Here is a 57,671-nt window from a genome sequence, read left to right as displayed (position 1 = left end):
TGTGCCAGAAAGTTCTTCGATGAGATCAACCTTAAGGTCACTCAGGAGAAGGTGAAATATGACGTGGTGACAGACTACGCCAAACTTATGGATGTGGTTGGACAAAAAGTGCATATCTGAACTGCTGCTCTGTTTATAACTAGATTCCGCTTTGGCTTGTGTCTGGTAAGACTGGCAATATAGTCGCTTTCTTTGATCAGCAAAACGATTCGATCAGCAAACGAAAGGACACGGCATGGCCCACCTGCTACGCATCGTGATGATTCACGGCCACCTGGAAGGGGTGGTGGAACTGAGTGTGGACGGCCACACCAATATTTGTGGCACCAACGCCTCGGGCAAAACCACGCTGCAGCGGCTGGTGCCGGTGTTTTACGGCGAGCTGCCTAATAAGGTCGTGCCGAAAACCCGCATGAAGTTTGATGCGTTTTATTTGCCTCATCGCAATAGCTACCTGGTGTACGAATATCGCCGCGAAGCGGGCAATGTTTGCCAGGCGGTGCTCACGCGTAAAGCCGAAGGCGGGGTCGAGTATCGCTTTGTTGGCGGGCCCTATCAGCCGGAAGATTACTTGGTTGAAAGCGAGGCGGGCGTAGCCGCGCTGGATTACAGCCAGTGGGCCAGCGGCCTGCGCCGTAACGGCACGCCGGTGTCGTCCAAGCTGGGCGCGACCTCTGAATTTCGCTCGGTGATTCAAAACGACTTTACCCAGCTGCATGGCAACAGCCGCGATGGCCTCAAACTGCGCCAAATCGCGGCGCAGTTCAGCCTGGTCAAACCCGAGCGCCGCATTCGCCATATCGAAAAGCTGGTTTCCGCGGTGCATGCCAAAGAGGGCAAGATGGATACCCTCAAAACCATGCTGGCGGCTATTTTTGAAGAAGACGGCGTTGAGCTTCCGGTCACGCGCATTCGCAATACCAAAGCGCGGGAGTGGATTGCCCAGATGCGTCAATCCATGCGCCTGGAACCGCTGCAGGCATCGCTGGCTCGGTTGGCCGGTATCGATCGCGAGCTAGCCCATTTAGACGCCACGCTATGGCAGCTAAAGCCCCAGCTTGAAGATGACCGCCAGCGGGCAGAGCGGCGCATGGCCGACGTGGACGCTGAACTGGCTCGCCATCAGCGCGAGTTTCAGCAGCGTGAAAGCGGCTATGCCCAGGCGCGCGATGAGCTTAATGATCGCCATAGCGAAGTGGTCAGCGATTTACAGCACACCCAGCGCCGCCTCAATGATCTACAAACTCAGTTTGAGCGCTACTCTGATGCGGACATGCCCGCCCTGGAGCGCGATATCAACGCGCTGCCCCAGTGGCGCGAACAGCGCGACCAGCTGCTTGCCCACTTAAATGAAATGCAGGGTGCGGTGAAAGAGAGCCAGGCGCGACTGGATGGCCGGTTGCGCGAACTCTCAGAGTCGTTAGCTCGCCAAACGCGTGAAGCCCAGGAGCTGATCGACGCCTTAGTGGAAGAGAAAGCCCAGCGCCGCGAACAGCAGTGGGAGGCGGAGCAAAAGCTCAATGAACGCTATCAGCAGGAGCGCCAGCGCCTTGAGAGCGAGTATCAGGCCCAGCTAGAGCTAGGCGTTGAGCAGCTAGCTGAGCTTAAAGCACAGCTTTCGCTGACCAGCCAAACCACGGAAGAGGCCAACGATGCGGAGCTTGCCCAGGCGCGCTTGGACCAAGCTCAGCAGGAGCGCAGCGGGGCGGCCGCAACCCTAGACGGGCTGCGCCGTGAGTTTGAAACCCGCAAGCGCGAACGAGACGCCGCTGAGCAGCAACTGGTGCAGCTTCGCCAACAGCTTGAACGCGCCGAGCAGCGCAGCTTTGCGCTGTATCAGCAGCGTGACCCCGAGCAGGGCAGCCTGCGCCACTTTCTGCGCTACCATCGCCCCGGCTGGGAGCAGCAGCTAGGCAAGGTTGTTGCCCCAGAGCTATTAGAGCGGCGCGATTTAGCCCCACGGCTTGCCGAAGGCGCTAGCGACGACCTGTTTGGATTGGCGTTAGATCTTTCTGCCATTGCCCTGCCGAGCTACGCCCAGGATGAAGCCAGCCTGCTGGCCGCGATTGAAGAGGCGGATACCGCCAAGCGGCGCGTGCAGGCAGAGTGTCAAGCAACCGAAAAAGCGCTTAAACAGCACAACGAGCGCGTACAGCAGGCCGATGAAGCCCAGGATCAGGCCCGCATGGCGCATCGGCGCGCCGAGCAGGAAGTCGAGTTCGCGCTAGAGGCGCGCCGCCAGCAGCAGGAGCGTCAAACCAAGCACCAGCAGGAGCGCCGCGCCGCCCATCAGGCCGCGTTAGCCAACCAAGAGCAGGCGCAAGCCGCACTGCGTGAAGAAAAACAGCAGGCGCTCGCGGCGCTTGGCGAAACGCAGCAAGGCCAGCTGCTGGAGCTAAAAGCCGACGGCCAAAGCCAGGTAGACAGCCTGGATGCCCAGCTGCGCCAGTATAAACAGCAGCTTAGCGATGCCAATGCCGAACATCAGCGCCAGCGCGCTGAGCTTGAAGACGCCTTTAGCCAAGAACTTGCCGAGCAGGGCGTCGACCCGGCCCAGCTAAAAGCCACCAAAGAGCGCCTGGCGAGCCAGGACGAGCGCATCCGCACGACCGCCGCGCGTCAGGACGAGCTCACCGAGTACACCCGCTTTATGCGCGTCGAGTGGGGGCAGCACAAGCCGCAGCTTGTCGCCCAAGAAGCCGAACTTGCGCAGGCCGACCAACAATTGGCACGCGATAAAGAGCACCTGAAAACCGATTTTCAGGCCGCGCGTAAAACTCACCAGAGTGCTGTAAGCGGGCTTAAAACCCAGCGTGAAAGTGAACATGCCTGCCTGGAAGCGTTGAAGCCACTGCTCACGCAGCTAGAAAGCCTGGCTATTGAACCTGACGGCCAAGTGCCAAGCTCAGCGCTGGGTGATGTGGATGAGCGCATTGAGCGCGCCCGTCAGGCGCTGGGTAATCGCCACCAGCAGATCGAGCAATTGCGCCGGGGCTGCCTGGAGGTGGAGAGCCAACTGATCAAGGACGCCAGCAGCGGCTTTGCCGAAGCGCTGGAGAGCGAACGCAGCAAGCTGCAAAGCGACAACCCGCGCCTACAGCTACCGCTACTGCGCGACATGCTCAAACTGCTCGAAGATCAACAACAGCAGCTGATTCAGGAAGGCCGTAACCTCAGCGACGACCTGGATAAGTTCTTTACCGTGTTCCGCGATTTGAACCGCCGCATCAGCGCCCAAAGCCGTCGGCTGTCTGAAGAAGTCGCCGATGACCTGCGCCTGGAGGGCATCAGCAAGGCCGAAGTGCGTATCCAGTCCACCATCGATGAACTGGGCTTCTGGGAGCCGCTGAAGCTGTTTGCCCAGCGCTATAAAGAATGGCGCGAATCCGGCCAAACGCTGCCTAGCGACGACTACTTAAACACCCTGGCGGACGTGGTCGATCTGCTGCGTAGCGACCAGCAGTACAGCTTTGAAAGCCTGCTGCGCCTGGAGCTGCATCTCAACGAAGGCGGCACCGATCTGGTAATCAAAAACGACCGCCAGCTGTTGGAGTCCTCCAGCCACGGCATGGCGTATCTTATTCTGTGTAAATTCCTGCTCGCCTTTACTCGCCTGCTGCGCGGCGACGCGGAAATCGCCATCCACTGGCCGATTGATGAAATTGGTACGCTGGCGTATCACAACGTCGAAAAGCTGTTTGATGCCTGCGACAGCAATCGTATTCACATTGTAGGTGCGTTCCCCAACCCTGAATCGGACGTGCTGCTGCTGTTCGCCAACCGCTACTTGATTGACCGCGATGACACCCAGCCCAACAAACGGGTGCTAAAACGTATTGAGCCACGGTTAAGCCGCTTGGCCGAGCGGCTCCAGGAACGTCAGCAGGAGGTGACAGCATGATCGAACATGGCCCACTGCTTGAGCGCTTGCTGGCGGGTGAGTTTATCTGCCCGATCAGCGATGAGAGCGGCTATCGGCATCTCACCAATGAAGAGACCCGTGAGGAGATCGATACCTACCTGCGGCCCCTCAACCGCCGCTTGGCCAGTAATGAAGACGGCAGCGTCTATTTTCTGGCTTGGCGACAGTTGAACGACAGCGCCCGTGACCAGCTTTCGCGCCAGCTGGGCGATACGCTTAATAGCCTGCTGCCGCTGTTGGAATGGCTGCAGCTGGTTCAAGAAGCGCTAGGCCGCGATACGCTGGCCGCCCCCGGCGATGTGCTTAAACCCGCTGAATTCAGCGCCAAGTGTGAAGATAACCAAAGCCTGCGCGAGCGCCTGGAACGCCTAGCCACCGACAGCTTCTTTGGCTCCCAGAGCGACCAGCTTGATGCTCAAGTAAAGCAGGTGTTTAAGCGCTTGAAGGAGCACGGCTACCTGCTTCAGCCGCATTCAGAGCGGCAGGTGTTTGTGGTCACCGGCAAGATCGACTACCTGGTGGACTTGGTGCGCTTTATCCGCGATGAAGAGAACCTGCCGATTGATGCCGAAGGTGAAGAGGGCAAGCAGGAGGCGCTGCTTTGAGTGAGCTAGAGAGCCGCCTGCTAAAAACCGGCAGTGAACGGCTGGCGCTGCTGGGCAAGCATTCTGAAGCGCTGATGCAGGCCTACACCCGCGATGAAGTGCCGCTGGAATCGCTCAGCGACAGCGCGCTGCGTAAGCTGCTGGCGGCGCGCATTCTATGGCGGCCGGATGAGCAGAGCGGCGTGAAGCTAGCGCCCAAGGTGCGCGAACTGATCGCTGAAATGCTAGCCGACGAGACCCGCCGCCACGTCAACGCAGACGTAGCGGAAACCCTGGAGCTGATTCGCTCATTGGTACACAGCTATCGCGAGGCGCGCAGCCGTGGCGAGCACTGGCGGTTGGAGCAGCAATTGATGCGCCTGCGCCAGGAAGTCGATGACCTTAACGGCCGCTTTGCCGATGCCATTGATAGCCTGTGGCAGCGGCTCAATAGCGACTTTGGCTTTGTTAGCCAGCTCAACGACAAAATCCGTGAAAACGACCGCGCCCAAAAGCAGATCGCCCGCCTGTTGGACGGCCTGGCGCTAATCGACTTCGACGAGCTGATTGAGTTAGTGGGTAGCGACGGCAGCCTGCGCAAGCTATTGATCAGTCAGCTTCAACAGCAGTTAAGTAACCATTACACCGGCCTGCGCGAAGTACAGCGACGCTTGATCGAGTTAATGGCGCGCTTTCGCAAGCAGCAGGCGCGCAGCCGCCTGATTAGCGGCATGGCCGCCTTTATGCGCGAACACCCCGGCTTTGTGCCCGGCAACTACGCCCGCCGCAGCGACGTACCCGCCCTGGTCAATCAAGCCGCGCCGCTAAGCGCCGCCGCCGCCCCGGCGCTGGATCGCAACCTGGATAGCCAAGCCCTGGCTGAGCTGCTGCACCAGCTACCCCAGCCGCGCCATACCACCCAGTCAGTAGAAGCCGCGGCCCCTGCTCAAGCCCAGCAAACTAGCATGGCCGCCGCCCGCCAGCAGGCGCTCAAACAGGATGTCGAGCACTTCTATTTAAGCGTGATCGATCAGCCTCAGGCGGAACCGGTTAGCGCCCTGGAGTACCTGCACGAAAGCCCGCTGGAGTGGCCGGATGAGATTTGGCTGTTCCAGGTGATTGCCGAATACCAGGGCCTGCCGCGCAACGACCAGCGCGCATTTCGGCTCAAACAGCAGGAAAGCCAGGCGAGCACCTTCAATCACCTGCGCCTGATTCACGACGTTGAACTGCAGCTGGCTGTGCCGGTATGAACCTGCCCAGCCGTGCGCGCACCGGGCTTAATGAAGTCGCCCGCTTGCTCTGCCAGCAGCCCACGGTAGTGCGGCCGCGCCGCCAGTGGGTAGACGACATGGTGGCCTGGTGCCATCAACATGATATTGATCTAGCCGCGCGGCTAAGCGGTAAAACGCTGCGCTTTGATGCCGCGCTGTTGGCACAGATTAATGACGTACTCGAAAGCGCCAAAATAGCGCCACTGGGCCGCGCGCTCAGCGGCCTGACCAGTGGCGCCCAGGCAAAAGAAGGCGTAGAAGAAGACAAAACCAACCGCGAAAGCCCCCGCGCACGGCGGATATTAATCAGCCTACCGCCGGAAGCCTCGCCGTTGTTCGTACACGGGCTTGCACAACCGCCGCGCACCATTCGCGATGTGGATATTCAGACGCTAAAACTAAGCGCGTTCAGCGCGTTAGTTCAGGTCGAAAACCTCGACAGCTTCTATGCGTTTACAGCCGATAGCCCAGCGCTAAGCGACTACATTAACCCGTTGATAGTTTACCGCGGCGATAGCCACTACGGCGGCGGCTTTGCCCTGCTGGCCGAGGCGTGGCACAAAACCCGCCGAACGCATATCTACGCCGGTGATTTCGACATAAAAGGCGTTACGCTCGCGCTAGACAGCGGCGCTACACATTTGCTGCTGCCCGACATCGAATGGCTCACCCTGAATGTCACGCCGCTGCATGTGCCCGCTGAGCAGTTTCCCTATCAGCGCAGGCTTCGCAAGCACTTTGCCGCGCTTCCATCTGCCCATCCATTGCGTGATTATCTAACGCTGTTGTTGGAGAAGCAGCGGGGGCTTAAGCAGCAGTGGTTTAGTGAGGATGTGATGTGTGTGGGGCTGGTGTAATGGCATATCACTTTGTCGCGAGATCCACGCTATTATGCCCTTCGACCGCATGCGCATTGCCGAGTGATGCGCATGCATAAGTATGATTGAAACCGGCAAAACGCGCAGGCGCGCGACTTTTAGATATGCTGCCAAATTTTGCTTTGCTCTCAGCAGAAGCAATGGGGTAGAGTCGATTCTTGGGGAAACATAACCTCAATCAATGTGCCGCCGCGTTTATTGAGGTTATGTAGCCTTCCGTATAATCACTGTTATGTTTCGTATAGGTAAAATATGAGCCCAATTGCGAGTTTTTTTATAAGTGTTAGCTCGGGAGCAATTGCAGCCTTCTTGGGTTCGCTTTGGGCCGTGAGACGCTTCTACAAGCAAAAAACATGGGAGCGGCGTGAGCGAGCTTACGAAGAGATCGTGAATGCACTTTATGATGTAATCCAGTACTGCGCGGTGCAAAAAGAAGACTATGGCCAAGGCACAGGACTTTCAGAAGATAAGGAGCGAGAGCTGCGTAGTAAGTATTACTCAGCCACCTCATCACTTAGCAAAGCTACAGATATTGGCAGCTTCTATATTTCAGATGATGCCTATAATGTGCTCACAGACTTGAGGGGGCGTGAAACCTTTAACCCCAATGAGGAGCCGTGGTTTGAAATCTTTGAAAGTGAACATCAAGAGCACAAGAAGGCGTTAAATAAACTGATGGATATTGCCAAAAGGGATCTCCACATTGGAAAAACATAACAAGGCGCTGCAGTTGACCGCTGTTCCGCTTCGCTCCACAGCGGCAACTGAGCTTCGGCGTTATGTGCATTAGGCGAAATGGTAGCTAAATGAAGCTTGGTCCAAAATCTCTGGAGAAACTGCGGGAGCTGATAAACGAGGAGAGCGAATACCGTTCCGGCCCAAAGCTTGTGCAATTTTTCAATCGCCTTGGCTTCAATGATTCGTATGGCCAGGGTTTCCCTTCCCGATGGATGTACACGGATCAGCGTCTAGAAGCGATTAACGGCTCGCCCGAGCTAGATAAGTGCATTAGAGCTGTACTCAATCCGGCCAACTTTATAGGGAAGGTGTCCGAACTCGATGCGCATATTAAATGGTTGAATCAGTTTCTCGCCTTTGATAAATGGAAAATCGTTAGGGGCGGCGCTGAACTTTCGTTCCAACGGCTTGAGAAAGTCGAGATCGACGAGCCATCCGCGAACCTAGGTGGGGAAAGTGAAGACGAATTTCTCAGGCGGGAATTTACCAGCGTTTCAGTTGCAAAACTTGGACTAGAGGGCGTCGTCACAGAAGTACTTGAGCAACGAATCAAAGAAATTGAGAAGTGTTTCTTTGGAAAGGCCTACTTAGCCATGATCTTGATGGCTGGAAGCACGTTAGAAGGTACGCTCCTAGGAATTGCGAACCAGCATCCCCGCGTTTTCAATTTGGCAAAATCATCGCCAAAGGACGGCACAGGAAAGGCTAAGCAATTCCAAGATTGGAGCCTCAGTGCGTTCATCGATGTCGCGCATGAACTCCGCCTCGTTCAACATGACACACAAAAGTTTAGCCACACGCTCCGCGAGTTCAGGAATTACATCCATCCGTTCCAGCAAATGAGTTCGGGGTTTAACCCATCGGAGCATACGGCGAAATTATGCCTGCAAGTGTTGAAGGCAGCGGTTCACGAAATAGGCCGAAACGTTGGCAAAATCGACACATAACAGATCGCTGCAGTTGACCGCCCAAAACGCTGCCGCGTTTCGGGTTCCCTCCGCGCTTCGCGCTCCGGCGTCAACTGAGCTTAGGCGTTATAAATCAGGGGGAAAGTTGTAGTGATACCCAAGCATGACCAAATTCGTATTCCGGCTTTGTCGCTTTTAGCGGAGCGCGGTCAGCTAAAGCTGCGTGAGTTCGAAACTCCGCTTGCCAAGCACTTTGGTTTGTCCGATGACGAAGTCCAAGAAGAGTATGAGTCGGGGAACGGTAAAGTTTTCTACGACCGTATCAGTTGGGCTCTAAGCTACATGAACATGGCGGGGTTGTTAAGCAAACCCAAGCGAGGCGTTTACGGAATCAGCGATCTCGGCATGCAAAGGCTCAAGACTCCAGAGTCTCTCAACCAGTTCATTGCTTCAGAATTCGCCAAGAAGCAAGAGAATAAGCCAAACAAGTCAAATAAGGTGGCGCTCGACGAGACAAGCCTTACTCCACAGGAAGAACTCTACGAGTCGGCTAAGAAGATTCGCGAGGCTCGGTATCAAGAGCTCATCGATACCATCCTGTCTAAGAAACCACGCGAGTTCGAGAACCTGGTCGTTTTGCTTCTCCAAAAGATGGGTTACGGCGGCGAAGTCAAGCAATCTGGTGCGGTCACGCCTTACACTAACGACGGAGGTATTGATGGCATTATCAAAGAAGACGTACTCGGTTTTGGCCGCATTCATATTCAGGCAAAACGGTATGCCCAAGCAGCAAGCGTAGGTAGGCCAGAAATTCAGAGCTTCGTTGGAGCGCTAGCTGTCGCACAGTCAAACAAAGGCGTCTTCATTACAACATCGTTCTTCTCAAAAGGTGCTCTTCAATACGCCGAGGGTCTGAACGGTAGCACCACTCTCATACTCATAGATGGAGAAACACTAGCTGAGTATCTTTATGAGTATGGTGTCGGCGTACAGGTCGAGCACACGGTTCAAATTAAAAGGCTCGATAGCGAGTTCTGGGATTCCATAGAGAATGAGGCTGGCGGGCTTGATTTATAAAAAGTCATTCAAGCTCGTTCCTGGCCTGCGGCCGTCCACCGGACGCCCCTGTCGGGCCGCCGCTTAATTTTAGCGTTATGGATAGGTGAGCATGGATTGGAAGACGTTTTTCGCACAGATAATCGATTTCCTAGCTTGGCCAGCAGTGGCAGTCTTCGTCGTCTTTCTGTTGCGAGACAAAATTACGGACCTACTTCCTCGTTTAAAAAAGTTTAGACACAAAGAAACCGAGATTGAATTTACCGAGGGTGTCACTGAGCTGGTGCAAGAAAGGCAGGCTCAAGGAATTCAAAACAATGAAGTCGAGCAGACAGACGAATATCAGGATCAAGTCAGTTTCTTGTCGCGGTTAGCAGAGATATCACCAAGATCCGCTGTTCTTGAGGCTTTTCGTATGGTTGAAGTGGCCGCCGCGAAAAAGGCTGCACGAATATATCCGGATCTTGAGAGCCGGTATGCCAAGAGTCCTCTACATTTGCAGAAGCTCCTAAAAGATGAGGTCTTAACCAAAAACGAATTTCATCAGTTTGATCAGCTTCGAAGGCTCCGGAATGAAGCCGCACACACAGAGGAGTTCGGTGTGAAAGGGATGCCAGTTGAGGCTTATATCGATATCGCTTTATCCATGGCTTCCCGGCTGGAAGCTGAAAATCTATAACCAGTGCAGGCGGAGGCTCCTGACGTCGCGCCCCTGCTGCAAGCGTTAGGCGGAATATGAAGAACACTGTGGAATCGCTATTTGAACACCTTGGTCAGCTTGGCGGACAAATTATGGAATCGCAAAGCTGTCATCGTGAAACCTTCACAAGGACTGAGTCGAAGGAGCTAGTAGACCTTAGATGCTGTTTAGATGGCGCTATTGCATTGATCTATAATGAAGCTAACGAACCTATTGAAGATATTTCGGAAAATATCGAGTATCAGCTGTGTGTTTCAGCATCTTTTATAAAAACACATTTACTATTAAATGATCTCATCCTCGACGGAAATCTAGTTGAGTCGTTTGTACTGCTCCGAAAGCAGCTGGAGAGCTTAGCAAGGCTTGAAGAATTAAATACTCATTGTGTGCGTGACTTGGAAGGGAAAACACCGAATATTCGCTCAGCAATCGAAGGTCAAGCAGGTCATATCTATGGCGCTTTGTCGGAGATAGCTCATTTTTCATGTTTTCAAGTAAATGGATTACTGAGCTTGACTCCCAAATCTGACCATGCCGAAGTGGACGTGTTTTCCCGCTATACAGAAAATTCCATCAACTGCATGAAACTCAGAATGTATTTAGGCTTAGGTTTTGTACGTTGGATGTTACTAAATTTGAAGGCTTGGTACCCAGAAAAAAACTGGGAAATGCTCGAAGAGAGTGTAATGCTAATATTTTCTATGGCATTTGAATCTGGATTAATTGAAGAAAGGGAGAAGGCCTAACGAGGAGCTGCAGTTGACCGCCCAAAGCGCTGCCGCGCTTTGGGTTCCCTCCGCGGTCTTCGGCCGCTCCGGCGTCAACTGAGCTCAGGCGTAAGGTTTATCGAGGAAGAAATGCGAATTCTAATCGGAATTGCTTCCGGCATAGTGTTGGTAATGATTGGCTGCCTGTTTGTTCTAGCTGGTTCATTTGTTTCATCAGCGTATGAAGCAAATGCTATAGGTATGGTATCAGCAATACCGGGGTACATAATTATAGCCCCGGGGCTTCTTGGGGTGGGGCTAATCGACTATTTGCCAATGCATCTTGTTTTCCCTAGCGGTGGTGCTTCAGGCGTTTTTGGTAGCATTTTGTTGCTTGCAATAATTTTCTGGTCGACCGTACTTAGTTTTCTATCATCTAAGCGATATTGGCCGTACAAAACCTTAACAAAAAGCTCAAGCAAGGACGCCACAAGCGGCGCCACTTAGCTTGGCATTAGGTGAAAAAATCGAGTATGGATAAGAAAGCGAAGAAAATATTATTCTCCACCTACTGGAAGAATGGATGGATTGACTCCAAAGATAGAGTCCTATCTGGTGACAACTTTGAGTACGCTAAGTCACAAGGTTTAATGTTTGATCCAATTTCAATTTCTCATGATGCGTGCATAGAAGCTATTGAAAATTTGGTCAGTGAAATATCACGAGAGAAAATTGCTAAAGGTTTTTTAAGTAGCCTGACATCTCGCCGTTTGGACTGGAGGTCTTCTTTATCTTCGTATTCAATTGCCAAAAAAATACCAGTGCATAAATATACATCAGTTATCTCCGGTACTTCATATACTGATGGGAAGCCCACTTCACACTCTTATACCTGCGGGGTGTGCAGGGATTGCCAATACGGGGTAGTGGGCCGTCAGAACTATGATGACACTGATATAAACGTATTGAATTTTGAGCGTATTAAATGGGGTGGTGTCCGCCATGGTGATATCTTGTACACGTACTTTGACTTAAACCAATTTGTAAATACAGATATCCCTGAACCTGATGATGAAGATATTAATTGTTTCAAGGAAATATTGAAAACCATCGAGTTCTCGGAACCATCAGATTATCCTAGTGCCCTGGAAAAAAGGTTGGCTGGTGTCATAAAGTCTAGTAAAGCGGAAAGACAGGTATTAATTGAAATTTTAGCCAGTATTGGTGTGTTAAAGCCTGGCAGCTACGATCGACCCGTTAAAGGTAGGAATGACTGGGTTTTTGTTGAATATTGGCGAGGTGAAGACAAATATTGTCATAAGGCGGTAGGTGAATATTTTGGGAAATATCTTTAGCTACGAGCGTGGCAAATCACCTGACAAGCGCATGTTGTCGGACTGCTTTCCGCTGCGCTCCAAATCAGCCGCAAATTCGGGCGTTAGGTGACAGAAAGGAGCATCAGCAATGGCGGAATGGCCTGAAAAAAATCGCCCCGGGTTTGTGTTGTTTTTTGAAGATATGCGCCCCGAAGGTTTCGGTCTCGGAATGCCGGAAGATCAGTCATATCACGATCTTCCTGAGATAAAGGCGTTAATGAATGGAGTGTTGAACCACCCCGGAAATCATCTCGGGCTAATTGATCAGTTTGATGAAACCTTGCAGTTCTACGTCAATGGGGATGGCTCTGTTCTCATCGACTTTATTGTCAGAGACAAGCGCGGCTCACTTCAAGCAATCTTGTCGCTTAAGGAGTGTATTGCGTTGGTTCAGTCGTCAGTGCCATCCTTGTCCGCATTGCAAATACCTAACGCTGAGTTCAATAAGTGGTAACCCATTCGCCTAATAATTTCGTCGAGAGGGAGCCACAAGCTCCGCTTGTGGTTCCCTTCGCCTGCGGCTCCGGTCGCCCCTTAAGTAAAACGTTATAGCTAATCAAATATGAAACTACTAATACTAGCGATTACTCTACTGCTATCAGGCTGTGTGGTTTACCCAATAAACAAGACTCTTCAGCCGGAGGCTGAAATTCTCGTAACAGATGGGGGAGGAAAGCCCATCCAGGATGCTTGGGTATATTTAATATCGAGCTATTATCCTTATGGTTTTGAACAAAGCAGGATGATGGATAAAACCAGTTATAGAGGTGAGGCAAGCTTTCCAAAAATTAAGGAGTGGCGCGCTGAATCTCTTATGATTCACGGTTCGCAGGTGTTTTTCTGGAATTGGTGCGTCGTAAAAGAAGGTTTTGAAACACACACTACAATGTGGAATAGCGGCAATGACTTTCAGACTCAATACGAAGTCATTCTTAATCCAGGGGAAAGCACGCCATGCCCAGAATAATTAAATTATAATTAGCCTTTGGCTGTGAAAAGCACATGTTGCCGGACTGGTTTTCCGCTGGGTTCCAAACCAGTCGAAAATGCGGCGAAATTCATCTTGATTACCCATGTGCACAGTAACCACTGCTACGGAAACGTGAAAAATTAGCCCAACAAGTTCTTCTCGTAGCGCTATGCTGCGGCAGCTTAGCCAGTACGTTATGTGCTTTCGGGGAAAAAATGAAAAAGTGTTTACTATTAGTTCTTGCTGCCATGTCGTTATCAGCCGTTGCTGACGACGAGGAGCTTGATTGCAATAATATAATGAATACGCTTGAGACCAATCGGTGCGCGGCTATCGAGTTAGAGGTCGCCGAGGATGACCTCACCCACTATCTGGAAACGAGCGTTGAACATAACGCGGTTGACCCTGTGTTAGTCGATGCTATCAAAGTGGCTCAAAAGCAGTGGCAGGCGTATGCCGCTGCCCATTGCGGCTCTGTCTATACGCAATGGCGCGATGGGACCATTCGAGGCGTCATGGGAATTACGTGTCGTACCCGGTTAACGAAACAGCGAACGCATGACATCTGGGAAGACTTCCTAACGTATATGGACAGTACGCCCCCTGTTTTACCGGAACCAGATGTTGAGTAAAGCTTTGATCATGGACATAACAATCTTTTAAGAGGGATTCAAAGCGCATGGCATTTTTACTATGCGCTGGTTTATGTGTTTGAGGTGGCTTGTAGCGGCTGGGAAAGTACAACCAGGGCGGAGCGCCGAAGCACTCCGCCTTTCAGGCCTTACTCGCTCAGGCCAACTTTTTCCATAAACGCTCGCGCATGCACATCCACCGCTTTAATAGCGTGGACGATCTGCCGCGGCGTCAGCTCATACGCCAGATTATGGCTTGATTCGCCTTCCTTCAGTGCCGCCTCGGCTACACGATAAAGATCTTCTTCGCTTGCCTGGTCAAGTTTGAGTGCTTTCAAGGTCACCGGCAGGCCCAGCGCGAGGTAGAGATCCAGATACTCTTCAAGCTCCGCCTGTGGCGTTTGGTCGAGAATCAGCTGCGCAAGCGTGCCGTACGCCACTTTTTCGCCGTGGGTTAGGTTGTGAATCTCGCCGTGCAGGGCGGTAAAGCCGTTATGGATAGCGTGTGCTGCGGCCAAGCCGCCGCTTTCAAAGCCTAAACCGCTGAGCAGGGTATTGGCTTCCACCACCGCCTCGAACGAGGGCGTGACGATTTGTGCTTGGTTGGCCTGATAGGCCAGCATGGCGTGCTCGAATAGAATCTCCTCGCACTTCTGGCCAATGGTCGCGCCCAGCAGGGTGGCTTTGCCGCCCGCCATGTTGTTGGCGTTGGCGCGAATGGCGGCGCGCGCCTCGACCCAGGTGGCCATCGCATCGGCAATGCCAGAGGCGCAAAAAGCGCGGCGGCGCCTTACAGATGATGCCGGTATCTACCAGCACCAGGTCGGGGTTCTTGCTGTAGAAGCGATAGGATTCGAACTCGCCATCGTCGCTGTAGATGACCGATAGGGCGCTGGTGGGCGCATCGGTGGAGGCGGTCGTGGGCAGTATGGCACAGGCCGCGCCTAGCTTTTCGGCCACGCCTTTAGCGGTGTCGATTGTTTTACCGCCACCAAAGCCAATGATGACTTTCGCTTGCTGCTTGCGGCCAAGCTCAACGAGACGGTCAATTTCGCGGTTAGAAGCCTCACCTTCGAACACCGCGCGCTCGAAACTCACGCCTTCGCCTTCCAGGCTAGCGCTGAGCTCCTTGCCTGCAATTTTCCAGACAACGTCGTCGGCAATAAGCAGCGCCGTTTTCCCGAGTGCCGAGATATAGTGACCGGCGCGTGCGGTTACACCTTCACCCTGAACATAGCGGGCAGGGCTGATAAAGACTTTCTCGTTCGTGGCTTCCATGGCAGATATTTCCTATACATAGAATGAGTTGCATGATCAGTGTAGTCACTTATGCCACTGACGCGACTGCGATGATTTGACGCCTGTGCATGTTAACTTAGCTAACTGGCCCAGCGCCTTGGCCCCACGCGTGTGCACAAGCGATTACGAATAACAGAGTATAAACAAGATATGAACATACTGTTTCTGGGAACCTCCGCCGGTGTACCCACTAAAGCCCGAAACGTCTCCGGCGTCGCTTTGCGAGAGAGTAAAGGGAAGGGCTGGTACTTAATTGATTGTGGCGAAGGCACCCAGCATCAAGTGTTGCACACGAAACTATCGTTCCATTCACTGAAAGCCATCTTGATTACTCATGTGCACGGCGACCACTGCTATGGGCTGCCGGGCATACTGGCGAGTGCGGCCATGGGTGGCCGGGAAGAACCGCTTACCATTGTGGCGCCCGCAGGCATCAAAGCCTGGTTGGAGGCTACCTGTGAGGTCACGCAGCTTTGCTTGCCCTTCGCCGTGGATTTTATCGCCTCGGATGAGCTGCCCAGCGTTGAGTTTGAGAACATGGCGGTGGCCACCTTCAGGCTTTCACACCGGGTGGCGTCCTATGCCTATGGGTTTACGGAGCGAAAGATCGACGCTGCCTTGGATATTGAGAAATTAGCGCAAAAGGGGATTCCGAGAGGGCCGTTGTGGGGGCAGTTGAAGCAAGGGTTTGATGTTGAGTTCGCGGGTGAACGGCTTAAAAGCCATGACTACTTAATCTTCAAGAACAAGCCAAGGAAGGTGGTGATCGCTGGGGACAACGACCGGCCTGAACTGCTTGTAGATGCCTGCGAAGATGCCCAGGTGCTGGTACACGAAGCCACCTACACCGAAGAGATGGCCCAGAAGGCCGGTGATGTCGGGCATAGCTACGCCAAGCTTGTCGCCGCGTTTGCTGAAACGGTACAGCTTCCCAACCTAGTGCTGACGCACTTCAGCCCCCGTTATCAGCCCAGCCCCCATGCGTCGCCTTCCATTGAGGACATCAGAGCGGAGGCTCAGAGCGTCTATTCGGGCTCGCTTTATCTAGCGCAGGATTTTGGCGAGTACACGCTCGATAAATCGGGTCACTTTTCTGAAGTGGCGGGCGAATAATCGATTTCATCGCACCGCCCCTTGAAGAATCGCCGACAGATCAGTCGCGGCAATAGCCTTCACCTGTTGCTACTACCAGGCAGTCTTCTTTTTCCGCTAGCCACTTCATGCCGGTGGCTTCGCCATCCCCCGCGCGGAGCAGCTGTTGACCGTCATCGCGGCTAAAGCTAATGCCTTCGTCTGTAGCTTGGCCTTCAAACGTTCCGCTTTGCTCGGCATCCAGGCCGTACTGCATCTCAAGTAGATAATGGCCGGGGCCTGCAGGCTCGTCCTTGCTGATTTCCAGAAATAGCCCTTCGACCCCAGTCCAACGGCCGACCCATTGATCGGTAGTCTCATAATCGGGCTGGCTTTGCTCGGTTGCAGTATCTGAAGTAGAGGCACTTGATGCAGGGGGTTCGCTCTCACTGCTGCACCCGCTGATGAGTATGATTGTGCTTAGGGCTAACGCTGTTTTGATCATGGGTAGTGGTACCTGCTGTGGTTGAATGGCCGTCTTAAATTCAATTTTCTACTCGAAGCCCTGGTACACGAATAAACTCACCAAGGTTATTGGTTACCATAATCATTCTCCGGATATGACATGGTCTGGAATATGAACGATCGCAATTTAACTAGTCGCTGCTGTCGGACCGTCTCTTCACTGCTTCGTGACTCCTACGTTACCGCAAAGCTTAGCGCTTGCCTTGAGTGTTATCCAAAGCTCATCATCATGTTTAGAATAATCAGAGACGCTGAGTCTACAGATCTCGATTCAACTGCGAAAAATACCCATGACGCCCTCACTTCATCGCCTGTACTCTTTTCGTCGCTGTCCCTATGCCATGCGTGCCCGTCTCGGCTTATTGTTTGCTGAGTTGCAGGTCGAGCTGCGGGAAATAATATTGAAAAACAAACCGGCCCAGATGCTAGCGATTAGTCCGAAAGGCACTGTGCCTGTTTTACAGCTTTTTGATGGTACTGTGATCGAGGAAAGCCGAGAAATAATGGTGTGGGCGCTTGAGCAACAAGATCCGCAAGGGCTGTTAGACGCAGAGGTTTTGACTCAGGCCAACGCTTTGATCGAGCAAAACGATAATGAATTTAAACATTGGCTGGATCGTTATAAATATGCCGACCGTCATCTCGAAATGACCCAGACGGAGTACCGGCAACGGGGTGAGGCTTTTTTACAGGTGCTAGAGACGTTGCTGACTCAAAAGCCTTATCTTCTGGGGGATAACGCGACCATTGCCGATATTGGCATCATGCCTTTTGTCCGCCAATTCGCCCATGTGGATCGCGATGTTTTTTACAGCCTACCTTACCCGCACCTACAGCGGTGGTTAGAAAACTGGTTGGAGCACGCATTCTTTCTGCAGGCCATGACCAAGTTTCAGCCATGGCAAGAGGAGGATGACGTGGTGGTTTTCCCTTCTTAAACAAAGTGCCATCTGTTACTTCTTGTCGGCTTTCTCTCTCTTTCTAGCGCGATGCACGGCCGCTTTCATTCTGTTTCCGCAAGACGCCATGCTGCACCAGCGGCGCCGGTGAGATTTTGTTTGATCGTGGAACAGAAGAACGCAGTCCGAGGCTTCGCACTGTTTAACGAGCTGCAAGTCTGCCTCGGTAAGCAGCTGAACCAACGCCCGTGCGACAGGCTGCAACAGGCTCTCGCTTTCCATGTTGCGCTGATAGGTTTTTTTTTGAAATACCGACGCTGTTGACTGCCATTCGATCTTCTCAACGGGGTAGCCCCGCTCAAGTACATGATTTACCACGGCGGGGTCCGCGGCTCGGCCCTGCTGGGCAGAGGTAAGAAGGTCCCGCATGTTGTTGCGTAATTCTCTAGCAAGTTGCGCTATCCCCGATGGTGGGCTTTCACGGTATTCGTCCAACACGCCCGCCTGTTGAAGCCACGCAACGACACTGCTGTCATCGTCCAGGCATTCTTGGCGCTCGTCTGCTACGCCAAATTGGGTGTTCATAAAGTCGAGGGCGAGATTGCTTGCGATAAACGGTGGGGCAATTTCTGACGGCATGTCTAGTAACCTTTAATTTCTATGTTGACAGGTTACTATTGTTTTGAATAACCTGCAAAAATAGTTATTAATGGTTATCTAGGGGTTTGTCCATGACATCTGAAAATATGACTAATACGCAGGAAGCACTCACAGCCAAGGCTGGGCAGGTTCACTATCGTTTCGAGAAAGTGGGTGATGTCGACATCTTCTATCGTGAAGCGGGTGATCGGGCGGCACCGACAGTGTTGTTGCTGCACGGATTCGCTGCGTCCTCGTATATGTGGCGCGATGTGATTGAGGCGCTTGCCCATCGATATCACGTAGTGGCACCGGATTTACCCGCCTTTGGCTTCACTCAATCACCACCAAGGGGGCAGTACGAGTACACCTTTGCCAACCTAACCAAGACGATTGATCAATTTACCGAGCAGTTGAAGATCGATCGCTACGCTATTGCCGTTCACGATTATGGTGCACCTGTGGGCTGGCGTCTGGCGGTGGCTCATCCGTCAAAAATCACTGCCATCATTTCGCAAAACGGCAATGCTTATGAGGAGGGACTTTCAAAAGGGTGGGAGCCTATCCGGGCGTATTGGAACGATCCTTCCAAGGCGAATCGTGAAGCCCTTAGCGACTTTCCGACGCCGGCGTCAATCAAATGGCAGCACGTGGAGGGCGTTAGCGATACAAGTGCTGTAGCACCGGATGCCTATACGCTGGAAGGGGCTCAGATATCCCAGCCGGGGATGGCGGATATTCAGCTCGACTTATTGTTGGACTACGCCACCAATGTTGCCAAGTATCCTGAATTTCAGGCCTACTTCCGCGAGTATCAGCCGCCCTTGCTCGCGGTATGGGGAAAGCATGATCCCTTCTTTCTACCGCCGGGAGCAAAAGCCTGGAAGCGAGATATTCCTCAGGCGGACATTCGCTTTTACGACACGGGGCATTTTGCCTTGGAAACCCATGGCAATGTCATTATCCCGGTGATTTGTGCGTTTTTAGATGATCATCTGCAAATATCATCAGATGACAAGTAATCACTGTTCCCCACTGGGCGGCAATGGCCAAGGCGGCGCCCGCACGAAGCCGCCGGAACGTTATTTTCCTAGAACTAAAACAATGAGATAGAGTCCTATCAGCAGCTCAATTAATGCGCATGCTGATACGCTGATTGAGATTATGTTGCCTTGCGTATAATCATTGTTAGCGTCTTTTATATATAGAGAAAAATATGTTCCCTATCCGAACTGCTGCATTCGCTTTGATCGTTTTACTTGCTGGCTGTAATCAATCGACTCCCAACCAGCAAGTCTCCGCACCGGCTGAAGGTGCTCAAGCTGGGGCTGAATCCTCTTCGCCAGCCAACGTCAACGAACTCTATTCCCCACTTCTTAAACCCAAGGGAAAGGTCACGCTGAGTAGTTGTCGAATGGGCGGCTGCGCTTGGAATAAATGGCTTTCCGTTAAGTCCATTAGCACTTCAGAGACAGAGCAAACACTGGAAGTAACGCTGCTTAACGGTGACTCAAGGCTTAAGGACGGAGAGGATTCCCCCACGTCACCCGATGGCGTCGCGATCAATTGGAACGTAGAGCCCGAGGTTGTCAATGTGACATGCTCACACACGGCACCGTCAGTTTCTGGGGAAGCATTAATTTTAAGCTCCGAGACCGCCGTGCCCGGTGCCATGGAAAGCGCCGCTGAGCTGTATTTTGCGGCATGCCACTCCAACTTCGACGGCTATTCGAGCGGCATAGAGACTTTTTCCTACGATGTGGAATAGGCAGACATTGATGGCTGCGCTTTTAATCTTCCATCATGCGGTTTAGCGCATTTTAAACGGATTCAGCCCGTTGGCTTGCTGCATCATCATGCGCTTGGCCAGCGGGAAACGTTCGGCAATCTGCAGGCTTAAATCACCTAGTTGGCGCAGGGGCTTGGCGCCGGTAAACAGGTGATGAAAGCTGTCAGTAGCAGCGATCATGGCTTGATTGGCCACGCGGCGCTGGCACTCAAAGCGGAGCAGGTTGATCGAGTCGCCAGCGTCGCGGCCTTTGATGATGATCTCGGCCAGCGTGTCGGCGTCGTGCAGGCCGATGTTTAAACCTTGCCCCGCCAGTGGATGCACCACGTGCGCCGCATCGCCAATCAGCGCTAAGCGTGTGCCAATATAGCGCTGCGCGTGTTGGCGCTTAATGGGGAAGCTTGCCCGTGCCACGATGCGAGTAATTCCGCCTAGCCGTTTGGGAAAGGCCGTTTCAATTGCCGTTTTTAGCGCGTCATCGTCTAACTGTTCGCGGGCTTTGGTGGTTTCGTCTCTGTCGTACCACACCAACGAGGCGCGCTGGCCGGGTAAGGGCAGCATCGCGAGCGGGCCGGTGGGGGTGAAAACCTGCCAGCTAACGTCTTGCTGGGGCAGCTCGGTTTCTACGTTAATGATCATCGCGCGCTGATGATAGTCGTAGCTTGTCACGCTAATGCCTGCCAGCGCACGCAGCGTAGAATTCGCACCGTCAGCACCGACAATTAAGCGCGCGCTAAGGATTGTGCCGTTATCTAGCTCCAGCGTGCGGGCATTGCTGGCCGTTCCTGTGCTAATCGGCGCGCAGTGGGTGTAGCAGCTAACGCTAGGCAGCTGTTCCAGCCGCTGCCATAGCGCGTACTGCAGCGTTTGGTTTTCGATAAAGATGCCGAAGTCTTCCATACCGCTCTCTTCAGCGGAAAACAGCGAATGGCCGGTGCCGTCCTGATTGGCGACATCAATATGGCGAAAAGGGCAGCTGCGCTCTTGCGGCAGAGCGGTACCGCTTGCCTTGATAAAGGCCAGCGAGCGCGCATTGAGTGATGAGATGCGCAGGTCATAGTCGCCGCTGGGCGCGGTGGGCGCATCGCCTTGCTCCACTAGCCCAACGCTTAGCCCCGTATGGCCTAAGCGTGCTGCTAATGCCGCGCCCACCATGCCGCCACCGACAATAATAATGTCATGATCATGCTGCATAAGAGTCTCTCCTGGGTGCACAATAACTGTTCAAGGGCGAGTTGCGTGGCCCGCTGTTGCTATACAGTATCGTTGAATTTGAGCAACATTGCCTAGAGGTGAAGGATTGACGCAGGCCGTGGACATTGCAGAAAACGTTGCCCAGTCGGGCAAAGAGCTAGCTGACTTTATACAGCAGCACCCCAAGCTGTGGGTGATTACCGGTGCCGGCGTGAGTACCGACAGCGGCATTCCGGACTATCGCGATGCGCTGGGGCAGTGGAAGCGACCGCCGCCGGTACAGCACGGTGACTTTATGACGTTTCACGGCGTGCGTCAGCGCTATTGGGCGCGTGCGCTGATCGGGTTCAGGGCGCTACGTGAAGCGCAAACCAGCGGTGCACACCGGGCGCTAGCCGCGCTGGAAGCGCAAGGGTACATCCAGCAGCTGGTGACGCAAAACGTTGACCGCTTGCATCAGCGTGCAGGCTCGCGCCGCGTCATCGACCTGCATGGCCGCGCGGATATGGTGAAGTGCATGGCGTGTGATTATCAAATGATGCGTCATGCGATGCATGCTGAAATGGCGTGCATGAATCCAGCGTTTGCCGATTTGCAAGCCGGTCACGCGCCGGATGGCGACGCTGATCTAGAAACGGACTTCAGCGCCTTTCGTGTTTTCGACTGCCCGCGCTGTCGTGGCATCTTAAAGCCTGACGTGGTGTTTTATGGCGATGTGGTGCCCGCGTCGCGGCGGTTAGCGGCACAGGCGGCTATGGCGAAGGCCGATGCCGTGCTGGCGGTGGGCACCTCGTTGATGGTGTTTTCCGGCTATCGTTTCTGCTGCGCTGCCTATGAGCAGGGCATCCCGCTGGCGTCGCTGTCACTGGGGGTCACTCGTGCAGATGCGCTGTTAACGCATCAGTGGCGTGCGCCATTAACGCCGGTACTTGAACAGGCGGTTCGTTGTTTGCAGCCCGCTTTGTCAGTTGGAGAGCACTAGCGCGCTTTCGATACCCACGGATTATCTGCCAGCCAGAGGCGCCAGGGGGCATCGCGGTGCTCTGGCTTGGCGTAATCAATACCCACCCGTGGGCCGGTAGCAACGGGCTCGTGATGCGACGCGGCGCTAATCCAGAGCTGATCGCGCTGGGTCATATCATGGCCATACAGCGCTTTAGTAATGCTGAGCGCGCGAGTGAGCTTGCCAGGGCCATTGCTCAGCTGTTTACCGGTTGCCTGGCGGATAGCGCGCATGGCGTTCTCGTTAGCGGTGGGTTCCACCGCGCGAATCAATACCGCGCAGGGCGAATCTTCCGGCTCCGTCACTACGTTCAGCAGCCAGTGCATGCCATAAACAAGATACACATAGGCGTGGCCGGGTGGCCCGAACATCGCTTCCGTGCGCGGTGAGCGGCGGCGGTGGGCATGGCAGGCGGAGTCTTCAGCCCCACAATAGGCCTCGGTTTCAACAATCCTCGCGGCCATCTGCTCGCCGTTAATCTCACGCACCAGCCAGCAGCCGAGCAGGTCTCTTGCGACCTCTAGCGTGTCGCGGTTATAAAAATCCCGTGTGAGCGGCGTTAGCACGTTCTGTTTAGCATTAGGCATTTTCTAACAACTTCATGTCGGCGTTAACTTGAGTAGAGTGCTAGGGTATTAGCTAACCACAGCCACTAAAAGCGGAGCCTATCGTGCTGTCATTCGAACATCGCTATTCCACGTTACCTGAACCCTTGTGGATTGAAAGCCAGGCAACGCCCGTGGCTCGCCCTGAACTGATTGCTTTTAACGCCCCACTTGCCCAGATGCTGGGCGCTAAAGAAGTGCCTGATCCTGCCACGTTAGCCCAGTGGTTCAGCGGCAATCAGCCCATGCCCGGTGCTAAACCGGGTGCGTTGGGCTATGCGGGCCATCAGTTCGGCAACTTTGTGCCGCAGCTGGGCGATGGCCGTGCGCTGTTGTTGGGGGAAGTGGTTGATAAGAACGGTGTACGCCGCGATGTACAGCTAAAAGGCAGCGGCCGTACGCCGTTTTCCCGCGGTGGCGACGGCCGTTCGCCGCTAGGCCCCGTGCTGCGTGAATATCTGGTCAGCGAGTTTATGGCTGCAATGGGCATACCAACCACACGTGCACTGGCAGCGGTAGCTAGCGGCGAGCGAGTGGCGCGGCAGATGTCTGAACCTGGGGCGGTATTTACTCGCGTGGCGAGCAGCCATATTCGCGTGGGCACGTTTCAGTTTGCCGCCTCTCGTCGAGACGATGCCGTAATAAAAGCGCTGGCGGATCATGTCATTGCCCGCCACTACCCGGATGCCGCCAGTGCGGAAGATCCGTATCTAGCGCTATTAGAGGCGGTGGTCGCCCGCCAAGCGCTGCTGATTGCGCGCTGGATGAGCGTCGGCTTTATCCACGGCGTGATGAATACCGATAACTGCAGCATTGCCGGTGAAACCATCGACTACGGCCCCTGTGCGTTTATGGAGCAGTTTGATCCGCAAAAAGTGTATAGCTCGATCGACCAAGGGCGCCGCTATGCGTTTGCCAATCAGCCCGCGATTGCGCAGTGGAACTTGGCTCGCTTTGCTGAAACGCTGCTGCCGCTCATGAATGCGCAGGGCGATGCGCTGATAGAGCAGGCCACTGCCGCACTTCGCCATTTCGATACGCTATTTCAACAAGAGCAGCGCCGTTTGCACGCTGACAAACTGGGCCTCTCACCAGAAAGCGAGCAGGCAGTGCCGCTGATGGAAGGCCTCGAAAGCCATATGCATCAGGGGCGCATGGATATGACCGCGACTTTTGATGCGCTTACTCGCTACGCTTGCTCTTTGAGTAATGAGAACCGTGAGGCGCTGCTGGCGCTAACGACTCAGCCTAACGAGTTAACCGCTTGGCTAGAGACATGGCAGGCCGAGCAGAGCGCCAGCCAAGATAGCCAGCGCCTTGCCGCGATGCGGCGTGCCAATCCTGTCATTATTCCTCGTAACCACCGAGTTCAGGAAGTGATCAATGCTGCTTACGACGGTGACTTTGCACCGTTCCACACCCTGTTGGCGGTGGTAACGAAGCCGTTTGATGGGTCGGTTGAAGCCCGCCGTTTAGCGGCGCCTGCCACAGAAAACGAGCAGGTTCTCAGGACATTTTGCGGCACCTGAGCTGGTGTTTCTTGTGGTAAACTGTGTTTTTTTACAGTTGGAAGGGTAGCCGGTGCGCAAAATTATTCACTGCGACTGTGACTGCTTTTATGCAGCGGTGGAAATGCGCGATAACCCCGCGCTGCGAGACATTCCGATTGCCATTGGCGGCAGCGTTGAGCAGCGCGGCGTGGTCGCTACCTGTAACTATCCCGCTCGCGTGTTTGGTATCCATTCGGCCATGCCGATGGGGCAGGCGCTCAAGCGCTGCCCGCATCTGACCGTAATTCGCGGCGATATGGCCAAATATAAAGAGGTTGCCCGCCAAGTTTTCGCGATTTATCGCGACGTCACTGAGCTGATTGAGCCGCTGTCTTTGGATGAGGCATTTTTGGATGTTTCAGACATCACTTTGCATCACGGTAGCGCAACGCTCATGGCAGAAGCGATCCGCGAGCGGGTTAGCCGCGAAGTAGGCATTACGGTCTCGGCAGGGGTGGCGCCCAATAAGTTTCTGGCTAAAATCGCCAGCGATTGGAACAAGCCCAACGGGCTATGTGTGATCACGCCGGATGAAGTTGATAGCTTTGTGCAGCAGCTGCCGGTCAAGAAAATTCACGGCGTTGGCCCTCGCACGGCAGAAAAGCTATCCGGGCTTGGTATTCAAACCTGTACCGATTTACGCACGCGCTCACTGACCGAACTTGTCGAACACTTTGGCCGCTTTGGCCGGCGCCTGCATGAGCTAAGCTGGGGGCGAGATGAGCGGCCGGTGAAAACGCACCGTGAGCGTAAATCGGTCAGTACCGAGCAAACCTACGCACAAGACTTGCCTAATCTCGACGCCTGCCGTCGTGAGCTGCCCGCGCTGATCGAGGATTTAGAGCGGCGCTATGCACGTCTTGACCCGCCGTTGGCGGTGCGAGGACTGATCGTTAAAGTAAAATTTAGCGATTTCACTCAAACCACCGTCGAACATGCCGACCCAGCGCCTAATCTTGACCAGTTTGAAACCTTACTGAAGATTGGCTGGGCCCGCGGTGAACGCCCGGTACGCCTGCTGGGCGTGGGGTATCGGCTGGCGGAAAGCAGTCAAGAGCATCAGCTGCCGCTATTTTAATTAGCACGTTAACACTTATGTGGATTGACGCTCTGTGAGGGGCAGGATAAAACAGACATATGATAGATGGCCAAGCCATTGCTGATTTACTCTTATCGACGAGCCATGCCATGCCTGCTGAGACGACTTCACGCCCACGTTTAGTGTTTGCCCACGCCAATGGTTTTCCAGGGCTAAGTTATCGCAGCCTGCTAGACCCGCTGGCAGAAACGTTTGATCTTCATCCCGTAGACCGCCTGGGCCACCATCCGGATTACCCCGTTAATCATAACTGGGGTAATTTGGTGGATGAGCTGCTTAGCTACCTGCCGGAAGGCGATACGCCGCTGCTAGGCGTGGGCCATTCGCTGGGCGGTACCTTGATGGCCATGGCTGCGGATAAGCAGCCTGAGCGCTTTTGCGGTGTGATCATGCTCGACCCGCCGTTGATGCTCGGAACGGATGCGTGGGCCATGAAAGCCGCCAAGCGGTTTGGATTTGTTGATCGAGTCACGCCTGCCGGTAAAACCCTGGGGCGGCGCACGGCATGGCCCAGCCGCGAGATAATGGCCAGTTCACTCGGCCGCCGAGGCTTGTTTCGCCGCTTTACCCCGGAAGCGCTCAACGACTACATTGAAGCAGGGACGCGGTTGTTAGACGACGGCAGCGCGGAGCTGACGTTTAACCCGGAGATTGAGGTGGAGATTTTTCGCCATCTGCCCGATCACCTTTCGCGTCTGCCCAAGCGTTTAGGCGTGCCGGTAGAGCTAGTGGCAGGCAAAGAGTCGCACCTGCTGACGGCGTCGCGCATAAAGCGTTTAAAGCGCAAGGGCCTAACGATCAGCGAGGTCCCGGGGACGCATATGTTCCCGATGGAGCACCCGGATGAAACCCGTGCCGCCATTCTGGCTGCCTGGCAGCGTTTATCTCGCACCGGGAAAAATTCACATACTATGTAACGAGCCAAGTAAGGAGGCGTTATGTATCTTTCTGTACAGCTTAGCTATTACCCGCTGGCCGATGATTTTAAGCCAGTAGTAAAAGAGGTCGTCAAACGCTTGGAAGCGACCGGATTAGAAGTGCACCCGAACCGCATGAGCACCCAGGTATTTGGGGAGTTTGATGCCGTGATGAAGGCGTTGGGTGAGGTGATGAAGTGGTCGTTTGAGACCCACGGTAAAGCGGTATTTACGGCGAATTTTATTGAAGGCGATCGCCGGCCGCGTTAAAAAATAAATGCCGCCCGATTTGGGCGGCATTTGCTTGTACGCTAATAGCGCTTAGGTCAGCGACTCCAAGCAGGACTCAATAATATCCAGCCCTTCGTTGAGTACGTCGTCTTCAATAGTGACCGGCATCAAGAAGCGGATAGTGTTGCCGTACATGCCGCAGGAAAGCAGAATCAAGCCTTCTTCGCGGGCTTTCTTACACAGCGCCGCGGCCAGTTCGGCGTTAGGCGTGTGGTCTGTTTTATTCGATACCAGTTCGAACGCCGCCATTGAACCCATGTTGCGCACGTGGTCGATGCATTCAAACTTGCCTGCCCACTCGGTGAAGCGCTTTGAAAGCTTCTCGCCCAGGGCTTGGCTCTTCTCAAGAATATTCTCTTCTTCAAACACTTCCATCACCGCCAGCGCGGCTGCGCAGGCAGTGGGGCTGCCGGTGTAAGTGCCGCCTAGGGAGTTAGGGCCAGAGGCATCCATCACTTTATCGGTACCCACAATGGCAGAGATCGGCATGCCGTCGGCCATACTCTTGGCCATGGTCATGATGTCTGGCTCAACGCCGCTGTGTTCGATGGCAAACATCTTACCGGTGCGGCCAAAGCCCGACTGCACTTCATCGATGATCATTAGAATGCCGTGCTCATCGCAGATTTCACGGATCTTGGTCAGAAAGCTGGTAGAAGCAGGGTAGAAACCGCCTTCACCGAGTACCGGCTCAAGCACAATCGCCGCGGTGTCTTTGGGGTTAGCGTCCGTTTTTAGCGTCATCTTCAGGCCGCGGATGGCTTCGTCTTCGCTAACGCCGTGGTAAGGCACTGGATAAGGCGCGCGGAAAACGGTGCCCGGCATTGGGCCAAAGTCGCTTTGATAGGGCGCTACCTTGCCGTTCATCGCCATCGTGAAGAAGGTGCGGCCGTGGTAGCCGCCGTCAAAGCAGATCACGTTAGAACGACCGGTAGCGGCGCGAGCGATTTTAACGGCATTTTCCAGTGCTTCGGCACCGGAGTTCGCCAGCATGACTTTGGCGTGGCCACGTACCGGAACAAGGTGGCTAAGCTTTTCGGCGACTTTTACGTAGCCTTCATAAGGCATAACCGTCTGACAGGTGTGCATTAGCTTATCAAGCTGGGCTTTAACCGCGGCGACCACTTTAGGATGGCGATGGCCTACGTTGAGTACGCCAATGCCGCCTGCAAAGTCGATAAAGCGGTTGCCATCAGCGTCCCAGATTTCAGCGTTTTCAGCGCGGTCAGCAAAGGCCGTCGCCGGGCTTGCGGCGCCTGCGGCGACGTATTTATGTTTTAGCTCGTTCAATTCGGCATTGCTGCTCATATAACTTACTTCCTGTTGATGAGGGTTGTTCTTTCAGCATAGTCGTTAATAGAGCACGCATATAGTATGCACAATCGACAGGCTGACTCTGTGCTCGCCGTTGATTACGATTGAGTCGTCGTTCACGCTGTTCGGTGGGAAAAAATTGCCATCAAAAAATCGCCCCGGCCAAAGGGCCGGGGCGATCTCGTGTTACCGCTAGCGACGACGTGGGCGATCAGGAATCGCTTTGCTCCGGTAGGGCGTAGGCGATCACGTAGTCGCCGGTGGGGGTTTCCATGAAGTGATGGCCCGTTGCCACGATCATCAAATACTGGCGGCCGTTGGCTTCATAGACCATCGGGTTGGCCTGGCCACCCGCGGGCAGTGGCGCTTTCCACACGGTTTCACCCGTTTCGATATTGATCGCCCGGATAAGATCGTCAGTTGCCGCAGCGATGAAAATCAGGCCGCCGGCGGTGACGACAGAACCACCGTTATTGGGCGTGCCGATGTCGATCGGTAGGCCGGAACGGATGCCCCAGGGGCCGTTGGCGCGAGCGGTACCCAGCGGACGGTCCCACAGGGTCTCACCGGTCGCCAGTTCGATGGCGCGGATGTGACCGTACGGCGGTTGCTTACACAGCATGCCAGTGTAAGGCACACGCCAGCCAGCGTTGACGTTGATAGCGTAGGGCGTATTGGCCTGCGGATCGCCAGCACCTTCAGCGCCGCCGGTGTCTTCATCCAGCTCTTCACGCGGAACCCAGCCACGCTCGTTGGCAACGTCGCGCGGGACGAGCTCGTTGTAGTTGGGCATGTCGTTGTAGTTGGCAATGATTACGCCACGGCGCGGGTCGATTGCGACACTACCCCAGTCAGAGCCACCGTTGTAGCCGGTGTACTGGATCCACGGCTGCTCGGCTGTGGGTGGCGTGTACATACCTTCCCAGCTTGCCTGGCGATACTGAATGCGGCAGAAAAGCTGATCAAAGGGCGACATGCCCCACATGTCCTTCTCGGTGATATCTGGCTGACGCAACGTAGCGTAGAGCGAGAAGGGCTGCGTTTCGCTGCGCATCTCGGGTTCGGCACCACCTTGCGGTACCGGGCGCTCTTCCGCACCGCCGCCCAGTAGCTCACCCGTCTCGCGGTTGAAGACGTAGATCTCACCTTGCTTGGTCGGCATCACCAGCGCCGGCACATTACCATTGTCGGTGGGGAAGTCGATCATTGTAGGCTGGGAACCAGGGTCATAATCCCAGACATCAACGTGAGACGTTTGGAAATGCCACGCTGGAAGGCCGGTTTCCACGTCAAGAGCGACCATGGACGCTGCCCACTCGTTTTCTTCTTCGGTGCGCGAGCTGCTCCAGTAGTCGCCGGCGGCGTTAGCCATCGGTAGATAGACCAAGCCTAGGTTGCTGTCGCCAGCCGCGGTCGTCCACATATTGGGTGAACCCCGCGTGTAGATTTCATCACCAGTCAGCGGTTCGCTCTGATCGGGGCGCGCGGCATCCCAAGCCCAGCGCTGCTCGCCAGTGACCACGTCATAGCCCAGAATCACGCCCGAGGCGGGATAGCGGCGCTGGCCATCCAGCACCTGGTGGCCGGTCACGAGAACATCGTTGACGACCACGGGCGGGGAGTTGATAGAAACGTAGCCTGGTGGCGTTTCACCCATGTTGTGCTTGATATCGACCTGGCCGTTGTCACCAAAGCCTGTGCAGGGCTCGCCATTGATGGCATCGACCTCAATCAGGCGACCGTCGAGGGTGCCAGAGATAATGCGCGTTCGGCAGGTCTGCTCGTCATTCGCTGCGACCTGCTCACCCTGATCGGCAGCATTGTCGTCAGCTTCAGGAGCCTGATCGTTCTCGGGAACTTCATAGTAGGTCACGCCACGGCAGGCGGCGGTATAAGGGATGGCGTCTTCAGAGACGACCGGATCGTAGCGCCAGTTCTCTTCACCCGTTGCGGCATCCAGAGAGATCAGGATGTTGCGCGAGGTGCATAGGAAGACGTTATCGCCCACTTTCAGCGGCGTTGTTTCGGCACCCCAGCGATGCTCGAGTAGATCACCGGTACGGTATTCCCAGGCCACCTCGAGGTCACCTACATTATCCAAGTTGATCTGTTCGAGCGGAGAGTAGCGCGTCGCGGCGGCATCACGCCCGTAGGCCGCCCAATCTCCGTCGGCCGGTGCATCTGACGGCTGGGCATTGCCCATATCAGTCGCCAGCGAGTCCTCGGCCATCTCGGGTACGTCGGCGATGTGCTGATAGCCACGACCGGGAAGAAACGCTAACGTGCCAGCGATGATCAGACCCAGAACCATGACGCCTGCGATGGAAAAGCTGGCTTTACGTCCTGGGCCGTTTCTCAGGCGCGGAGACGCCAAGGCGACGAGGATGGCCAGAATCAGCACCACGTCCAGTCGGGGGATCCAGCGCCAGTAATTCAGCCCCGATTCCCATGCGGTCCAAAGGAAGGTGCCGATAAAGACGAGGACAAAAATGTAGGCGCCGGACATGCGCCCTCGAACCAGTTGAACCCCGGCAATCAGCATTGCCACGCCTGCGATCAGGTAGTACCAGGAACCGCCCAGCGTCGCTAGATAGAGCCCGCCGCCGCCGAGAGCGAGGCCGACGAGTGCAACGATAATCCCTACGAGTTTGGCGAAAAATCCGCCGGCACCGCGAGAAGTGGTGGAATGAGCCAATGTGTTCTCCCTTGCATGACCTTGTTTGTTGTCTTCCCAAGACAAATACGTCGCGACTGAATCCAAGCGTGGTCGCCGTCACACTAAAAGGATAGTACACATTCATCTTAGATATCTTTTGTAACTATTTATCATTACTCATTTAGATCCGGGGTTCGTTCTTTATACTCTCCCAAAGCGTTGCGCGTAGGAGTGACGATGCAAGAATATCTGCGCCTATTGCCTGCTGCCTATTTCATTTTTTAACCCAGCAAGGAGCGCGGTAATATCATTGCCCAACGAGTTAACGACCGGCTTAGCAAAGTAATAGCCCTGCTGCTGAACAACGCCAGCACGCGCCAGCCACAGCGCTTCGGCGCGGGTTTCTACACCTTCTGCGATCAGCGTAATATCAAGTTCTTGAGCAAGCGCTATCACCGCGTTTAAAAGCGCTTGGCGGCGAAGGTCGCTATCGCAGTGCATTACTAGTTCGCGATCTATTTTGAGCTTATCGGGCGTCAGGTCGGTGAGTAAGTCCAGGTTGGCGTATCCATTGCCAAAGTCATCAAGTGCCGTTTTAAACCCCATGGAGCGATACGCATCAATGATATTGCATAGATGCTGCCGATTCTGAACGCGCTCAGTTTCGGTGATTTCGAAAATGAGCCGATTCACTGGCCAACCAACTCGCGTTGATACCGCTAACGTTGCCTGGATACAGGCTTCTGGTTCATAAACGGCGTTGGGCAGGAAGTTGATCGAAAGGTCGGTTTGCATACCCAGCGCGCTGGCCATTTCTATCGCTTTCACCCGGCAGGCTTGGTCAAAACGGTAGAGCAAATCATTAGTGACTTGTGCAATGACGCTGGCAGCGGATTCCCCTTGCAAGCCGCGCACTAGCGCTTCGTAGGCGACGACCCGAGCTAGTGATACATCCACAATTGGCTGAAATGCCATGGTGAAATCAAACGGTAGGTCTCCTTCACAGCGTTTACAGCTGCCGTTAACGCGTGCGCACTGGCTCATTGCTGCTCCTGAGTAGAGATCTTTAGTGGCTTGTCTGGCGCCGCTACGACTTATATTGAGAAAACGTAATATCTACGTGACACAGAAGCACTTTGCGATGCTTAGTTTAAATCTCAATTCATTGCTGATATAGATTTTGTAGAGCACTAATTCGCGGTAGTAAGTTTTATCCATTGTGTCGGCAGGCACCCATAGGCACAAAAAAGGCGCCTGGTGAGGCGCCACAAAGGGGAAGATATTGCACGTCACCGCTCAATGCTAGCTAAATAATGCCTGCCTCACGAAGAGCGTTGCGCTGCTCGGGTGTAATGCCGAGCTCGTCCAATACGTTTTCGGTATGTTCACCCAGGTGCGGTGGCGCCGTTGTGGCACTCATTTGCTTGCCGTTGAAGCGAATGGGATTGGCTACTAAATCCACCTGGCCTGCCTGTGCGTGGGGCAGGGTTTGCTTAAGCCCGCGCGCTTTGACGTGGGGGTCGTCAAATACCCGGTCTAATGTGTTAATCGGGCCGCAGGGCACACCTACCGCTTCGAAGGCAGCGAGCCATTCATCGGTGCCGCGTTGAGCCAGTGCCGCTTCCAGCTGAGGAACCAGCAATGCGCGCTGGTTAACCCGTGCGCCGTTAGTCGCAAAGCGGGGATCATCAGCCAAGCCTGGCAGTGACAGCACGGTGCAAAAGCGCTTGAACTGTTCGTCATTACCCACGGCGACAATAATATGGCCGTCCTGGGTGGCAAACGCTTGGTAGGGCACGATATTAGGATGAGCGTTACCTAATCGCTGAGGCACGTTACCCGAGGTTAAGTAGTTAAGCGCCTGATTGGCGAGGACGCCGACCTGCACATCCATGAGCGCCATATCAATGTGGCAGCCAACGCCGCTATCACGACGCTGATAAAGCGCCGCCAGAACCGCGTTGGCAGCATAAAGCCCGGTAAAAATGTCGGTAAATGCTACGCCGCTTTTGACCGGGCCGCCGCCGGGTTCATCGTCTGGCTTACCCGTCAGGCTCATGATGCCGCCCATCGCTTGGATCATAAAGTCGTAGCCCGCGCGGTGGGCGTAGGGGCTTTCCTGACCAAAACCGGTAATTGAGCAGTAAATCAGTTTGGGGTTTAGCGCCTGCAGGCTCGCGTAATCCAGGCCGTAACGCTTTAAACCGCCCACTTTAAAGTTTTCTATCAGCACATCCGATTGAGCGACAAGTTGCTTAATCACCGCTTGGCCTTCGGGCTTGGCCATATCGACGGTTACTGAGCGCTTGCCACGGTTAGCGCACAGGTAATACGCCGACTCTTCTGTGCCAGCCAGCCAAGGAGGGCCCCAATGGCGGGTATCATCACCACTGCCCGGGCGCTCAATCTTAATCACATCCGCCCCCATGTCCGCGAGCATTTGTCCGCACCATGGCCCGGCCAGCACCCGAGAGATATCGAGTACTTTAATCCCGGCCAGAGGCTTGGTTGGCTCGCTTAATAGAGGCTTGCGCATAACAGCTGCTTCCTTGGCTAATGACGATTAAAGGCTATTGTTCAGAGTTCTATTAAGCCTAAGTCTATTAAAAGAACGACTGAATGCCCGTCTGCGCACGGCCTAGAATCAAGGCATGCACGTCGTGAGTACCTTCGTACGTATTCACCGACTCTAAGTTGACCATATGCCGAATGACGCCGTACTCGTCGGAAACACCGTTGCCGCCGTGCATGTCACGGGACTGGCGAGCGATATCCAGCGCTTTGCCGCAGTTGTTACGCTTGATCAGCGAGACCATTTCCGGCGCCCAGTTGCCGCTGTCCATCAGGCGGCCAACCTGCAGCGCTGCCTGCAGGCCCAGGGTAATTTCGGTCTGCATATCGGCCAGTTTTTTCTGGATGAGCTGATTAGCAGCCAGCGGACGGCCAAACTGCTTGCGGTCCAGCGTGTATTGACGCGCGGCGTGCCAGCAGAATTCAGCGGTGCCCATGACGCCCCAAGCGATGCCGTAACGGGCTTTGTTCAAACAGCCAAACGGGCCTTTCAGGCCGCTGACGTTAGGCAGCAGGTTCTCTTCAGGAACGAAGGCGTTGTCCAGTACGATCTCACCGGTAATCGAGGCGCGCAGCGATACTTTGCCTTCAATTTTGGGCGTACTGAAGCCTTCAGTGCCGCGCTCAACAATAAAGCCTTTAATCTGATTGTCGTGAGCCGCTGACTTGGCCCATACCACCGCGATATCGGCAATAGGGCTGTTGGTGATCCACATTTTGGCGCCGGTTAGGCGGTAGCCGCCGTCGACTTTCTCTGCGCGCGTAATCATGCCGCCCGGGTCTGAGCCGTGGTCGGGTTCGGTCAGGCCAAAGCAGCCAATCATCTCGCCGCTGGCAAGCTTGGGCAGGAATTTTTGCTTCTGCTCTTCAGAGCCGTAGGTTTCGATGGGGTACATCACCAGCGAAGACTGCACGCTCATGGCTGAGCGGTAGCCAGAGTCAACGCGCTCAACTTCACGAGCAATCAAACCATACGCGACGTGGTTAACGCCCGCGCCGCCGTACTCAGGGGAAACGGTGGCACCAAGCAGGCCAAGTTCGCCCATCTCGCTCATGATTTCACGATCAAAGCGCTCTTCGCGGAAGGCAGTTAGCACGCGGGGTTGAAGATTTTCTTGGCAGTAATCATAGGCTGCATCACGAATCTGGCGCTCCTCGTCCGTCAGCTGTTGTTCCAGTAGCAGCGGGTCGTCCCAGTTAAAATGCGTCATGGCGTAAATTCCTCGATTCGTTATGCAGGCGCTATAAATCGCCCACAGCAATGGATTGGCTGCAAAGTAGCATAAGGCCAATGTATCGCCGTTAATTTAAAATATCTACATTTTTTTAAAACGCAGAATTTATTTTGGAAGTGACACGCTTAAACCGACATGCTTATTCGATGCCGCGCGCTTTGAGAACGCGGGTAATAATCGGAACCGGTGTCATCAGGTGGTCGCGCATCAGGGTGCCGGCCTGAGCGGTGTCGCGGGCTAAAATGACATCCACCAGCGCTGAGTGCTCTTGGCGCTTAAGTTCTAACGCCTGGGGCGACATCACGGTTTCTTGCAGCCACAGGTGGCGGTAGCGCTCTACCTGATCAAACAGCGTGTTGCGCATCTGCAGCAGGTGAGGGGAGTTGCAGCCGCTGGCAATCGCGGTGTGAAAGGCTTTATGGCGCTGGTCCCAGATTTCGAGCAGGTCATCGGGCGTGTTGATGTCGGTGACTTTCGCTAATAGGTGAGCGGTAGCCAGCACCGTGGCTTCCCAGTCGTCGTCGCCGCGCTCTATGGCTAGGCGCAGAATCAGCCCTTCAAGCTGGGCACGGGCATCGTAAATATCGTTGAGCTCGGCCAGCGACATCGGGGCCACGCGATAGCCGCGTTGGCTGATCGCCACCACTAAGCGGTCTGCCACCAGTTGGGAAAGCGCTTCGCGCAGCGGCCCGGTGCTCGCGCCGTAATGTTCTTTAAGGTGCGTCATTAGCAGCTTTTGTCCCGGCGCATAGCAGCCGCGAATAATGTCATGCTTAAGCTGACGATAAGCGCTGATGGCTAAATTTTGACGGGGACCGCTTGGCGCGCTAATGTTTTTTTCCTTAAAGGTTGGCGTTTGACTATCGGGTTCCATTTCAGTATGGCTCCTGAGCGAGTAGCGGTACATTGTGAAAGATTGTCAGCTATTATCAATAAATATTAACTATTTGGCAGAGGTTAAGAGATTACTAACGTATTTCAGTATTGTTGTCGGCGGATTATTTCTGATGACCATGCTGACATTGCTCGCGGTTGTGGGCGTTGTGATGTCGTTAAACGTTAATAATGGCCAATTAGCATCTAACGCTTAAGCCGTGCTAACTTCTCCTCCACCGCGTTTGCTTAGCCGTTTGATTGCCCGGCAGGCGCTGGGGCTCCAAAACCTCCTTTATCGTCAACCATACCTATAAGTCCAAGCAGGACGGAGGAAATGCTCATGCGAACTCTACGCTCTCTATACACCACAGCAGCTGCCGCATCGTTGCTCGCGGTCGCGCTACCCGCTAGCGCCCAACAACTTTCAATTGCGACCGGTGGCACCGGCGGCGTGTATTACCCTATCGGCGGTGGTTTCGCTGAAATGATCAATAACCATATCGAAGGGGCTCAGGCGACGGCGGAAGTTACCGGTGCGTCGGTTGAGAATATGGGGCTGATCATGCGCGGCGACGCGGATTTAGCGCTGGCGCTGGCTGATACGGTCTATCAGGCGTACACCGGTACCGGTGACTTTGACGGGCGTCAGGTCGAAAATACCCGTGCGCTGGCCTCTGTGTATCCCAATGCCGTGCAGCTGGTTACGCTAGCAGAGTCGGATATTAAATCGATTGCAGATTTGGCCGGTAAGCGCGTTTCTGTGGGTGCACCGGGCAGCGGCACTGAGCTTAATGTGCGTGCGTTGCTTGAATCCAATGGCGTTGACTACGAAGACTTTACGCCTCAGCGCCTTAACTTCAATGAAACCGCCGATGCGATTCGCGATGGCGATATCGACGCTGGTTTCTGGAGCGTAGGGCCGCCCACCAGTTCAATTCTTAACCTAGCCGCCACGCGTGATATTCGTCTTATTGGCTTCTCTGACGAAGAGATCGCTAACGCGCAGGCAGAAGAAGAGGTGTTTGCACCGTATGAGCTAGCCGCCGGTATGTATGACGGCATGGATGAAGCGGTTCAGACGATTGGTATTCCTAACGTATTGGTGGTTAACGCTGATATGGACGAAGAGTTGGCGTATCAGCTTACCCAGCTGCTGTTTGAAAACACCGACGAGCTAATTGCTGTTCACCCTGCGGCTAATGACACCACCGTTCAGTTCACTATGGACTCTACGCCGGTGCCGTTACACCCAGGTGCGCTGCGTTATTTCGAAGAAGTTGGCGCTGACATCCCGGATCGCTTGCGTCCGTAACGGCTAAAGGACACCACCATGCAGTGGCAACATCGACTGGTGGCGCTACTGATTGCATGTTTACCATTCGCCGAAGCGGGGGCTTCCCCCGCTTCGGCGACGCCGTTTATGCGATTAGCAGTGACAACCGAGCAAGGCGACGTCTTGGTGGATGAAACGGTCCCTCTTGGCGGCCGCTGGTGTATTAAGTGGCAGCACTCTGTGGAGCACTTCACCGTACTTGACTGCTATCGAAATGCGGCAGGCGTGATGCAGTTAGAACGTAGCCATCAACCTGACTTCGCTGCAGGGCTTGGGCATATCTTTGGCCGTGGAGAGCAGGTCTCAGACGGTGAAGGTGGTTACTGGATTAATGCGATTGACGAGCCTGTCGCCAATAATCGCTATCTACTAAGAGTCGGCTCGCCTGCCGTCAATCATCGAGTGGTGTGGCCAGACGGCGAGCATCCTCAGGTAAGCTTGAGCGCCCTCGCCGCTGGGCAGCGCGTGACCATTCAGCTAGCCGCTCCTCACGCCTCCCCGCGTGAATAAAAACGACATTAGTTAACGCTTCCGAGGACTTCATGAACGAATCCAATCAACCGCCGACCGTAATACCAGGCGGTAATGTGATTCAACCCCGCATGGTGCTGTGGTTGATCACCATTGTGGCGGTGGGACTTTCCCTTTTTCAGCTGTATTCCGCAGGTATCCAGCCGTTAGGGTTGTTTTATCAGCGCAGTATTCACCTGGCATTGATCATGATGCTGGCATTTTTAATGTTTCCAGCCTTTGGCCCCACCAGTAAACGTGGCGTCGTTGGGTGGGGAGTTGATCTCGTATTTCTAGCCGGGGCGATCGTCACCGGCGGCTATTTAGTGTTCAACCTGGATGAGATTTTCAGCCGAGCAGGTTTTTGGAGCAGTACCGATATTCTGGTCGCCTGTATTGCGACCGTGACGGTGCTAGAAGCGAGCCGCCGCGCGGTGGGTTTCGGCATGACCGTGATCGGCTTGATTGCCATTGTGTATGCCTTTGCCGGGCCGCGGGGCGAGCTGCCGTGGCTGGGCGAGTGGATGCCGGGCATCCTGGAACATCGCGGCTATAGCATTGACCGCGTTGCTGGCCAGCTTTACTTGGGCCAAGAGGGTATCTTCGGCCTGCCGCTCGGCGTGGCGGCCACCTATATCTTTATCTTTGTACTGTTTGGCGCTTTTTTGGAATGTACCGGTGCGGGTAAGTTCTTCATCGACATGGCGTATGCCGCCACCGGTCGCCAGCGCGGCGGGCCGGCCAAGGCTGCGGTGCTAGCCTCCGCGGGCATGGGGTCTATTTCCGGCAGCGCGATTGCCAACGTTGTTACCACCGGCGCGTTTACTATTCCGCTAATGAAAAAACTGGGCTACAAAGCCAAGCAGGCGGGGGGTATTGAAGCCGCGGCCTCAACCGGTGGGCAGATTATGCCGCCGTTGATGGGGGCGGGTGCTTTCTTGATTGCCGAGTACACCAATACGCCGTACTTGGACATTGTGAAAGTCAGTATTTTGCCGGCGATTATGTATTTCTCGACGGTCTATCTGTTTGTCCACATCATTGCTCTTAAGCAAGGCATGCAGGGGCTGCCGAAAGAAGAGCTGCCGCAGATGCGCCAAGTTCTGAAAGATGGCTGGCACTTCTTGCTGCCGCTAGCCGTGCTGGTCTGGCTGCTGGCGCTGAGTATGTCGCCTATGCGCGTGGGCTACTATGCGGTGGTCACCATGGTAGCCGTGGCGGTACTGCGCTATGCGCTGTGGTTTTTCTTTGTGGCGCCGAGCCAGGGTCAGCCGGTAACGTCGACGTCGATTAAAAACGTTATCCGCGCGGGATTTGCCAAGCTTATTGAAGGTTTAGAACTCGGTGCGCGCAACGCGGTGTCCGTCTCAATGGCCTGCGCGGTTGCCGGTATTATCGTTGGCGTTGTGGGTTTAACCGGTTTAGGCCTGAAATTCTCGTCGATGATGCTGGCCTTCTCTGGCGGCAATATCCTGCTCGCGCTGCTGATGGTGCTCTTGGCAAGCTTAGTACTAGGCATGGGCCTGCCGGTAACGGCGAGCTACATCGTGCTGATTGTGCTAGTTGGCCCGGCGCTTACCCAGGAGTTTGGGATCCCGCTGCTGGTCGCTCACCTGGTGGTGTTCTGGTACTCCCAGGACTCTAACGTGACGCCGCCCATCGCCTTGGCAGGTTTTGCCGGGGCGGCGATAGCCGGCAGTAAACCGATGGAAACGAGCTTCCAGGCGTGGAAGTTTGCCAAAGGGCTGTACCTGATTCCGCTGTTTATGGTGTTCAACCCGGAAATCATCATGGGTGGGCCTGTGCCCGTTGTCATCTGGAACGGCATCATCGCCATCCTGGCATTAGGTGCTTTTGCAGCGGCCTTGGAAGGGTATCTGTTTACCCGTATGTCGTGGCTACCTCGCCTGGCGATTACGGCGGCGATTATTGGCGTTTTCTATCCTAACCTGATGACCGAGATTGCCGGTGTTGTGGTGATGATTGTGGTAATTGGCGCTAACTGGCTGGCCAGTAAGCGCCAGCCGCAAGCGCCTGTCGTTAATAACTAATGGCGATAGCCGCAAAGACGCTGAGTAAGTAATAAAAAAAGGCCCGGAGATATTCTCTCCGGGCCTTTTCGCTATGGCGCCGTGGCGTAGGGATTAGCCGCTAGCGTTAGAAGATTGACTCTGCTGTGCCTGAGCCTTGCGAGCCACTGGCTTCTTCCAGCTCGCGACTGATGCGGCGCTGCTGGTAGTCCGGCAAGTGATCACGATGGAACAGCTCGGTGAGGCCGCCTGGCTGGTCGTCAGTTAAGCGACGGCCAGTATCCGGATCAACGCGCGCAGTCACAATCGTATCAGGGCGTTCTGGCACGGCAAGCGGCGTGCCTTCCAGCGCATCACCCATGAACTCTACCCAAATCGGTAAGGCGGCACCGGCACCATACTCAGCGAGGGTTTCGTTGCTGTCTTTACCGACCCACACCGTGGTGACCAGATCGCTGTTAAAGCCCGCGAACCATGCGTCGCGCAGGCTGTTCGTGCTGCCCGTTTTGCCCACGATGTCTTCACGGTTCAGGCTAAGTGCACCGCGGCCAGTGCCCGAGGTGATAACGTCACGCAGCATGTCGCGCAGAATATAAACGGCGGCCGGGTCGGCTACCCGTTTGGCGATGGGGTATTCGCGGCCATCAATTTCTACCGTTTCCTGATCCTCTGCACAGCTTGGGCAAGCCACTTGAGGCGTCGCTTCATCAATCAATTCGCGATCATCGTTGCGGGTAACGCGTTCAATAAACCAGGGCGCCACTTGGAAGCCGCCATTGGCAAGAACGGCGTAGGCGTTGGTCATCTCCATGGGCGTTAAGCTCGCGCTGCCTAGCGCTAAAGCCAATCCATGTGGCAACCGGCCTGGCGCAAAACCGAAGCCTTCCAAGTAGTTAATCGTGTGATCTAAGCCCATCGTCTGCAGGACGCGGATAGTCACTAGGTTGCGTGAACGAGCCAGCGCAGGGCGTAATCGCATCGGCCCTTGGAAGTCTCGGCTAGAGTTCACCGGGCGCCATAAAGAGTTGCTGCCGTCGTCGAGTACTACCGGCGCGTCATTGACCACGCTTGCGGCATTCATCTCGCCATCTTCAAGGGCCGCCAAATAAATGAATGGCTTGAAGATAGAGCCTGACTGGCGCTGAGCCTGTACCGCGCGATTGAACTTGCTGGCGTTAAAGTCAAAGCCACCTTGAAGCGCGAGAATCGCGCCGGTGCGCGGGTCTTGGGCGACCAGCGAGCCTTCGGCATCCGGGCGTTGAGAAAGACGCAGTGAGCCATCTTCATTCTTAATCACGCGAATCATGTCGCCACGGACGGCAATTTGATCCGCCGAGCTGGGTTCTGCCCCACGGCCGCGTGGGCTAAGGTACTTTTGTGCCCAGCTTAAACCCGCCCATGGGATCGTTTGTAGCCCGTCGTTGCGGGTAAGTACTTTCATTTCCCGGCCGCTGCTTTCTACTACGATGGCGGGTTTCAGCAGGCCGTAGTTGGGCGTGCGTTCAAGTACTTGAACCCAGTTACTGACGTCGCCATCAATCCCTTCGACTTCCGTTTGGCTACGCTGGGCGGCCTGGCGGGCGGTTTGACGAATTTCGGGTGACTCAGAAAGCTCCTCTTCAAGGCCTTGAGTTGCGGTTTGCTCTTGCGCTTCGACTAAGCTGGCAGCAATTTCACGCTGCTCTGGCCCGCGCCAGCCATGGCGCAGGTCATAGGCGGTCAGACCATCGGCGAGTGCTTTTTGAGCAAAGGGCTGTAGCTCGCTATTAATAGTGGTGTAGATGCGGTAGCCGCCGGTATAGGCGTCATCGCCAAAGCGCTCAACCGCGTACTGACGCGCCATTTCTGAAACGTAGTCAGCATCAACTTCGGTTTGCGTGTAGTGACGGCGGGCAGTCACCGGATCCTGAACCGACGATTGATAGGTGCTCTCGTCGATATAGCCTAACTCGCGCATGCGAAAGAGAATCCAGTTGCGTCGAATAAGCGAGCGTTCTGAATTCGCCAGAGGGTTGAACGCGGAGGGCGCTTTGGGTAACCCCGCAATCATCGCCGTTTGCGCGAGAGTCAATTCAGCCAGTGGCTTGTCGTAGTAGGTTTCAGAGGCAGCTGCGATGCCATAGGCACGGTTGCCCAAGAAAATCTTGTTAACGTAAAGCTCGAAAATTTCTTCTTTGCTGAGCACTTGCTCCATTTGCAGCGCCAGCAGAATTTCACGAATCTTACGTGTAAAGGTTTGATCCAGTGTCAGCATGTAGTTACGGGCGACCTGCATGGTGATGGTCGAGCCGCCTGACTGGATAGACCCACCACTGCTAACTAGCTCCACTGCGGCCCGGGCTAAGCCACGAGGGTCGACGCCGGCATGATCAAAATAGTTGGTGTCTTCGGCAGCGACCAAGGCATTGACCATATCCTGCGGAATTTCATCGAAGTCGACCGCCACGCGCCGCTCCTCACCAAATTCGCCAATCAGCTTACCGTCTTGCGTAAAGATTCTCAGCGGAGTGTGCAGCTCAAAGTCCTGCAGTTGACGAACGTCGGGTAAGCCCGGCGCAAAATAAATAGCCGCAGCCACCACGGCCAGCACGGTGGCGCCGACCAATGACACGATGAGAAAAAATAGCGACACAATAAGGGTTCGAAGAAACGTCATGAACAAAGAGCACCCTGGAGAGAATAAAAAGATCGGCGTTTGAACGGCCGCATCATGTAATTGGCTGCCATTATAGGAAGCTGAGGCGGCGGCCACCAGTGTTGATATGTTGTAAGTTCGTTCGCGTGAGTCTTAATTAAAAATAAGGTAACCTCGATTCACGTGATCAGCAGGTGGAGCTTGACCTACTATGCGCTTTATGAAATCCGATAAAGGGTTGATCGGTATAGACATTACGTCGGCGAGTGTAAAACTGCTGGAGCTAGCGCAGTGCCGCGGTAGTTACCAAGTAGTCAGTTATGCCGTTAAACCGCTGCGCGAAAGTACGATAATTGAACGTCGTATTCGTGACATTAATGACGTTACCAGTACGCTGAAACGCGCTTTAGACCATGCGCAACCCCATACGCGTCAAGCCGCCGTCGCCATTCCTGCGAGTGCGGCCATCACTAAAACGCTGAGTTTTCCTATCGAGCTGCGTGAAGACGAGATAGAAGAACGCATTATGGCCGAATACGACCGCCATGTTCCTTTTCCGTTCAATGACGTTGCTTTTGATTTTAAATGCCAGGGCCCTGCGCCGCTTGATGAAGGGCAGCAGCAGGTGGGCCTGGTGGCCTGTCGCCAGCGCGACGTTATCCAGCTTGCTGAGACGTTAGAGCGCGTAGGTCTTGAGCCTGCGGTTGTGGACGTTGACACCTTTGCTTTGGCGCGCTCGCTGGGTGAATTGCGTGGCCAAGCGCACGCAGGTGATTCAGCTGGCGATGCTGGTGTGGCCTGTATTGGCGTCGTCGATATTGACGCTGCAACGCATGTTTTTCACGTCTTGCATGGCCAGCATGTTGTCTATAGCCGCAGTACGGCGTTTGACGATAGGCCGCTAACTAGCCCTTTACTCGAAGCCATTGCTCAGCAGGTTATGCGCGCCTTACAGCGCTACCACATAAAGGCGCATCAGCAGCCAATACAACATATCGTTTTGGCCGGTGTATCAAGCGTCATGCCTGGCCTGGCTGAACGTATTGCTAACCATAGCGGTACGCCGGTCACCATCGCTAATCCCTTTCAGCACATGCAGGTCAATAAACGTTTAAATCTTCAAGCCCTGATGAATGATGCGCCGACGATGCTAACCGCCGGTGGCTTAGCGATGAGGGTGAATCAATGAGAGTCTGCCTGTGAAGATGGCTATTAATCTGCTGCCTTGGCGGCAGGCACAGCGTGAGCGGCGAACGCGACAATACTATGTCGCTGTGGCGGTCATGCTGCTAGTAGGCGTGGTGATTGGGCTGCTCATTTCTCAATTTTATCAGCTTAAGCTGGCCGCTCAGCAGCAGCGCAACGCGCTTATTAGCAGCCACATTGAGCGTCTGCATGCGGATATTGACAGCGTATCGCGCGTGGAGCGCGATGCTGCGCGGCTAAACGAGCAAATAGCCGTTTTTCAAGCGCTGCAGTCTACGCGCACCGATACCGTACACCTGTTTAATAACGTGGCGAATAGCGTCGTGAGCGGCGTGGTCTATCAGCGGCTCTCGAGAAGCGATAATAGCATCCGCGCAACGGCGGTTGCGGGCAGCGCCCGGCAGGTGTCCGAGCAGCTTCGTCGTATTGCCGCACTATCGGGCTTGGGCGTGCCAGTGCTTTCGGCGCTGGAGAGTGAGCAGGACGGCGCGGGCCGCGTGTTTCATTTCGACGTTGAACAGGCGGCGCTATGAGTTTTCAGCGCGACCACTGGGCCATTGAATGGCAACGCTTGCGCGAGATTGACTGGCGAGGGTTAGACGTCAAAGAAGCCGGTAACTGGCCGTGGCTATTAAAGGTTTTGAGCTGCGGTGTAACGCTGCTAGTGACGTTGGGCGTGATGCTATGGCTAACGGTGAGTGAACAGCGCGATGCCTTCATGGCCGCGCAGCGCCAGGAAGTCCGGCTGTTAAGTGAATACCGCAGCCGAGTGTCTGAAGCCGCCTTCTTGCCGGAACGGCGTGACCAGTTGGCCGTCTTAGAAGCGCAGGTGGCGCACTTTCACACGATGCTTCCCCGCGATGCGGAAATCCCCTCACTGCTCGATAGTATCAGTGATGCCGCGGCGGATAGCCGCCTGATAATTGACACTATCTGGCTGCGCCCTGCGTTGGAGCAGCCGCACTATATAGAGCAGCCGCTGGATATTCAGGTGCGCGGCGGCTATCACCAGCTGGCGCGTTTTATCGCCGATATCGCGTTACTGCCACGCATGGTAACCCAGCATGACTTCACCTTGGCGCCCGTTGAGGGGCACGGCGATATGCTGCAGCTGTCGCTCCTTGCCCGCACCTATCGCTATCCCGAAAACAGTGTTCAGCCACTGGATGAGGGGGCCGAAGTGCTATGACGCCAAGGCAACAGCAGCGACTTGTGAAGCATGCCGCGCCGATGGTGATGTTGTTGAGTTCAGCGGCCTTGCTGATGGGGTGTGTGGAGCCTGATTTAGACCCATTGGCCCAGACGCTGTCTGATATCCGACAGTCGCCGGTAGGCGAGCCGCCATCAATAAGCGTGCTAGAGCCTGAAAGCGCTTCGTTAGACTACTTATATAGCAATCAGCGCAGCCCCTTTTTGGTGCCACAGGCGACAGCTGAGGATGGCAATCAGCGCAGCGGCCGTGTGCAAGCGCCGAACCCACAGCGTGCCTCGCAGCCATTAGAGCAATTTCCTCTGCAAGAGCTTCATCTGGTGGGCACGATGGCAATGGCGGGGCGCCGAGTAGCGTTAATTGCATCGCCCGATGGCGCCGTGACCAGTGTTAAAGAAGGCGACTACATGGGCACTAACGATGGGCGAATTGCACAAATAGACGCGCAAGCACTGTATCTCACCGAACAGGTGCTTACTCAGCAGGAAGGTTGGCAGGAGCGACAGGTATCGCTCGTCATTATCGAAGACGACTTGTAACTGGATAATAGCTTATGACAGTGACCGCTTGGCGACGAAGATTCTTTGCGAAGATAGCCGCACGCTTGCCTCCGCTATTGGCTTCATTATGTATAGCAATAGGCGCATCCGTATCGATGGCGTTGCCTTCATGGGCCGCTGGGTCGGTGTTGACCGATATCGACGTGCTGCCTGCGCAAAGCGGAGGGATTAACGTTGATCTGTATTTCTCCGGCGGCGTGCCCGAGCTGCGCAGCTATCGTTTAACGGCACCACCTCGGGTCACGCTTGATTTGGCCGCTACGCAAAATGGACTCGCCCATCGGCGTGTTGACGTGAATCGCGCTGGCATTGAGCGGATTACCGCCCTGGAAGGCAATGGGCGAATGCGTCTGGTCGTTAATCTGCGCGAGGCGCAGAGTTTCACTTCGAGCGTGCTGGAAGATCGTCTACGTATTCGCTTTGAGGCTGACCCTCATGGCGCTAATAGCGAAGCTGCCGCGGCGCTTGAAACCGACGAGGGGCCGCATATAGAAAACATTGATTTTCGACGCGGCCAGGACGGTGCCGGTCGGCTCATTGTTACCTTTGATCGTGAAGATGTTGACGCCAGCGTGGTTGAAAATAGCGCACAGGCCGTGCTCGTTGAGCTGCCCGGTGTCTCCCTCCCTGACGCACTGAATCATATCTACGATGTCACTGATTTTACCACTCCAGTCACGCGCATTACGCCTCGATCAGAGTCGCGCAGTACCCAGCTAGTGATCGCAACGAAGGGGGCTTTTGCGATGATCTCCTCGCAAAAGGGGCGCACGTTGACGGTCGATGTACAGCCGGGCAGCCAAGCGCCGCCTTCTGCTCAAACGCAAGAGAAGAGCTTTGACGGCGAACTGCTGAGTCTTAATTTTCAAGATGTTGAGGTTCGCTCAGTGTTAGCGACGCTGGCCCAGTTTACCGGCCTTAATCTGGTCACCAGTGATAGCGTGGCCGGACGCGTGACGCTTAATTTAAATGATGTGCCTTGGGATCAGGCGCTGGCGCTGATTTTACAAACCCAAGGGTTGTCGAGCCGTGAGCAGGGCAATGTGATATTGGTAGCGCCCGCTCATGAGCTGGCTGACTTAGAGCGCCAGGCGCTGGAAGCTCGCCATCAGCGTGAAACGCTGTTGCCACTGGTGACCGAGTTTATCGAAATTAAATATGCGCGGGCCGACGATTTGGCTCAGCTGTTAAGCGGGGGCGGAAGCGACGGCTTCGGGCTGCTGACTGAGCGTGGTCGGGTGAGCGTTGATCATCGAACCAATACGCTGTTAGTGCAGGATACCGCAGCGCAGGTGCGCGATATTGCCCGCACGATTGATCGCTTGGACGTCGCCGTTCGTCAGGTGCAAATAGAAGCGCGCATTGTTATCGCGCGGGACACCGCGTCGCGTGAACTTGGTATTAACTGGGGTATGTCGAGTACGCGAGGCTTTCAACAAGGCGATGATGGCGCATTTCGGCGGCGAAATATTAATCCCAATAACATTAACCGGGCGCAGGGCGGCCTGGCCGTTGACTTAGGGACGGCATCAGGGCGTGGCACCGGCTTTAGCTTTGGCTATTTGTCGGGCGATATTTTGTTGGATCTGGAGCTACGCGCCCTGGAAAGTGAAGGTAAAAGCCAGACTATTTCGCAGCCTAGAATTATTACCGCCAATCAGCGTACGGCCAGGATCAGCCAGGGTGAGGAACGCGCTTTCCAGCGCGTAGATGGCAATGACAATCTGGACACCGAGTTCAAAGAAGCCGAGCTTTCACTGGAAGTCACCCCGCAAATCACGCCGGATAATCGCATTATTATGGATCTGGTGATCAAAAATGATAGCTTTCGTGAATCAGAATTTGGCGGTGAGCCGCCGATTGATACCAATCAAATTGAAACCCAAGTATTGGTAGATAACGGCCAAACGGTGGTGTTAGGCGGTATTTTAACGACAGAAGAGCTTCGCCAAATTGCCAAGACTCCGCTCTTGGGCGACATTCCTTTGCTGGGTAGACTGTTTCGCTATACCGAAGAGAGCAATGAAAAGGTAGAGTTGTTAGTCTTTATTACTCCACGACTCCTTGACGATGGCTTGACGGTTCGCTGATGCAGGATTTACCTAATCTATTTCTTATTGGCCCCATGGGGGCTGGCAAAAGCACCATTGGTCGCCTATTGGCGGCCGAGCTTGCGCGCCCGTTTTACGACAGTGACCACGCCATTCAAGACCGCTGCGGGGCAGATATCCCGTGGATTTTTGATGTCGAGGGCGAGCAGGGCTTTCGCCTACGGGAAATTCATATGATTGATGAATTAACCCAGCTCTCTTCGGTGGTGGTCGCCACCGGCGGCGGCGCGGTGCTGCGCGAAGAGAACCGCCGCGCACTGCGCGAGCGTGGCACGGTGGTCTACCTATTGACCACCGTCGACCAGCAGCTCAAACGGACAGCGAAAGATCGCAACCGGCCGCTTCTGCAGTGCGCTAACCGCGAGCAGGTGCTCAACGACATGTTCGCCCAGCGCGATCCCCTCTATCGTGCCACCTCGGATATTGCCGTGCGCACCGACCGCCGCAGCCCAAGGGCGGTGGTCAATGAAATCCTGCGCCGGGTGCATCGGCTGGTGGACCCGCTCGAGCCCTCATCATCGTCGGCTGGAACGTTTAACCATAAGGTATCGCCATGACCTCGACCGCTAGCGCGCAACGCACGCTTAACGTTGCCCTAGAAGAGCGCAGCTACCCGATTCATATTGCTACCGGCCTGGTTGGCCGTGCCGATATGCTGACCCCCTACCTGGCCGGGCAGCAGGTCATGGTGGTGACCAATGAGACTATTGCGCCGCTCTACCTGGAAACGCTCTGTGCCAGCCTACCGGATCATTTGGATGTCCGGACGGTAGTGCTCCCCGATGGCGAGCAGTATAAAACCATCGAGCAGGTCAGCCGCATTTGGGATGCGCTGTTAGAGGCCAGTTTTAACCGCCGCTGCACCCTGATCGCCTTGGGCGGCGGGGTGATTGGCGATATGGTCGGCTACGCCGCCGCCTCTTATCAGCGTGGCGTGGCCTTTATCCAGGTGCCGACCACGCTGCTTTCCCAGGTGGATTCCTCCGTGGGCGGTAAGACCGGCGTTAATCATCCGCTGGGTAAAAACATGATCGGTGCCTTCTGGCAGCCCAAAGCCGTGTTGGTCGATATTGATACGCTCAAGAGCCTGCCGCGCCGTGAGCTCTCTGCGGGTATGGCCGAGGTGATTAAGTACGGCTTGATTCGCGACGAAGCGTTTTTGAGTTGGTTAGAAGCCAATATGACCGCGCTGCTTGATGTGGTGCCGGAGATTATCGCCGAAGCCATTGCGCGCAGTTGCCAAATCAAAGCTGACATTGTCGCTGAAGATGAGACCGAGCAGGGCGTACGTGCATTGCTTAACCTGGGCCACACCTTTGGCCATGCCATCGAGGCCCACCAGGGCTACGGCAACTGGCTACACGGCGAAGCGGTGGGCGCCGGGATGGCGATGGCAGCGACGCTCTCTAATCGTCTAGGTTGGATTGATGATGCGGCCCTGGCACGTAGCTTGGCAGTGATTGAGAGCGCTGAACTGCCGTTAGCGGCCCCGGCGAATATGTCCAGCGATGACTTTTTAGCCCGTATGCGGCTGGATAAGAAAAACATCGATACCCGCCTGCGCCTGGTACTGCTTAACGCCCTGGGAGATGCCTGCGTAAGCGATGCCACCCCACTTGATATACTCCACACACTGCTGGATGACTACCCACGTCATTAAGCGATGTAAGTAAGCTATTTATTTAAAACCCGCCTCGTAAAGCCGTTCAATAAATTGGGCGGATTCACGGGGCGGGTTTTTTGCGCCTGCTCAGTACGCTTTCAAGCCAACGATAAACGCAAATTTTATAAATCCGCATGCCTTATGCGCTATCGGCATGGAGTTGTTGGCGCTTTTTGGACTAAAGTTTAATGTAAAATACATACCGTTTAAATAACGTTTTATTGCTTTGCAAGTAGTTGAAGTGCATATGTTTTTTATGATCGTGTGGATGTAACTGCAGGATTTTATAAGGGTTTTTGAGGGTTGATGGATGACAAAAGATTGCGCAAAGTGGCCGCCAGTCGCTATGCTGATCGGCCATTTTGTTGCGGCAGCGCACGTGGGAAGTACCCTCATTTTGGACAGGTTATAAACATTATAAAAAAGCAAAACCGTCCTTTATACCATAAGAACGCTGCTAAAAAAATACGCTGACTAGTAGGGGCACGCCCATGAATAAAGGTCTTCACCAGCCTGGCGAGTTTCGCGATAACTGTGGTTTTGGCCTGATTGCCCATATGGAAGGCCAGGCTAGCCACGACTTGCTGAAAACTGCCATTGAATCTTTGACCTGCATGACTCACCGCGGTGGTATCGCGGCCGACGGGAAAACCGGCGACGGCTGTGGGTTGCTACTTAAAATGCCCACGCCGTTTATGCAGGAACTGGCTAAAGAGGCGTTTGATACTGAGCTGGGCGAACGTTTTGCCGTGGGCGTCGTTTTTCTACCCGACGATGACGCTCGTGAGGCGCATGCCCGTGACACCCTGGCCCGCGAGCTTGAAGCGCGCGGGCTCAATGTGCTTGGTTGGCGCGATGTGCCCACAGACCCGAGTGTTTGCGGGCCCATGGCGTTGGACTGCCTGCCGCGCATTCGCCAGCTGTTTGTGCAGCCAGGCCAGGGCGAGCACTTCGATGTTGACCTGTTTATGGCCCGCCGCCGTACCGAGCAGGCGCTGCGTGACGAAGAAGACTTCTATGTCGCCTCGCTGTCGTCAGAAGTGGTTTCCTATAAAGGCTTAGTGATGCCGGAAGATCTGCCGGCGTTCTATCAAGACTTGAACGACCCGCGTCTGGAAACCGCCATCTGCGTTTTCCACCAGCGCTTCTCGACCAATACCGCACCGCGCTGGCCATTGGCGCAGCCATTCCGACTGCTGGCGCACAATGGCGAGATCAACACCATTGAAGCCAACCGCGGTTGGGCGAACTCGCGTAAAGCCAACTTTGTTAACGAGCGCCTGCCGGATATCGCTGAGCTGGATGAAATCGTTAATACCACCGGCTCTGACTCCTCCAGTATGGACAACATGCTGGAAGTGTTGCTCACCGGTGGCATGGAGCTACATCGCGCGGTGCGCATGATGGTGCCGCCCGCCTGGCAGAACGTAGAGACCATGGACGCCGAGCTGCGTGCCTTCTACGAATACAACTCCATGCACATGGAGCCGTGGGACGGTCCGGCGGGCGTAGTGATGACCGACGGCCGCCAAGCGGTGTGTATGCTCGATCGTAACGGCCTGCGCCCGGCGCGCTGGGTGATTACCAAGAACGGCTATATCACCCTGGCGTCGGAAATCGGCACCTACGGCTATAAGCCTGAAGACGTAGTCGCCAAAGGCCGCGTTGGCCCTGGTCAAATGCTCGCCGTGGATACCCAAACCGGCGAAGTGCTGCACACCACCGATATCGATGAACGGTTGAAGTCTGCCTACCCCTATAAGCGTTGGCTTAAGCAGGAGGCGAACTATTTAGAGTCAGCATTGACCGAGCTGGCGCGTTTCCAAACCATGGATGCCGATGCGCTCAACGTTCAGCAGAAGTTGTTCCAGGTTAGCTTCGAAGAGCGTGACCAGGTGCTGCGCCCGCTGGCAGAGAGTGGCCAGGAAGCCGTTGGCTCCATGGGTGACGATACGCCGATGGCGGTGCTGTCGAGCCGCCCGCGTCTGTTGACGGATTTCTTCCGCCAGAAGTTTGCTCAGGTGACCAATCCGCCGATCGACCCACTGCGCGAAGCGATCGTGATGTCGTTGGAAACCTGCTGTGGCGCTGAGTTGAACGTCTTTAAAGCGACGCCTGAGCATGCGCATCGGTTGATTTTGACCACGCCGGTGCTATCACCACGTAAATTTACTGCGCTGGTCAGCCAAGATGATCCGGCTTTTGCCAGCTATACGCTGTCATTGGGTTACGATCCTGAGCAGCAGAGCCTGCATCAAGCGCTCAAGGCGCTATGTGAAAAGGCCGAAGCACAGGTGCGCGCTGGTAACGTCATTCTGGTACTCACCGACGCCGAGCTGTCGAAAGGATTGATTCCCATTCAGGCCGCCCTGGCCGTGGGCGCCGTGCACTCGCATTTAGGCCGTTTGGCGCTGCGCCCCAACGCCAATATCGTGGTAGAAACCGGCTACGCTCGGGATGCGCACCAAATGGCGGTGCTGTTTGGTGTGGGTGCTACGGCGGTTTATCCGTGGCTCGCTTATCAGGCCATGGCGGATATGCACCGCACGGGCGAGCTGACTGGCAACCCGGCTGATGGCCGCGAGAACTACCGCAAAGGGCTGCAGAAAGGCCTGTTCAAGATCCTGTCTAAAATGGGTATCTCGACGCTGGCCTCCTACCGTGGCTCGATGTTGTTTGAAGCCGTGGGCCTAGCAGATGAAGTAATGGATATGTGCTTCGTCGGCATGGCGTCGCGCATCCAAGGCACCGGCTTTGCCGAGCTTCAGATGCAGCAGGTGCTGGTCGCTAAAGATGCCTGGATTCCGCGCAAAGGAATCTCCCAAGGCGGCATGTTCAAGTATGTTCATGGTCACGAGTACCACGCCTATAACCCCGATGTAGTGATGTCGCTGCAGGCAGCGGTTCAGGAAGGCAGCTACACCAAGTGGAAGAAATTCGCCCAGTTGGTGAATGAGCGCCCGGTAGCCACTATTCGCGATTTACTCAAGCTTAAGCCTGTAGAAACGCCGCTTGCGCTGGACGAAGTAGAGCCGATTGAAGCGCTGCTGCCGCGTTTTGACAGCGCCGGTATGTCGCTGGGCGCACTCTCGCCGGAAGCCCACGAAGCGTTGGCTCAGGCCATGAACGAAGCGGGGGGGCGCTCCAACTCTGGCGAAGGCGGCGAAGACCCGGCGCGCTATGGCACGGTTCGTAGCTCAAAGATCAAGCAAATCGCCTCCGGTCGTTTTGGCGTGACGCCCCATTATCTGGTCAATGCAGAAGTGCTGCAGATCAAAGTCGCCCAGGGCGCCAAGCCCGGCGAGGGCGGCCAGTTGCCCGGCGGTAAAGTGAACGAACTGATTGCCCGGCTGCGCTACGCGGTGCCCGGCGTGACGCTGATTTCACCGCCACCGCACCACGATATCTACTCTATCGAGGATTTAGCCCAGCTGATTTTTGACCTCAAACAGGTCAATCCTGACGCCCAAGTATCGGTGAAACTGGTTTCTGAGCCGGGTATCGGCACGATCGCCACCGGCGTGGCTAAGGCCTACGCGGATCTGATTACCGTGTCTGGCTACGATGGCGGCACGGCGGCGAGCCCGCTGACCTCGATCAAGCACGCCGGTTCGCCTTGGGAGCTAGGGCTGCCGGAAGTGCATCAGGCGCTGCGTATCAACGGCCTGCGCGACAAAATTCGCCTGCAGACCGACGGCGGCCTGAAAACCGGCCTGGATGTGGTCAAAGCCGCTATTCTGGGTGCTGAGAGTTTTGGTTTTGGTACCGCGCCGATGGTGGCGCTGGGCTGTAAGTACCTACGCATTTGTCACCTCAACAACTGCGCCACCGGTGTGGCCACCCAGGATGATTTCCTGCGCGGCGAGCACTTCCGCGGCACTGTGGATATGGTCAAAAACTACTTCCGCTTTATCGCCGAAGAGGTACGCGAACTGATGGCGGCGCTGGGCGTACGCCAGCTCACCGACTTGATCGGGCGTACTGACCTATTGGAAGTGCTGGAAGGCAATACCGCTTCCCAGCGCAAGCTCGATCTAACGCCGTTGCTGGCCAATGATTTTGTGCCTAAAGATGCGCCACAATTCTGCAAGGTCAGCCGTAACGTGCCTCATGATCCCGGTGCCAAAAATCAGGAAGTGCTGGCAGCATTGAAGGACGCTATCGAAAACCAGTCGGGCGGTGAGTTTGATTTCACCATCACCAACTGTGACCGCAGCGTGGCCGCGTTAACGTCCGGCGCCATCGCTAAGCGCTACGGCGAAGAGGGGCTGGAGGCGGCGCCCGTCACCGCCCGATTTACCGGGGTGGCGGGGCAGAGCTTCGGGGTGTGGAATGCGCGAGGCTTGAATCTTTATTTAGAAGGCGACGCCAACGATTACGTCGGCAAGGGTATGAACGGCGGCAGCATCGTCATTGTGCCGCCCAAAGTTAGCCAGTTTGAAAGCCATAAAACTGCCATTATCGGCAACACCTGCTTGTACGGTGCCACCGGCGGTACGTTGTTTGCCGCTGGTACCGCAGGCGAGCGTTTCGGGGTGCGCAACTCCGGCGCCACGGCGGTGATCGAGGGCGCGGGTGACCACTGCTGCGAGTATATGACCGGCGGCCTGGTCTGCGTGCTTGGCGAAACCGGGGTGAACTTTGGTGCGGGGATGACCGGCGGGTTTGCCTATGTGTTGGATGAAGATCGTACCTTCGTGGATAAGTACAACCACGAGCTGGTCGAAATTCACCGCGTTAGCACAGAGGTGATGGAGGCGTATCGCCGTCACCTGCGTGAAATGATCGAAGCCTATGTGGCCGCGACGGGTTCAGTGCGTGGGGCGGCTATTTTGGAAGACTTCAGCGACTATGCGCGCCACTTCTGGCTGGTTAAGCCAAAAGCGGCAAGCTTAGGTAGTTTGCTGGATCAGTCTCGGCGTCAGCCGCAATAACCCGCTTATGCCCCTCACGCTGACAGGAGAGAGACCATGGCTAACCGTTTAAATAACGATTTTCAGTTTGTTGATGTGGGTCGTCAGGATCCACACAAGAAAGACGCCCGCGCCCGAGCCAAAGAGTTCGCGGAAATTTACGAACCGTTCAAGCCCGCCGACGCGGCCAGCCAAGCGCATCGCTGCCTGCACTGCGGTAACCCGTACTGCGAGTGGAAGTGCCCGGTGCACAACTATATTCCCAACTGGCTGCAACTGGTGGTGGAAGGCAACATTATTGAAGCCGCCGAGCTGTCGCACAAAACCAACTCGCTGCCCGAAGTGTGTGGCCGCGTGTGCCCGCAAGATCGCTTGTGTGAAGGCGACTGCACGCTCAATGACGGCTTTGGCGCGGTGACCATCGGCTCGGTGGAGAAGTACATCACCGACACGGCGTTTGCCATGGGCTGGCGTCCGGATATGTCCCACGTCACCTGGACCGACAAAAAGGTCGCCATCATTGGCGCGGGGCCGGCAGGCTTGGGCTGCGCCGATATTCTGGCGCGCAACGGCGTCAAGCCCGTGGTATTTGATAAGTACCCGGAAATCGGTGGCCTGTTAACCTTCGGTATTCCTGAGTTCAAGCTTGAAAAGAACGTGATGGAGCGTCGGCGGGCGGTATTCGAGGAAATGGGTATCGAGTTTCGTCTGAATACCGAAATCGGCACGGATATCGAGTTCGATACGCTGCTCCAGGAGTACGACGCGGTTTTCCTGGGTATGGGCACGTATAAATACATGGAAGGCGGCTTCCCCGGTGAAGACCTGCCTGGTGTGTACAAAGCGCTCGATTTCCTGATCGCTAACGTCAACCGCTGCCTGGGATTCGAAAAAGATCCAAACGATTACATCTCGATGGAAGGCAAGCGCGTCGTTGTTCTCGGCGGTGGCGATACCGCCATGGACTGTAACCGCACCTCGATCCGACAGGGTGCTGCGAGCGTTACCTGTGCTTATCGCCGTGACGAAGAGAACATGCCCGGCTCTCGCCGTGAAGTAACCAACGCGCGCGAAGAGGGCGTTGAGTTCCTGTTCAACCGCCAGCCGGTGGCGGTGGTGGGCGAAGAGAAGGTCGAAGGCGTGAAGGTTGTGCGCACTCGCCTCGGCGAACCTGACGAAAACGGCCGCCGTCGCCCTGAGGTGGTGCCAGGTTCTGAAGAAATTATTGCCGCCGATGCGGTGGTTGTAGCGTTTGGTTTCCAGGCAAGCCCAGCACCCTGGTTTGAAGGCTCACGCATTGATCTGAACGAGCGTGACCTGGTAAAAGCCCCCGAGCACGGCCAGTTTGCCTTTCAGACCAGCAATGAAAAAATCTTTGCCGGCGGCGATATGGTGCGCGGCTCTGACCTGGTGGTCACGGCTATTTATGAAGGCCGCCAGGCGGCAGAAGGTATATTGGACTACCTCGGCGTGTAATTCGGAGCAATGGGGTGCTTGCGGCACCCCTCGCCCTTCCCGAAGATCCTCTACAGTATACATTTATAGTGGCTATGCTTTTCGTGAGGGGTGGGCCGTGATGCTTTGGCGAATTGTAACCTGAATATTTGCTGGTTCATTTCATGCTTGCTCCAGCGCATCAATACCTGACTGGGCTACCTGGGTATCTTGAGCGGAGCTAACCCCTGATACTGCGATGGCACCGATCACATTGTCGCGAACATAGATTGGCAAGCCTCCTTCAAGAAGCCCTGTCATAGGCGTAGCCAGAAATGACAGCCGCCCTTGACCAAGAATTAACTCTTCATAAAACTGCGTTGGACGGCGCGTCAGCGCAGCCGTGCGAGCCTTGGCGGTGGCCATCTCCACTGTCATAGGGGCAGCGTCTTCTAGGCGTTGAAGATTCAATAGGTGACCACCGTCGTCAACGATGGCAATTGCCACTGGCCAGTTATGCTGTTGGGCGAAATGACGAGCGGCATTGGCTATGGATTGAACATCTTTATCAGTGAGGCAATGGCGTACTTTCATCAAAGTTTCTCCGGAGTAAGCAGAGTTTTCAGACACTGATTTAGGGTGGTCTGCGGGATGGCAATATCGAAGACAATGTCAAAGTGGTTACGACCGCTGCAGCTGCGTACTGCTGTAACTGGCATGTAGTGGGTCAGTCGTTCGGCTAATGCTAAACTCTGGTACTTGAAAACAGTAGTTTCCATCTCTCCCCAAGCTATGGCGACAGGTACAGGATTGTGAATCGGTAGGTGTAATGGACTTAGCTGTGCGGATTGATGGGGTGTTAGGTGTAGAGGCTGGTTAATATAGGTGCCGACCAGGGGTTGGAGATCGTAGATGCCGCTAACTAGCAAGGCGCCTTGGAAAGGTGATGAATCTGGCCAGATCCGACACAGCAACATTGCTGCCAAATGTGCGCCAGCGGAGCTGCCAACGAGGATGATTTTTGGCACTTGGCCCCGAGCTGCGTACCAAGTGCGTAGTGTAAGCAAGGCCTGAGCAACTTGGTCGACAATATATTCGAGAGGGACATTCGGCGCTAAACTATAGCCTACTGCAGCGTAGTCTAAGCCATGAGCGTTTAAGCCTGGGGCAGAGAACAGCGAGTCTTTTGCGCTCAGTTCCTGCCAGTAGCCACCGTGAATATATACGATCGTTGCCCCAGGGGATCGAGTGGCCTGGAATAGGAGGATCTTTTCCCTAGCCGCAGGCCCATAGCGTAATACTCGCGGCTGGCCGAGGAGCGCAATGGCTGCTTGGCTATCAGATCTATACTGAGTGAGAGTTTGCTTATAACTAGGTGCCAGTGAGCTCGGTGAATAGGCTCGTTCTCGTCTGTTCAGTGGAAGCTGATGGCCAAGAGGGTCGGAAACCTTCATCACATACATCCGTCCATTCCTCCTAAGGGATATAGCGGCGTTAGGTGCCTATGCAACTGACTTTTCACAGCAGCTAGGTTGATCTCTTCGAAGCTCTTGCAACCTTTGACGGCCAGACGAAGCAATTCTGATTGAATCTCTCCTCGAGCCTGTGCAGTGGCGTAAGGAAGGTTGCTGAAGGTCACCATGGAGTAGCGAGACATAAAGCGTTCTGGGTGCTCAGCTTCCAGCCACTGTGCCAGTTGCCGTTCCAGTTGATAGCCAGCACTACTGACCCGCTCTCGCATTTCAACATAGTTTTCTAGTGCCATAGCCTGGATTGCGCTGGCGTTGGGTTGGCGTTCTTCTTCATAGGCGCTTAGAGCTCTACTCAACTCTGGCTGTGCTGTTAGATACTTTGCCAACGCTGTGGCATCTTCCAGTGCGCAGTTCATACCCTGGCCGTGGAAGGGCACCATTGGGTGTGCAGCATCACCGATCAGTACTGCGCAGCCCTCGACTTGCCATTTGCGCAACCAGAGGGAGCCAAGCTGGCCAGTGGGGTTGTATTCGAAATCTTGTTCTAGGTTGGGTAAATATTCCGATAGATCTGGGTATATCCGCTCGAACCAGCTCCGCGCTACTTTACCCTCCGCAAGGCGCTTGAAACAGGCTTCGTCGGTATTGTCGTGCGGCAGGAAGAGCGTAGCGGTAAAGCTGCCGTCTATGTTCGGTAGGGCGATGCACATGTGTCCGCCACGCGGCCAAATGTGAAGAGCGTCGGCCTCAAGTCGCGGACAGCCATCGGCGCGAGATGGCATATAGAGCTCTTTATAGCCGTGGGGTTGCCACTCTCGGTGTTCTCCCAGCGAGGTAACGAGTGCCATGGCTCGACGCACGGCTGAGTCTGCACCATCAGCACCCACCAGCAGGTCGAAGGAAAGATGTTCACCTCCAGCTAGCGCACATTGTGCCGCCCAGTCAACTTGTTCGAGCGGAGTGTCAAAACGCAGGCGTACGCCGGCAGCTTCAGCGGCAGCAAGCAGTTGTTGATTAAAGCGGCCACGCTGGATAGACCATAGGACGTCTTCAGAACGGGGGCTGTAGGGTTGGTAGCTGGCGGGGTTCCCCAGCGAATGCACGCGCCGACCGCGCATAGCCACTGCTTCTGCTAGCACAGATGCCTCTAGCCCAATTAGCCGCAGAGCCTGTAGGCCACGTTCAGCCAGAGCTAGGTTGATTGATTTACCCGTGTTGGCCAAGCTTTTACGTGGGTCACCGCGTTTTTCCAGAAGAGTCACTTGCCAGCCTTGGCGCTGTAGCAAACAGGCCAGTAGAGGGCCAGCAAGCCCCGC

At 55.1% G+C, this 57,671-nt stretch carries 51 protein-coding genes (2 of these 51 cut by a window edge); 35 read left to right on the top strand and 16 right to left on the bottom strand.

Annotated features, from left to right (window positions below; genetic code table 11):
* The 14 genes from ACT3TR_RS04110 to ACT3TR_RS04045 form a co-directional block, all read left to right on the top strand.
* Positions 1-120, top strand: the 3' end of a protein-coding gene (locus tag ACT3TR_RS04110; RefSeq protein WP_444624452.1) for a type III restriction-modification system endonuclease. It extends 2,988 nt beyond the left edge of the window; 120 of the gene's 3,108 nt are visible here — the last part of the coding sequence; its start codon lies off the left edge, out of view; the stop codon is at positions 118-120.
* Positions 121-235: 115 nt separating this feature from the next.
* The gene (locus ACT3TR_RS04105) at positions 236-3,901 is read left to right on the top strand and encodes an ATP-binding protein (RefSeq protein WP_444624453.1); all 3,666 of its coding nucleotides are present in this window, start codon (positions 236-238) and stop codon (positions 3,899-3,901) included.
* A complete protein-coding gene (locus tag ACT3TR_RS04100) occupies positions 3,898-4,527 on the top strand; it encodes a condensin complex protein MksE (protein ID WP_193062861.1) in 630 nt (209 codons plus the stop codon). The genes ACT3TR_RS04105 and ACT3TR_RS04100 overlap by 4 nt, the downstream gene beginning before the upstream one ends.
* Complete coding sequence (locus tag ACT3TR_RS04095) at positions 4,524-5,759, top strand: hypothetical protein (protein ID WP_444624454.1); 1,236 nt, start codon at positions 4,524-4,526, stop codon at positions 5,757-5,759. The genes ACT3TR_RS04100 and ACT3TR_RS04095 overlap by 4 nt, the downstream gene beginning before the upstream one ends.
* Positions 5,756-6,637, top strand: coding sequence for a DUF7281 domain-containing protein (locus ACT3TR_RS04090; RefSeq protein WP_444624455.1), 882 nt, complete (start codon positions 5,756-5,758; stop codon positions 6,635-6,637). Before ACT3TR_RS04095 ends, ACT3TR_RS04090 begins: the two co-directional genes overlap by 4 nt.
* Before the next feature lie 273 nt (positions 6,638-6,910).
* Entirely contained in the window at positions 6,911-7,375 is a 465-nt protein-coding gene (locus tag ACT3TR_RS04085; RefSeq protein WP_444624456.1) for a hypothetical protein, read from the top strand.
* Positions 7,376-7,464: 89 nt separating this feature from the next.
* A complete protein-coding gene (locus ACT3TR_RS04080; RefSeq protein WP_444624457.1) occupies positions 7,465-8,343 on the top strand; it encodes a hypothetical protein in 879 nt (292 codons plus the stop codon).
* 111 nt (positions 8,344-8,454) lie between these two features.
* Positions 8,455-9,381, top strand: coding sequence for a restriction endonuclease (locus tag ACT3TR_RS04075; protein ID WP_444624458.1), 927 nt, complete (start codon positions 8,455-8,457; stop codon positions 9,379-9,381).
* Positions 9,382-9,472: 91 nt separating this feature from the next.
* Positions 9,473-10,039, top strand: coding sequence for a hypothetical protein (locus ACT3TR_RS04070; protein ID WP_444624459.1), 567 nt, complete (start codon positions 9,473-9,475; stop codon positions 10,037-10,039).
* A gap of 56 nt (positions 10,040-10,095) precedes the next feature.
* Positions 10,096-10,806 carry a hypothetical protein gene (locus ACT3TR_RS04065; protein ID WP_444624460.1) on the top strand — a complete coding sequence of 237 codons (711 nt, stop codon included), beginning with the start codon at positions 10,096-10,098 and terminating at the stop codon, positions 10,804-10,806.
* A gap of 494 nt (positions 10,807-11,300) precedes the next feature.
* Entirely contained in the window at positions 11,301-12,122 is an 822-nt protein-coding gene (locus ACT3TR_RS04060; RefSeq protein ID WP_444624461.1) for a hypothetical protein, read from the top strand.
* Positions 12,123-12,231: 109 nt separating this feature from the next.
* Positions 12,232-12,597: a hypothetical protein gene (locus ACT3TR_RS04055; RefSeq protein ID WP_444624462.1), complete on the top strand. Its 366-nt coding sequence runs from the start codon at positions 12,232-12,234 to the stop codon at positions 12,595-12,597.
* A gap of 108 nt (positions 12,598-12,705) precedes the next feature.
* Entirely contained in the window at positions 12,706-13,110 is a 405-nt protein-coding gene (locus ACT3TR_RS04050; protein WP_444624463.1) for a hypothetical protein, read from the top strand.
* 218 nt (positions 13,111-13,328) lie between these two features.
* Positions 13,329-13,745, top strand: a complete 417-nt coding sequence (locus tag ACT3TR_RS04045) for a lysozyme inhibitor LprI family protein (protein WP_096282025.1) — start codon at positions 13,329-13,331, stop codon at positions 13,743-13,745.
* Between the two features lie 149 nt (positions 13,746-13,894).
* Here ACT3TR_RS04045 and ACT3TR_RS04040 read toward each other — a convergent pair whose 3' ends face one another.
* On the bottom strand, positions 13,895-14,311 hold the full coding sequence (locus ACT3TR_RS04040; protein WP_444624464.1) for a hypothetical protein: 417 nt from the start codon (positions 14,309-14,311) through the stop codon (positions 13,895-13,897).
* The gene (locus ACT3TR_RS04035) at positions 14,274-15,023 is read right to left on the bottom strand and encodes an iron-containing alcohol dehydrogenase (protein ID WP_444624465.1); all 750 of its coding nucleotides are present in this window, start codon (positions 15,021-15,023) and stop codon (positions 14,274-14,276) included. The genes ACT3TR_RS04040 and ACT3TR_RS04035 overlap by 38 nt, the downstream gene beginning before the upstream one ends.
* Positions 15,024-15,194: 171 nt before the next feature.
* Here ACT3TR_RS04035 and ACT3TR_RS04030 point away from each other — a divergent pair, with 171 nt between their 5' ends.
* Positions 15,195-16,157, top strand: coding sequence for a ribonuclease Z (locus tag ACT3TR_RS04030; protein ID WP_096282023.1), 963 nt, complete (start codon positions 15,195-15,197; stop codon positions 16,155-16,157).
* Positions 16,158-16,197: 40 nt separating this feature from the next.
* Here the strand turns inward: ACT3TR_RS04030 and ACT3TR_RS04025 are convergent, their stop codons facing one another.
* On the bottom strand, positions 16,198-16,620 hold the full coding sequence (locus ACT3TR_RS04025; RefSeq protein ID WP_441684380.1) for a hypothetical protein: 423 nt from the start codon (positions 16,618-16,620) through the stop codon (positions 16,198-16,200).
* A 310-nt stretch (positions 16,621-16,930) separates the two neighbouring features.
* Between ACT3TR_RS04025 and ACT3TR_RS04020 the strand changes: the two genes are divergently transcribed.
* On the top strand, positions 16,931-17,578 hold the full coding sequence (locus ACT3TR_RS04020) for a glutathione S-transferase (RefSeq protein ID WP_444624466.1): 648 nt from the start codon (positions 16,931-16,933) through the stop codon (positions 17,576-17,578).
* Positions 17,579-17,593: 15 nt separating this feature from the next.
* On the opposite strand, the gene ACT3TR_RS04015 is transcribed toward ACT3TR_RS04020, so the two are convergent.
* A complete protein-coding gene (locus tag ACT3TR_RS04015) occupies positions 17,594-18,178 on the bottom strand; it encodes a CGNR zinc finger domain-containing protein (RefSeq protein ID WP_444624467.1) in 585 nt (194 codons plus the stop codon).
* A 92-nt stretch (positions 18,179-18,270) separates the two neighbouring features.
* Here ACT3TR_RS04015 and ACT3TR_RS04010 point away from each other — a divergent pair, with 92 nt between their 5' ends.
* On the top strand, positions 18,271-19,200 hold the full coding sequence (locus ACT3TR_RS04010; protein WP_444624468.1) for an alpha/beta fold hydrolase: 930 nt from the start codon (positions 18,271-18,273) through the stop codon (positions 19,198-19,200).
* A 194-nt stretch (positions 19,201-19,394) separates the two neighbouring features.
* Positions 19,395-19,946 carry a hypothetical protein gene (locus tag ACT3TR_RS04005; RefSeq protein ID WP_444624469.1) on the top strand — a complete coding sequence of 184 codons (552 nt, stop codon included), beginning with the start codon at positions 19,395-19,397 and terminating at the stop codon, positions 19,944-19,946.
* 42 nt (positions 19,947-19,988) lie between these two features.
* Here the strand turns inward: ACT3TR_RS04005 and ACT3TR_RS04000 are convergent, their stop codons facing one another.
* The gene (locus tag ACT3TR_RS04000; protein ID WP_444624470.1) at positions 19,989-21,161 is read right to left on the bottom strand and encodes a UbiH/UbiF/VisC/COQ6 family ubiquinone biosynthesis hydroxylase; all 1,173 of its coding nucleotides are present in this window, start codon (positions 21,159-21,161) and stop codon (positions 19,989-19,991) included.
* A 106-nt stretch (positions 21,162-21,267) separates the two neighbouring features.
* Between ACT3TR_RS04000 and ACT3TR_RS03995 the strand changes: the two genes are divergently transcribed.
* The gene (locus ACT3TR_RS03995) at positions 21,268-22,143 is read left to right on the top strand and encodes an NAD-dependent protein deacetylase (protein ID WP_444624471.1); all 876 of its coding nucleotides are present in this window, start codon (positions 21,268-21,270) and stop codon (positions 22,141-22,143) included.
* On the opposite strand, the gene ACT3TR_RS03990 is transcribed toward ACT3TR_RS03995, so the two are convergent.
* A complete protein-coding gene (locus ACT3TR_RS03990; protein ID WP_444624472.1) occupies positions 22,140-22,751 on the bottom strand; it encodes a DNA-3-methyladenine glycosylase in 612 nt (203 codons plus the stop codon). The two genes, ACT3TR_RS03995 and ACT3TR_RS03990, sit on opposite strands and share 4 nt — an antisense overlap.
* A gap of 83 nt (positions 22,752-22,834) precedes the next feature.
* On the opposite strand from ACT3TR_RS03990, the gene ACT3TR_RS03985 reads away from it, so the two are divergent.
* The 4 genes from ACT3TR_RS03985 (at position 22,835) to ACT3TR_RS03970 (ending at position 26,605) form a co-directional block, all read left to right on the top strand.
* Positions 22,835-24,298 (top strand): protein adenylyltransferase SelO, encoded by a 1,464-nt coding sequence (locus ACT3TR_RS03985; protein WP_444624473.1) that lies wholly within the window; start codon positions 22,835-22,837, stop codon positions 24,296-24,298.
* 52 nt (positions 24,299-24,350) lie between these two features.
* Positions 24,351-25,397 carry a DNA polymerase IV gene (gene dinB, locus ACT3TR_RS03980; protein WP_096282013.1) on the top strand — a complete coding sequence of 349 codons (1,047 nt, stop codon included), beginning with the start codon at positions 24,351-24,353 and terminating at the stop codon, positions 25,395-25,397.
* 110 nt (positions 25,398-25,507) lie between these two features.
* Entirely contained in the window at positions 25,508-26,335 is an 828-nt protein-coding gene (locus tag ACT3TR_RS03975) for an alpha/beta fold hydrolase (RefSeq protein WP_193062929.1), read from the top strand.
* Between the two features lie 21 nt (positions 26,336-26,356).
* Positions 26,357-26,605 (top strand): YkoF family thiamine/hydroxymethylpyrimidine-binding protein, encoded by a 249-nt coding sequence (locus tag ACT3TR_RS03970; protein WP_193062803.1) that lies wholly within the window; start codon positions 26,357-26,359, stop codon positions 26,603-26,605.
* 51 nt (positions 26,606-26,656) lie between these two features.
* Here the strand turns inward: ACT3TR_RS03970 and gabT are convergent, their stop codons facing one another.
* From gabT to csiR, 6 genes are all read right to left on the bottom strand, one after another.
* Positions 26,657-27,934 (bottom strand): 4-aminobutyrate--2-oxoglutarate transaminase, encoded by a 1,278-nt coding sequence (gabT, locus tag ACT3TR_RS03965; protein WP_096282011.1) that lies wholly within the window; start codon positions 27,932-27,934, stop codon positions 26,657-26,659.
* Between the two features lie 217 nt (positions 27,935-28,151).
* Positions 28,152-30,635, bottom strand: a complete 2,484-nt coding sequence (locus ACT3TR_RS03960; protein WP_193062801.1) for a membrane-bound PQQ-dependent dehydrogenase, glucose/quinate/shikimate family — start codon at positions 30,633-30,635, stop codon at positions 28,152-28,154.
* Positions 30,636-30,851: 216 nt separating this feature from the next.
* Positions 30,852-31,640, bottom strand: coding sequence for an EAL domain-containing protein (locus ACT3TR_RS03955; protein WP_193062799.1), 789 nt, complete (start codon positions 31,638-31,640; stop codon positions 30,852-30,854).
* A 262-nt stretch (positions 31,641-31,902) separates the two neighbouring features.
* Entirely contained in the window at positions 31,903-33,132 is a 1,230-nt protein-coding gene (locus tag ACT3TR_RS03950; RefSeq protein ID WP_193062797.1) for a CaiB/BaiF CoA transferase family protein, read from the bottom strand.
* Between the two features lie 67 nt (positions 33,133-33,199).
* Positions 33,200-34,378, bottom strand: a complete 1,179-nt coding sequence (locus tag ACT3TR_RS03945) for an acyl-CoA dehydrogenase (RefSeq protein ID WP_096282008.1) — start codon at positions 34,376-34,378, stop codon at positions 33,200-33,202.
* A 163-nt stretch (positions 34,379-34,541) separates the two neighbouring features.
* A complete protein-coding gene (csiR, locus tag ACT3TR_RS03940) occupies positions 34,542-35,276 on the bottom strand; it encodes a DNA-binding transcriptional regulator CsiR (protein ID WP_193062795.1) in 735 nt (244 codons plus the stop codon).
* 342 nt (positions 35,277-35,618) lie between these two features.
* On the opposite strand from csiR, the gene ACT3TR_RS03935 reads away from it, so the two are divergent.
* Genes ACT3TR_RS03935 through ACT3TR_RS03925 form a run of 3 tightly spaced genes read left to right on the top strand, consistent with a single transcriptional unit; the run spans position 35,619 to position 39,172 of the window.
* Entirely contained in the window at positions 35,619-36,590 is a 972-nt protein-coding gene (locus tag ACT3TR_RS03935) for a TAXI family TRAP transporter solute-binding subunit (RefSeq protein ID WP_096282006.1), read from the top strand.
* A gap of 18 nt (positions 36,591-36,608) precedes the next feature.
* The gene (locus ACT3TR_RS03930) at positions 36,609-37,121 is read left to right on the top strand and encodes a DUF1850 domain-containing protein (RefSeq protein ID WP_193062793.1); all 513 of its coding nucleotides are present in this window, start codon (positions 36,609-36,611) and stop codon (positions 37,119-37,121) included.
* Positions 37,122-37,153: 32 nt separating this feature from the next.
* Complete coding sequence (locus tag ACT3TR_RS03925; protein WP_193062791.1) at positions 37,154-39,172, top strand: TRAP transporter permease; 2,019 nt, start codon at positions 37,154-37,156, stop codon at positions 39,170-39,172.
* Between the two features lie 106 nt (positions 39,173-39,278).
* Here the strand turns inward: ACT3TR_RS03925 and ACT3TR_RS03920 are convergent, their stop codons facing one another.
* Positions 39,279-41,807, bottom strand: a complete 2,529-nt coding sequence (locus ACT3TR_RS03920) for a penicillin-binding protein 1A (RefSeq protein WP_193062789.1) — start codon at positions 41,805-41,807, stop codon at positions 39,279-39,281.
* 190 nt (positions 41,808-41,997) lie between these two features.
* Between ACT3TR_RS03920 and pilM the strand changes: the two genes are divergently transcribed.
* The 9 genes from pilM to ACT3TR_RS03875 all read left to right on the top strand — a co-directional run bounded on the left by pilM (position 41,998) and on the right by ACT3TR_RS03875 (position 54,925).
* Entirely contained in the window at positions 41,998-42,975 is a 978-nt protein-coding gene (gene pilM / locus ACT3TR_RS03915; RefSeq protein WP_096282002.1) for a type IV pilus biogenesis protein PilM, read from the top strand.
* 16 nt (positions 42,976-42,991) lie between these two features.
* Positions 42,992-43,525 (top strand): PilN domain-containing protein, encoded by a 534-nt coding sequence (locus tag ACT3TR_RS03910; RefSeq protein WP_226938561.1) that lies wholly within the window; start codon positions 42,992-42,994, stop codon positions 43,523-43,525.
* Entirely contained in the window at positions 43,522-44,181 is a 660-nt protein-coding gene (locus ACT3TR_RS03905; protein ID WP_193062785.1) for a type 4a pilus biogenesis protein PilO, read from the top strand. Before ACT3TR_RS03910 ends, ACT3TR_RS03905 begins: the two co-directional genes overlap by 4 nt.
* Complete coding sequence (locus ACT3TR_RS03900) at positions 44,178-44,741, top strand: pilus assembly protein PilP (protein ID WP_193062783.1); 564 nt, start codon at positions 44,178-44,180, stop codon at positions 44,739-44,741. Before ACT3TR_RS03905 ends, ACT3TR_RS03900 begins: the two co-directional genes overlap by 4 nt.
* Positions 44,742-44,857: 116 nt before the next feature.
* Complete coding sequence (pilQ, locus tag ACT3TR_RS03895; RefSeq protein ID WP_193062781.1) at positions 44,858-46,852, top strand: type IV pilus secretin PilQ; 1,995 nt, start codon at positions 44,858-44,860, stop codon at positions 46,850-46,852.
* Positions 46,852-47,430, top strand: coding sequence for a shikimate kinase AroK (gene aroK, locus ACT3TR_RS03890; RefSeq protein ID WP_444624474.1), 579 nt, complete (start codon positions 46,852-46,854; stop codon positions 47,428-47,430). Before pilQ ends, aroK begins: the two co-directional genes overlap by 1 nt.
* Complete coding sequence (gene aroB, locus ACT3TR_RS03885) at positions 47,427-48,533, top strand: 3-dehydroquinate synthase (protein WP_444624475.1); 1,107 nt, start codon at positions 47,427-47,429, stop codon at positions 48,531-48,533. Before aroK ends, aroB begins: the two co-directional genes overlap by 4 nt.
* Before the next feature lie 494 nt (positions 48,534-49,027).
* On the top strand, positions 49,028-53,470 hold the full coding sequence (gene gltB, locus ACT3TR_RS03880; RefSeq protein ID WP_444624476.1) for a glutamate synthase large subunit: 4,443 nt from the start codon (positions 49,028-49,030) through the stop codon (positions 53,468-53,470).
* A gap of 36 nt (positions 53,471-53,506) precedes the next feature.
* Positions 53,507-54,925 carry an FAD-dependent oxidoreductase gene (locus ACT3TR_RS03875; protein WP_444624477.1) on the top strand — a complete coding sequence of 473 codons (1,419 nt, stop codon included), beginning with the start codon at positions 53,507-53,509 and terminating at the stop codon, positions 54,923-54,925.
* A 141-nt stretch (positions 54,926-55,066) separates the two neighbouring features.
* Here ACT3TR_RS03875 and ACT3TR_RS03870 read toward each other — a convergent pair whose 3' ends face one another.
* The 3 genes in view from ACT3TR_RS03870 to ACT3TR_RS03860 are tightly spaced (each overlapping or abutting the next) and all read right to left on the bottom strand, a layout consistent with a single transcriptional unit that may run on beyond the window.
* Entirely contained in the window at positions 55,067-55,477 is a 411-nt protein-coding gene (locus ACT3TR_RS03870; RefSeq protein WP_087107899.1) for a GlcG/HbpS family heme-binding protein, read from the bottom strand.
* Positions 55,477-56,337, bottom strand: a complete 861-nt coding sequence (locus tag ACT3TR_RS03865; RefSeq protein WP_225733694.1) for an alpha/beta hydrolase — start codon at positions 56,335-56,337, stop codon at positions 55,477-55,479. Before ACT3TR_RS03865 ends, ACT3TR_RS03870 begins: the two co-directional genes overlap by 1 nt.
* Positions 56,337-57,671: the 3' portion of an FAD-dependent oxidoreductase gene (locus ACT3TR_RS03860; RefSeq protein WP_087107903.1), read on the bottom strand. 54 nt of this gene lie beyond the right edge of the window; the window shows 1,335 of its 1,389 coding nt (coding positions 55-1,389); its start codon lies off the right edge, out of view; it ends in the stop codon at positions 56,337-56,339. Before ACT3TR_RS03860 ends, ACT3TR_RS03865 begins: the two co-directional genes overlap by 1 nt.

It is taken from the genome of Halomonas sp. AOP12-B1-6 (assembly GCF_052379225.1).
Lineage (GTDB): Bacteria > Pseudomonadota > Gammaproteobacteria > Pseudomonadales > Halomonadaceae > Vreelandella > Vreelandella casei.
Note: the sequence above shows the minus strand (reverse complement) of the source record. Positions and strands in the feature narration are given on the sequence as shown.

Excerpts from the sequence above, each read along its gene's own strand:
- pilM (WP_096282002.1), top strand. The coding sequence starts at position 41,998 with ATGCGCTTTATGAAATCCGATAAAGGGTTGATCGGTATAGACATTACG.
- ACT3TR_RS04070 (WP_444624459.1), top strand. The coding sequence starts at position 9,473 with ATGGATTGGAAGACGTTTTTCGCACAGATAATCGATTTCCTAGCTTGG.
- ACT3TR_RS04015 (WP_444624467.1), bottom strand. The coding sequence starts at position 18,178 with ATGCCGTCAGAAATTGCCCCACCGTTTATCGCAAGCAATCTCGCCCTC.
- ACT3TR_RS03950 (WP_193062797.1), bottom strand. The coding sequence starts at position 33,132 with ATGCGCAAGCCTCTATTAAGCGAGCCAACCAAGCCTCTGGCCGGGATT.
- ACT3TR_RS04010 (WP_444624468.1), top strand. The coding sequence starts at position 18,271 with ATGACATCTGAAAATATGACTAATACGCAGGAAGCACTCACAGCCAAG.
- ACT3TR_RS04000 (WP_444624470.1), bottom strand. The coding sequence starts at position 21,161 with ATGCAGCATGATCATGACATTATTATTGTCGGTGGCGGCATGGTGGGC.
- ACT3TR_RS04090 (WP_444624455.1), top strand. The coding sequence starts at position 5,756 with ATGAACCTGCCCAGCCGTGCGCGCACCGGGCTTAATGAAGTCGCCCGC.
- ACT3TR_RS04060 (WP_444624461.1), top strand. The coding sequence starts at position 11,301 with ATGGATAAGAAAGCGAAGAAAATATTATTCTCCACCTACTGGAAGAAT.
- ACT3TR_RS03900 (WP_193062783.1), top strand. The coding sequence starts at position 44,178 with ATGACGCCAAGGCAACAGCAGCGACTTGTGAAGCATGCCGCGCCGATG.
- ACT3TR_RS03865 (WP_225733694.1), bottom strand. The coding sequence starts at position 56,337 with ATGAAGGTTTCCGACCCTCTTGGCCATCAGCTTCCACTGAACAGACGA.
- ACT3TR_RS04065 (WP_444624460.1), top strand. The coding sequence starts at position 10,096 with ATGAAGAACACTGTGGAATCGCTATTTGAACACCTTGGTCAGCTTGGC.
- ACT3TR_RS03935 (WP_096282006.1), top strand. The coding sequence starts at position 35,619 with ATGCGAACTCTACGCTCTCTATACACCACAGCAGCTGCCGCATCGTTG.
- ACT3TR_RS04045 (WP_096282025.1), top strand. The coding sequence starts at position 13,329 with ATGAAAAAGTGTTTACTATTAGTTCTTGCTGCCATGTCGTTATCAGCC.
- ACT3TR_RS03990 (WP_444624472.1), bottom strand. The coding sequence starts at position 22,751 with ATGCCTAATGCTAAACAGAACGTGCTAACGCCGCTCACACGGGATTTT.
- ACT3TR_RS04020 (WP_444624466.1), top strand. The coding sequence starts at position 16,931 with ATGACGCCCTCACTTCATCGCCTGTACTCTTTTCGTCGCTGTCCCTAT.
- ACT3TR_RS03910 (WP_226938561.1), top strand. The coding sequence starts at position 42,992 with ATGGCTATTAATCTGCTGCCTTGGCGGCAGGCACAGCGTGAGCGGCGA.
- ACT3TR_RS03930 (WP_193062793.1), top strand. The coding sequence starts at position 36,609 with ATGCAGTGGCAACATCGACTGGTGGCGCTACTGATTGCATGTTTACCA.
- ACT3TR_RS04080 (WP_444624457.1), top strand. The coding sequence starts at position 7,465 with ATGAAGCTTGGTCCAAAATCTCTGGAGAAACTGCGGGAGCTGATAAAC.
- ACT3TR_RS04100 (WP_193062861.1), top strand. The coding sequence starts at position 3,898 with ATGATCGAACATGGCCCACTGCTTGAGCGCTTGCTGGCGGGTGAGTTT.
- ACT3TR_RS03920 (WP_193062789.1), bottom strand. The coding sequence starts at position 41,807 with ATGACGTTTCTTCGAACCCTTATTGTGTCGCTATTTTTTCTCATCGTG.
- ACT3TR_RS03870 (WP_087107899.1), bottom strand. The coding sequence starts at position 55,477 with ATGAAAGTACGCCATTGCCTCACTGATAAAGATGTTCAATCCATAGCC.
- ACT3TR_RS04055 (WP_444624462.1), top strand. The coding sequence starts at position 12,232 with ATGGCGGAATGGCCTGAAAAAAATCGCCCCGGGTTTGTGTTGTTTTTT.
- ACT3TR_RS03955 (WP_193062799.1), bottom strand. The coding sequence starts at position 31,640 with ATGAGCCAGTGCGCACGCGTTAACGGCAGCTGTAAACGCTGTGAAGGA.
- ACT3TR_RS03945 (WP_096282008.1), bottom strand. The coding sequence starts at position 34,378 with ATGACGCATTTTAACTGGGACGACCCGCTGCTACTGGAACAACAGCTG.
- ACT3TR_RS03875 (WP_444624477.1), top strand. The coding sequence starts at position 53,507 with ATGGCTAACCGTTTAAATAACGATTTTCAGTTTGTTGATGTGGGTCGT.
- ACT3TR_RS03970 (WP_193062803.1), top strand. The coding sequence starts at position 26,357 with ATGTATCTTTCTGTACAGCTTAGCTATTACCCGCTGGCCGATGATTTT.
- pilQ (WP_193062781.1), top strand. The coding sequence starts at position 44,858 with ATGGCGTTGCCTTCATGGGCCGCTGGGTCGGTGTTGACCGATATCGAC.
- ACT3TR_RS04050 (WP_444624463.1), top strand. The coding sequence starts at position 12,706 with ATGAAACTACTAATACTAGCGATTACTCTACTGCTATCAGGCTGTGTG.
- ACT3TR_RS04105 (WP_444624453.1), top strand. The coding sequence starts at position 236 with ATGGCCCACCTGCTACGCATCGTGATGATTCACGGCCACCTGGAAGGG.
- csiR (WP_193062795.1), bottom strand. The coding sequence starts at position 35,276 with ATGGAACCCGATAGTCAAACGCCAACCTTTAAGGAAAAAAACATTAGC.
- gabT (WP_096282011.1), bottom strand. The coding sequence starts at position 27,934 with ATGAGCAGCAATGCCGAATTGAACGAGCTAAAACATAAATACGTCGCC.
- gltB (WP_444624476.1), top strand. The coding sequence starts at position 49,028 with ATGAATAAAGGTCTTCACCAGCCTGGCGAGTTTCGCGATAACTGTGGT.
- ACT3TR_RS03905 (WP_193062785.1), top strand. The coding sequence starts at position 43,522 with ATGAGTTTTCAGCGCGACCACTGGGCCATTGAATGGCAACGCTTGCGC.
- ACT3TR_RS03975 (WP_193062929.1), top strand. The coding sequence starts at position 25,508 with ATGCCTGCTGAGACGACTTCACGCCCACGTTTAGTGTTTGCCCACGCC.
- ACT3TR_RS04005 (WP_444624469.1), top strand. The coding sequence starts at position 19,395 with ATGTTCCCTATCCGAACTGCTGCATTCGCTTTGATCGTTTTACTTGCT.
- ACT3TR_RS04030 (WP_096282023.1), top strand. The coding sequence starts at position 15,195 with ATGAACATACTGTTTCTGGGAACCTCCGCCGGTGTACCCACTAAAGCC.
- ACT3TR_RS04085 (WP_444624456.1), top strand. The coding sequence starts at position 6,911 with ATGAGCCCAATTGCGAGTTTTTTTATAAGTGTTAGCTCGGGAGCAATT.
- aroB (WP_444624475.1), top strand. The coding sequence starts at position 47,427 with ATGACCTCGACCGCTAGCGCGCAACGCACGCTTAACGTTGCCCTAGAA.
- ACT3TR_RS03925 (WP_193062791.1), top strand. The coding sequence starts at position 37,154 with ATGAACGAATCCAATCAACCGCCGACCGTAATACCAGGCGGTAATGTG.
- ACT3TR_RS04035 (WP_444624465.1), bottom strand. The coding sequence starts at position 15,023 with ATGGAAGCCACGAACGAGAAAGTCTTTATCAGCCCTGCCCGCTATGTT.
- aroK (WP_444624474.1), top strand. The coding sequence starts at position 46,852 with ATGCAGGATTTACCTAATCTATTTCTTATTGGCCCCATGGGGGCTGGC.
- ACT3TR_RS04025 (WP_441684380.1), bottom strand. The coding sequence starts at position 16,620 with ATGATCAAAACAGCGTTAGCCCTAAGCACAATCATACTCATCAGCGGG.